Source organism: Indolivaga alginatilytica, assembly GCF_003201355.1.
In the GTDB taxonomy this organism is placed as follows: Bacteria; Bacteroidota; Bacteroidia; order Bacteroidales; family Dysgonomonadaceae; genus Dysgonomonas_A; species Dysgonomonas_A alginatilytica.
Genome location: NZ_QICL01000015.1, coordinates 1 through 57671 on the forward strand (window position 1 = coordinate 1; position 57671 = coordinate 57671).

Here is a 57671-nt window from a genome sequence, read left to right on the forward strand (position 1 = left end):
TAAGTTCAGGGCTGCCCCAATGGAAGAAAATGAATAATGTATCCAATTTACAAGGTATTATTCAGGTAGCTGAATAATATAAATGCCCATATGAACAATAAACATACGGGCATTTCTTCTATAATTAATCAGATATTTGTCTTCCTTTTTTTTCTTATTTTACGAGCATTGAAGCTAGTTTTATTATGGTATGTAGTATCTCATGTTTAGCCCAAATCCGATAAAAAAGTCTATTGTTGGTCATCATTCAAAAAGAAGTCATTTCAAGGTAATTATAAAAAATAAACTGTATATCTTTGCTTCTGTATAAATATAGTATTAACCAAGCCATTATGTAGGAGTACATATAGGATATGGCTAAAACCACAAATTCTTACGTCTGATATACAGTCTATTACTCTGTAAAAGGGTTATCCTATAAAGATCAGCTCCTTTTCTTAAATTATCTTATAGCTTAATCTGCTAATAAAATTTCCATCATTTGAACTGCAGCCTTAGCAACAGATGTTCCAGGTCCGAAAATCGCAGCTACACCAGCTTTATAAAGGAAGTCATAGTCTTGCGCTGGAATAACTCCACCTGCAATAACAATGATATCTTCACGACCTAATTTCTTAAGCTCTTCCATAACCTGAGGTATAAGCGTTTTATGACCTGCAGCTAGAGAAGATACTCCAAGAACATTTACATCGTTTTCTACAGCTTGACGGGCAGCTTCTTCCGGTGTTTGGAACAGAGGTCCCATATCCACGTCAAAACCACAGTCAGCATAACCTGTTGCAACCACTTTTGCACCACGGTCGTGTCCGTCTTGTCCCATCTTTGCAATCATGATACGAGGCTGACGACCTTCTTTCTTTGCAAATTTTTCTACTAGTTCACAAGCTTCTTGGAACGTTGGATCTTTTTTAGTTTCTGATGAATACACGCCTGATATAGTTCTAATTATAGCTTTATAACGTCCTACTACTTCTTCACAAGCATCCGAAATTTCACCCAATGTTGCACGAAGACGAGCAGCTTCAACAGCTAGCTCTAACAAGTTACCTTTTTGAGTTTTGACACATTCGGTAATTGCAGCAAGAGCTTTTGCGACAGCAGCATTATCACGTTTTGATTTCAAATCATTCAAACGCTCAATTTGCTGACGACGTACTTCTGTATTATCAACATCAAGAATATCAATAGGATCTTCTTTCTCCAAACGATATTGGTTAACACCAATAATTGTTTGTTGTTTAGAGTCGATCTTAGCTTGAGTACGTGCAGAAGCTTCTTCGATACGCATCTTCGGAAGACCTGTTTCAATAGCTTTAGCCATACCTCCTAATTTCTCAACTTCCTGAATAAGATCCCATGCTTTATGAACCAATTCGTTAGTTAAGGTCTCAACATAGTAAGAACCTCCCCATGGATCGATTTCTTTACATATTTGAGTTTCTTCTTGTATATATATCTGAGTATTACGAGCAATACGGGCAGAGAAGTCAGTTGGCAACGCAATAGCCTCATCCAATGCATTGGTGTGAAGAGATTGTGTATGACCTAGTGCCGCAGCCATTGCTTCGATACAAGTACGACCAATATTATTAAATGGATCTTGTTCTGTTAGTGACCAACCCGAAGTTTGAGAGTGTGTACGAAGTGCCAAAGATTTTGGGTTTTTAGCACCAAAACTCTTAACAATCTTAGCCCACAATAAACGACCTGCACGCATCTTAGCAATTTCCATGAAGTGATTCATACCGATTGCCCAGAAGAACGACAGACGAGGTGCAAAAGCATCTACATCTATACCAGCATTGATACCAGCACGAAGATATTCCATACCATCAGCCAATGTATAAGCTAATTCGATATCCGCGGTAGCACCTGCTTCTTGCATGTGATATCCCGAAATAGATATAGAGTTAAACTTAGGCATCTTTTGAGATGTATATTCAAAAATATCAGCGATGATCTTCATTGAGAATGCAGGTGGATAAATATATGTATTACGCACCATGAATTCTTTCAAAATATCATTTTGAATAGTACCTGCCATTTCTTCTAACTTAGCACCTTGTTCCAATCCTGCATTGATATAAAATGCCAGAATAGGAAGAACAGCACCATTCATAGTCATAGATACTGACATCTGATTCAATGGAATACCATCAAACAAAACTTTCATATCTTCAACTGAACAGATCGAAACCCCTGCTTTACCAACATCACCTACTACACGGCTATGATCTGCATCATACCCACGGTGAGTAGCCAAGTCAAAAGCAACAGATAGACCTTTTTGTCCTGAAGCTAAGTTACGGCGATAGAATGCATTTGATTCACTCGCTGTGGAGAAACCTGCATATTGACGGATAGTCCATGGACGCATTGCGTACATACCCGAATATGGTCCGCGAACGAATGGAGGTAACCCTGAAGCATAGTTCAAGTGTTCCATTCCTTCCAGGTCTTCTTTCGTATAAACCGGTTTTACAGGAATAAGCTCCGGTGTAATCCAATCAGCTTCAGCATTCCTATTAGTTGCAGCCCATTCCGCAGCATTGGTTGCTGCAAAACCTGCATTCTTAATATCTATATTCTTAAAATTTGGTTTCATTATTTTCCTTCTTTAGCATTAATTGATTCCTAATACAGCGTTAAATTTCTTCAATGTTTCAAGAACATTGCTCTTAACGTTAACGAAGTTTTCAATGCCTATAGCTTTCAGGTCATCTGTACATGCAGGAGCTCCCGCAACCACAAATTGTTCTTTACCTTTTACTAAGTTATAAGCCTCAGGAGCCAGAGTTGCATATTCATCATCACTGGAACAAAGCACAATTATATCGGCTTTTTTCTCACGTGCAGCTTTTACACCCTCTTCTACTGTTTGGAATCCTAGATTATCAATGATTTTATAACCTGCGCAACCAAAGAAGTTACCGGAGAACTGAGAACGAGCCAAACGCATTGCAAGACTACCTATTGTAAGCATAAATACAACCGGAGTTCTTCCTGATTTCTCAGTAGCAAGACGAAGTTTTTCAAAGTCTGTAGCTAAACGAGTGCTTGGAAGAGGTTGGAATTGAGCCTTAGCACTATCTGTTGAGCAACCACAGCCAGAACCATCTTTTGTAATTTTCGTACCTGCTGTTTCTGTAAAATTAGGATATTGATTAGTTCCTAAAAGAATTTCACGGCGTGTAGCTAATGATTTGAAACGGTTATCAGAAGAAGCTTTTATTGCAGCTTGCACAGTTCCAGCTTTAAGAGCTTCATAGAAACCGTTCTCATCTATTTCTAGGAACAATTTCCATGCCTGATCAGCGATAGAAGCTGTAAGGTTTTCGATATAATATGAACCTGCAGAAGGATCACTGATTTTATCGAAGTGGCATTCTTCTTTTAATAATAACTGTTGATTACGAGCAATTCTTTCTGAGAAATTATCAGAATCTTTAAACGATTCATCAAAAGGTAGTACAGTTAGCGAATTTACTCCTGCAAGAGATGCCGACATTGCTTCTGTTTGAGAACGAAGCAAGTTTACGTGAGCATCAAAAACAGTCATATTGTATGTAGAAGTTTCTGCGTGTGTGTAAATTTTAGATGCACAACGACAAATACCATCTTCTGCTTTGTTAGGACATTCGTGATTACATGCAGGTTTGTATGCATCTACAATTTCAGCCCACAACCAACGTGCAGCTCTGAACTTTGCTATCTCCATGAAATAATTAGCACCAATACCAAAGTTAAATTTGATTTTCTTTGCAACTAATGCAGTGTCTAATCCAGCCTCAACTAACTTGCTTAAGATTTCATTTCCGTTTGCTAGAGCATATCCCAATTCTTGGTAAATATATGCTCCTGCATTATTAAGTTTGTTAGCATTTACATTCAAAACTCTGAAACGAGGTAATGCAGCAGCAACAGTTACTATTTCAGCAGCTTGTTTTACCCATTCAGCATTATCAACACCCTTTTTCAAAATAGTTTTGAATGGGTCGTAATTTACTGAACCGAAACATTTCAATAAATCTACATCTTTCGATTTTAGATTGTCAACCAAAATCTTTACTAATTCTAAAGATTTTCTGTGACAAGTTGAGAAGTTCAATTCAACAGCTTCCGGACAAATATCTTTCAATAGAGTTTTGATGTTTTCTTCATTCACATCATCACCCTTGATAATAAATCCAAGAGAAGTAATTCCTTTATTTAAAACCTCCAATGCTTTTGCATTAGCTGCTTTAAAATCAACAACAGTAATGTCTTGACGAACATACCAGTCGTTATCTTTTTTTGTACCTCTTACATAAGGGAACTCTCCGGGTAAAGCATCTGCTGTTTTAAGCCCTTCGATGTTTTCATTTCTGTAAAAAGGATTTACTTTAAAGCCCTCGTCTGTTTTCCAAACAAGTTTTTTTTCGAAATCAGCGCCTTTCAGATCAGCAGTGATTTTTGCCATCCACTCTTCTGTAGATATGGCTGGAAAATCTGTAAAAAGCTTTTCTTTTAAATTTGCCATGGTTATAAATAATGTTTTAGTATATAGTTTTATTCTATTGACAATGAACGGTTTTCGATATACAAAATCTATTAATACATAGATAAATACTTATGCTATCTGAAAGTGACTTACTTATATATCGAAAAAGACTCACAAAAGTAAAATATTTTGTTTGGTTTATAAAGTTTTTAGGGGGATAATTTGACTTAAACAATCGTTTTGAAAGATATCAAATATTATTTCGTTAAGAAACCATCACTTATTTGAAAGATATTTTAGATATCTGCCAAAAGCATCATTTATTATATTCTTTTTCAAATTCCAATATTCTAATTTTCCTTTATTTCTCCTTATTGAGAAATAAAGCATTGCCATTCTTAATTTAAGAATGTATACGCAGTACAAGATTTTAGTTTGTAATTTACCTTTCGTTTTCGAGAAAAAAAGAAATTTACTATACCAATGTTCACGATAAGACCATTTACCCAGTTCTTCATTTTTATTCTCTGCAGAACCTCCTTGTAAATGGATAATTTCGGCTGCCGGCACTGAAACTATTTTATAGTTAGCTTTCCGCAATCTATAACATAGCTCTACCTCCTCGAAATACATAAAAAAGTCTTTATCAAAGCCGCCAAATTCAAAAAAAACAGATTTTCGGATAAACAAATCCGCACCAACAATTACCTTGACTTCGTTGGGCCCGGTTGTATAATTAAAACCCGGATATCTTTTAATGTTAAATATTATTTTGTATTCGTACGTCAAAAAATCAATATCATAAAAGGAAGAGGCAGGAGTCATATCTCCTCTGTACATATTCCCTCCGCAAATACCTACTTGTGGATTTCCCTTGAGGTACTCATATAATAAAAATACTGCATTATTGATTAAAAGTGTATCAGGATTCAGGAAAAACAAGTACTCGCCTTTAGCAATAGAAGCACCTATATTATTGGCTCTGCCGAATCCATGATTTTCTTCTGAGAAGTGGAATCTGACAGCAGGGTATTTTTCGATAAGAGAAGAAACAGAACCTTTCTCTGAGTTATTGTCAACTACAATTATTTCATAATTAACATCCCTAGTATATTTATTTATTGATACAATACAATTTTCAAGAAATTTTTCCGTATTGTAATTTACAATAATTATACTGACTAAATCCTCTATCATTATTTATTTATCTATATTTTATGAATGGGCAAACTTAAGGCAAAGTTATATTAATTATCTTTTCCTTTTGCTCTCTAAAAACTGTAATTCTTATATTCTCTCCCTTATAAGATTTTACAATTTCACGCTCCATATCTGTCCAGTTATCAACATCTGCTCTATTATACTTAAGAATAACATCATTCTCTTTTAGCCCGAATCGCTCTAAAACAGAGTTCTCGTCTAACTTAACAATAAGGACACCTTTAATACCGTCCATTCCTGTAGCAGATCGTTCTCCTTCTGTAGTTAAGTTTTTAAACTTAGCATCCAACCAATCGTATGTTTCATCTGCATTCGCTAAATCATTTGAGATTTTGAAATCGGGAAAGTCCGGTATTTTAGCTATTTTCTTCAATTCATTATTCTGCACTCCGAATTTACTCATATCGAAGTTCTTAAAACCAACTCCCAAAGCCGGAGAATCATCTTTAACTCTATAATCTCCTATCGCAGGATTAATAAACATGGGATTACCTGCCTTTGAATGATTATCTGTTCCGTTTTCCTGAGCCGCTTTCAATGATGCTAAGTCAGGAAAGAAATTATAATCAATCTCATTACCCCAATCTTTTACGCGAATCGGTAAATAAGCCTTTGTAACAATATTATATTTAAAAGTATCCTTAGAGTTTTCAAACCACACATGGGGATGAAATGTGTTATTTACCATTATATTATTTTCAACTTTACGATGAAAGCCTTCTCTTAACTTAATCCCCCCATTGAGGCATAAATTATTATAAATATGATAATTTGACGACCCATCGTCTAAATCTATATCCCAACCATGATCACACCGCCAACGATTATTTCTTATAGTTGTGGTCTCAACAGCATCCCAGAGCACTGCCTGAGGATATTTTGCATTTAAAGAATCCATCATGACTCTATCTGCATACCAGAACCTATCGCGTCCCCATGAATTGAAAGATCCGTGATCGCCTGTTTCCAGCACCGTATTGAAAACATCATTCCATTCTATAATATGCCCTCCCCATGTACCTTCACTGATATTTATTCCGGAACGAGGCATATCATAAATACTATTATGACTTATTGTTATATTTTTGGACATCGAAACCTGCACACCTGCAACTTGCTTCTCAACTGTACCTATATTGTATATTAAGTTATTATCGACAACACACAAACTTGGATAATTATTATTGGCTGGACCTTTGATAGTATCTATTTTATCCCATGACATAAACTCGTTATACTCAAAATGAGGAGAACGAACCGCAGTAGGAGAGCCTACAAAACAAACACCACCTGCTCCAATATTAGTTATATGATTATTCTCAACCCTATCATTTCTATTATAATTTGAAAAAAAGATTGCATTACCACCTATCGAGTTTATAAAACAGTTTTCAACCAGACAATTTTCCGTACCTTCTAATTTTATAGCTCCACTACGATAAATAGTCCAATCACTTCTTAGAAGAGGTTCTTTAGTTTCCATAAAGGTACGCAAAGTTTGCCTCAATTCCAGATTCTTTATTTCGATATACTTTACAGGAGATTCTTCTGTACCTTGCAACATAAAAATACTCTCAAGTTGTGGTACTTCAATTAAAGCCGTCTTCAAATCCAAATCTTTAGGGGGATAAAAATATAATGTCTTATTTTCCTTATTATAATACCATTCATTCACTGAATCCAATTCCTCAAATATATTTTCAACCATCCGATAACTATCATGCATACCCATTTGTCGATTATTCTGAAAACCTCCTTCCAAAATCAAACTATCTGATTTATCTTTTCCCGTTATTAAGTATTGGTATCCTCCCCACTCGTGCTTATGCATGGCATGCACAAACCCTCCCGAGGGATTAGCCCACCTCTTTACCCTTTCTTGTGAAATGGCATCTTTAGAAAAGCCGTTAAAATGACGTACCTCTTTATTATAGTTAGGATATCTGGCCATGCATTGCTTCTCTCCATTAAGATATAATTGATCAAAAACCAACGACTCATCAATCTCGGCCTGCCAAATGCCATCCTTATATTCTTTCCAGTCTAAATCAGTCAAAGGCTTCGCAGTACTAATAACCGCATGTTCGTTGGAATAAGAACTAAAAACTATAGGACAATCTTTTGTTCCCGAAGTAGAAGCCGTTAAAAGTATAGGCTTTCTAATATAATGTATTCCCCCTCTCAAATAGATAGTAATTGCTTTTTTTCCTGCAAAGAAGGAAGCCTCTTTTGTAGCTTTTTCCAATGTTGCAAAAGGCTGCTCTTTTGTTCCGGGATTATTGTCATCACCCGAAATTGATACGTATAAAACCACTTTGGATCCCTGACATGCAGAAAATAAAATAGTAAGAGTTGTAACTAAAACCAAAAGTATTTTTTTCATAGTATATGACACTTAAAGGTATAATATTCAAAAATAAACATTTTACTCTAAAAATGGATTGATATATATAAAATTATCGCAAGTAATAGGAATTAAGAATCTGATCGGTAATTATTCTTTAAATACTGCTATAATTGTGAATTATACGAAGGCAAACCGCTTTGTTATCAAAGTAAAAAAAATTATCTTTGAGTAATTTTTGATTTATCAGATCTGTTTATTAAACTACTTATATGCTTCCTGAAGATAATATTATTGAAGACGAGACTAACGACCTAGATGAAAGTGTAACTTCTAATCAATCGGATGATGAGAATGAAACATCATCCCGTTCTGAGTACAAAATCCCGACAAAAGATGGTGAAAATCAGCTACACCTGTCAGGAATGTATCAAAACTGGTTTTTAGATTATGCCTCTTATGTAATATTGGAACGTGCTGTTCCCCATATAGCGGATGGACTAAAACCGGTACAACGCCGTATATTGCATTCTATGAAAAGGATGGATGACGGGCGTTACAATAAAGTAGCCAATGTAATAGGCCATACGATGCAATTTCACCCTCACGGGGATGCATCAATTGGTGATGCTTTGGTTCAACTCGGACAAAAAGACCTAATGGTTGATTGTCAGGGTAACTGGGGTAATATTTTAACAGGTGACGGAGCTGCTGCTCCTCGTTATATCGAGGCACGTTTATCTAAATTTGCGTTAGAAATAGCATTTAACAACAAAACGACCGAGTGGAAACCCTCATACGATGGGCGAAACAAAGAACCTATTACTCTACCCGTAAAATTCCCGTTATTATTAGCTCAAGGAGTTGAAGGTATTGCTGTTGGTTTAGCATCCAAAATATTACCTCACAATTTCAATGAATTATGTGATGCTTCTATTGCTTATCTGAGAGGTAAAGAATTCATTCTATATCCTGATTTTCAAACAGGAGGCTATATTGATGTAAGTCGCTATAATGATGGCGAAAGAGGAGGAGCAGTAAAGGTTAGAGCAAAAATCTCAAAGCTTGATAATAAAACACTAATTATTACAGATATTCCATATGGCAGAACTACGAGTTCCGTTGTAGAATCGATATTGAAAGCCAATGATAAAGGAAAAATAAAGATCCGTAAAGTTGATGACATTACAGCTCTTAATGTAGAAATACATATTCATTTGGCAGCAGGCGTATCATCAGATAAAACGATTGACGCATTATATGCCTTTACTGATTGCGAGATCAGTATTTCACCTAACTGTTGTGTTATTTCAGATAATAAGCCTCACTTCCTGACAGTAAGCAGCATTCTCCGTGATAATACGGACAACACGCTTAATCTGTTACGTTGGGAGCTTGAAATTCACAAAGGTGAACTCGAAGAAACACTACATTTCTCATCTCTTGAAAAAATATTCATAGAAGAACGTATATATAAAGACAAAGGTTTTGAGGATTCAGCCAATATAGATGCTGCAATAGAGCATATCAGCAAACGGTTGATTCCTTTCACGAAACTTTTTATTAGAGAAATTACACGGGAAGACATTCTCAAATTGATGGAAATCAAAATGGGACGTATCCTAAAATTCAACTCAGACAAAGCTGATGAATTAATCGCCAGATACAAATCGGAAATAGAAGAAATTGAGCGTAACCTGGCTGACATTGTGAATTACACTATTGATTGGTTTATAATGCTCAAAGAAAAATATGGCAAGAGCCACCCTCGTATGACGGAGATTCGTAACTTCGATACTATTGAGGCTTCAAAAGTGGTAGAAGCAAACGAAAAGCTATATATAAACCGTGAAGAAGGCTTTATAGGTACAGCGCTCAAAAAAGATGAGTTTATCTGTAACTGTTCTGACATTGACGATGTTATTCTTTTCTTTAAAGACGGTAAGTATAAAATCGTAAAAGTAAGTGATAAAATGTTTGTCGGTAAAAACCTATTGTATTTGGACGTTTTCAAGAAGAATGATAAGCGTACCATATACAATGCGATATACAAACAAGGAAAAGTAGGACCGCATTATATAAAACGTTTTGCCGTAACAGGAGTTACCAGAGACAAAGAATATGATGTTACCATGGGGGACGAAGGGTCACGTATTGTTTATTTCAGTGCCAATCCGAATGGTGAAGCAGAGACTGTACGTATTCTATTAAAACCTAAAGCCAGACAAAAGGTACAATTATTTGAAAAAGACTTTAGTCAGATAGCTATCAAAGGTCGTCAGTCGATGGGTAACCTTTTAACAAAAGCCGAAGTACATAAGATTACCTTGAAACAAAAAGGTAAATCGACTTTAGGTGGACGAAAAGTATGGTTCGATCCGGATGTTTTACGCCTCAATTATGATGAGAGAGGAAATTATCTGGGAGAATTCCAAAGCGAAGAACAAATTCTTGTAGTGAAAGAGAATGGTGATTTTTATACTACCAATTTCGATCTAAGTAATCACTATGAAAGTGGCATTCTTAAGATCGAGAAATTTGATGAAAGTAAGGTTTGGACGGCTGTTTTATTTGATGCCGACCAAGAATACATATATTTGAAACGATTCTCTTTCGAAGGTTCAACTAAAGTTCAGAATTTCTTAGGAGATAACAACGCTTCCAAACTATATTTGCTTACTGATATTACTTACCCTCGGATAGAGGTTGTATTTGGAGGTAATGACAGCTACAGAGGTACATTAATTATTGATGCCGAAGAGTTCATTTCCGAAAAGAGTTTTAAAGCTAAAGGTAAACGTGTTTCTACTTATGAGATAAGTAAAGTAAGAGAACTTGAACCAACACGATTCCCTGAGAAAAAAGAGGTTGAAGAAGAGGATACTTCTTTTGCCGTAGATATTGATGACGAAGATACATTAGATGAGCTAGCGGGACAGAAGAAGATTGATTTTGAATAAAAATAAAATTCATCAACATGAGTATATATCGAATTCTATTAAGCCTTTGTATGGCGTATTGCTTATTCAGTACTAACTCATTGTATGCCCAAACCAACGAAAAGATAAAGTCGACAAACAATGCTACCCTTATCGGAATAGGAAGTAGCAATTTGTACGACACCTATCTGTCACCCCTCAAATATACAGGTACATCTTTTCGTTTAATGAATGAACGGATGAAAAAGACATCATGGTTCAACAATAAATTCACGAAACAACAGCTCATAGACCTTGAGGTTACTACGACTAAAAACCCGATAGGAAATGCTGATCAATTCTCAGTATTATTGGGCTATAGTCTTGGGGGGCACTATAGTCTCATTAAGACCGATAAATTCAGATTTTCGGCGGGTGGTTTATGGAATGCCAGCGGAGGTGTTCTTTATAACCAACGAAATTCCAATAATCCGGCTTCTGCCAGAGCATATAGTAATATACAACTGTCCGCTATCGCTTTTTATAGTTGGAAAAACATTACTTTCCGAGGACAACTAGACGCTCCGGTGATGGGTATTTTATTCTCGCCTCATTACGGACAATCGTATTACGAAATTTCTTTAGGTAACAGTGTTGATGTAGTTAATTTTGCATCATTACACAATCAACGAGCCTTAAGAACATACTTTACGGCAGATATACCTGTTTCTAAAGTCACATTGCGTGTGGGCTATTTAGGTTCATTCTACCAAACAGAGATTCATAATTTGCAGACCCATAACTATTCTAATAGTATTGTTATAGGTTTAGTTTCCGAATCGGTAAATCTAAGTGGGAATAAGATTAAAGCAAATAAGATTATAGACAGTAGCTTTTATTGAGCATTCTTATTTTGTCAATGATAAAAAAACAGCTTTAACAATTCTCTTAAGTCTGAATACTGAAATTACCAGATAATACTAAAAATTATTAGAGATGAAGAATTTTAGTGATTATGTTGCTGTTTACAAGGAACAATTACAAAAAGAAGATATTCAAAAAGCTTACGAAGGATTGGTAAAATATGTAATGGTTTTGAAGTCTCATTTCTCAAAAGAATTATCTGATAAATTTCTCTTTGGGAATATTTCTCCCGGTTATATGGATTTTACCTATTTTCCTTTCTTTAATAACTTTCTAAGAGAGCAAAAGTTAAGGTTTGGAATTGTACTAAATCATAAAAAAGTTAGATTCGAACTTTGGTTAATGGGACAAAATATAGAAATTCAAAGAAACTATTGGAATTTATTAAAAACAAGCCAATGGAATAAAGGTCAAATAGCCATGCCCAAATATTCAGTTCTCGAAGTAATATTAGTTGAAAACCCCGACTTTAACGAGCTCGATATCTTGACTTCAAAAATTGAACAAGAAGCAATTATTCTTGTTCATGAGATAATAGACTATATAAAACATTCCAGCACATTCAAATGAACTTTCTCAAATTAAAAGATAATATTTCAGATTCCTATAACAAAGTATCTAGCTTCATCGGGAATAATCAACGATATCAGTTCGGGTTATTTATTGTTGTTCTAGTTCTATTATCAATAGCAATGATGGCTTGGTATTTCCCTGACGAAACAGTTACGGCAGGAGGTACCGATCTGATGTTTCATGCGAATAGATTTTATGCGATTATTCAGTCTATTGAATTTGGAACATTCCCATTTTACATCAATGCACACACTTTAAACGAATACGGGTATGCAGCAAATCTGTTTTATCCCGATTTTATGCTTATACCCTTTGCCTTTTTTATTCCTCTCATAGGGTTGGCATCATCTTATAAGCTTATTATATTTACCCATACAATTCTTTGTGGAATCTTGTCCTACTGGTGTATGCGAAAGGTAACAAAGGATAATGCAATGGCTTTTCTCTTTTCTCTTCTATACACCTTTGCATTATATCGAATTATCGACTTTTCATACAGAGGGGCATTAGGCGAATTTATCTCATTTACTTTTCTACCTATTATCTTCTGGGGATTGTATGAAATTCTATACGGAGACTTTAAAAGAAAATGGTACATTATAGCTATCGGCTTCACATGCCTTATATATACCCACCTGTTATCAGCTTTTCTTATATTCTTGGTGGTATGTATCACTTTATTGATCTGCTATAAAAGAATCATAAAAACACCTGCCAGATTAATTTACTTAGGTATAGCGGGATTTGTTTCTCTTCTACTTTCTTTATTCTTTCTGCTCTCTATGTTTGAGCAGTTAGCTGACAATTCGTTTTACTTCCAAACACATCCGCTAGCCACAGAAATAGGTCCACAGTCTTTTGCTGTACGCCGTATTTTATGGGGTATGTTTAGCGGACTAACTGACCAGAAATTAAGAATCGAGAGTATTGGAATATTATTAATTATACCTCTTCTATTTCGCATCGGGATCAAAGGAAAGCATCCTTTCCTTAAGTTTGCCGATATATCCATGATCTGTGGATTCATTCTTATTTTTGCAGTTTCAGATCAATTTCCTTGGTATACATTCCCTTTCAACAAATTGGCTATTCTACAATTTCCATTCAGGCTTTTACAACCTGCAAGTTTCTTGTTAGCTTGCTCAGGAGCAATTTATATGACTATCATTGGTCGGCAAACAAATCGAACTTTATTATTTATATGCTTAATTATTGGTGGCGTAACCTTATCTCTAAAGACTTCAGGAGGAGTTTATCAAGGTTATAACATATACAATATAAGTAATACTGAAGATTATAATCTGGATGATTTAGAAATCGTAGGTGCAGAATATCTACCTAGTTCAATACCCTCAATAGAAACCGAAGATATAAGATATAGAATAGAATTTATCTTAGATAGAGGACAGACAATTAATGTTAAAGATACTATCAATAGTACAATTACGAATATCAATAGAGTAAAATCCAAATTGAGTTTCGACATTAAACTAAATGAACCCGAAAAGGTAACACTTCCCCTACTCTATTATAAAGGTTATAAAGCAACTTTAGATGGAAAAGAGCTAGAGATTAAACAAGGTGAAGAAGGGCTACTTGAAGTAGCAATACCAGCATCAGGAAAAATAGAGGTGTGGTATAACGGAACTTCTCTACAACGCATTGCTCTTATTCTATCAATAGTTTCTCTATTAAGCTTACTTATATATTTATATATAATCGGAACCAGCAAACGAAAAGATAAAAACACAATAAATTAAAGATAAAATGGCAGAATTAAAGATCGTTGCAACTATTACTGTTAAATCAGATAATAAAGAAGAAGTATTAGTCGCTCTACAAAATGTAGTAAATGCTACTCGAAAAGAAGAAGGAAATGTTTCGTATGATTTACACCAAAATATTACAAACCCTTTGGAATATACGATTCTTGAAGTGTGGAAATCGCAGGAAGCTATCGACCTTCACAATGCCAGCACTCATTTTGATGAATTCAAGAAAGCCATAGGTGGAAAAATAGAAGGACTCAAAGTAGACATTATCAAACAAATATACTAAACTATGTTTCGAGAAATAAGACGACAAAACCGTATATTAGAAGGAGATCGGATTACGGAACTACTTAACACTTCCGAATTTGGATTCTTATCATTAGGCACATCCGAAAATGGCTATGCCTATGGTATACCAATCAGTTATGCTTACGAAGAAGAAACTAATTCTTTATTCTTTCATTGTGCTCTTGAAGGACAGAAACTCGATGAAATAAAAAAGAACAATAAGGTTTCATTTTGCGTAGTCGGAAAGACAAACCCCATAGCTGATGAGTTTACTACGCTTTACGAAAGTGTTATAGCCTTTGGTGATGCTCATATAGATTTATCGGATGATGAAAAAAGAAAAGCTCTACGTCTTCTGGTAAAGAAATATTCCGCAGGTTTTGAGGAAATTGCAGAAAAGTACATGGATAAGTCATGGAACAGAACAGCTGTATTCAAGATAGAAATCAAGCATATCACTGCTAAAGCAAAATATTAATCCGAAATTATAATCAATCCTTTTGGTGAAACCACAATTGTATTATCTTTGTAATATCATCATTTTAATAGATATATGATATCTAACATTCTTATTACTCTTCTTTTCGTTTTCTTCAATGGTTTTTTTGTGGCTGCCGAATTTGCGATAGTCAAAGTAAGAAGCTCACAATTAGAACTTAAAGCACAAGAAGGCAATCGCTTTGCGATTCTTTCAAAACATATAGTCAGCCATCTGGATGCATATTTGGCAGCTACACAATTAGGTATAACATTGTCCAGTCTTGCATTAGGTTGGATAGGTGAACCTGTAGTTTCCAAAATGATAATGAGCTTTATGGAATTGGTCGGCATAAATGTAAGCCCCGAACTGGCACACAGCATAGCATTACCGGTAGCTTTCCTTATCATCACAATTCTTCACATTGTATTTGGAGAACTGGCTCCTAAATCGTTGGCTATACTAAGACCTGAGCAAACAACTTTGTTTATCTCATATCCACTACAAGGCTTTTACTGGATCTGTCGCCCATTTATTTGGCTATTAAACGGATTTGCAAACCTGATACTTAAAATGTTCGGACTACATACTGCCTCAGAAGCCGAATCGTATAGTAGCGACGAACTAAAATATTTGGTAGATCAGGTACGTGAAAGCGGTCATATAGAGGATTCTAATTATGATATCATAAGGAATGCCTTTGATTTTTCTGAGCGTACAGCCCGTCAAGTAATGGTTCCCCGTACACAAGTTTTAGCAATTGATGTTAATGACTATGATGCCGAGACTTTAGAAACTGTTATTGAAGATGGTTTTTCACGTATACCTTGTTACGAAGACAGTATCGATAATATTATAGGGATAGTTCACCTCAAAGATATTCTTAAGAAGATGCGTCAAAACGGAGAAGTTGATATTCGTCCCATTGTGAGACCGGTATCTTTTGTTCCTGAGACTAAACGCATCGGACAAATACTAAAGGAATTCCAAATTAAGCACCAGCAAATCGCTATGGTGTTGAACGAATATGGAGGTATCGAAGGTATCATCACGATGGAGGATATTCTTGAAGAACTAGTAGGTGAGATACAAGACGAATATGACAACGAAATTCCATTTGTTGAAAAAATATCTGATAATATTTACTCAGTAATAGCTACCGCTGCTATAAGTGATATAAACAATCAGTTACCCCACTCTATCGATAAAGCTAAACAATACGATACCCTTGCCGGATATTTAATTGACAAGTTTGGCAGAATCCCCAATACTCACGACAAACTCGAAGCAGAAGGATACGAATTTTCTGTTTTAAAGAAAAACAAGACTTCAATAGTCCTTGTTCAATTAGTTGATTTAGAAAGTCAACAAGAAGATTCTACGTCTAACAAATAATGAAAATTCTGAATACTCAGAGAAATTAAGAATGAAATTTGAACTTCAACATACCGATGTTCAATCTAAAGCTCGTGCAGGGTTAATTACCACCGATCACGGACAGATTGAAACTCCTATTTTTATGCCCGTAGGCACACAAGGTGCAGTGAAAGCAGTACATATGCCCGAACTCGAAAATGATATTAAAGCACAAATCATATTGGGCAATACATATCATCTATACCTACGTCCGGGATTAGAAATATTAGAGCAAGCAGGCGGATTACATAAATTTAATAGTTGGAATAAACCGATTCTTACAGATAGTGGAGGTTTTCAGGTATTCTCCTTAGCCCATAATCGCAAATTAACAGAAGAAGGAGCAATCTTTCGTTCTCATATAGATGGCTCTAAGCACATGTTTACACCTGAAAGGGTTATGGACATAGAAAGAACCATAGGAGCTGATATTATGATGGCTTTTGACGAGTGTACACCCGGAGATGCAGAATATAGCTACGCAAAGAAATCTTTAGACCTTACGGAAAGATGGCTCGATCGATGCATAACAAGATTTAATGAAACAGAATGTACTTACGGCTATAAACAAGCTTTATTCCCGATTGTACAAGGTTGCGTTTATCCTGACCTAAGAAGACGTGCTGCCGAGAATGTAGCATCTAAAGGGGCAGAAGGTAATGCCATAGGTGGTCTGGCAGTAGGAGAACCTACTGAGAAGATGTACGAAATGATTGAGATTGTCAACGAAATTTTACCGCAAGACAAACCTCGTTATTTGATGGGAGTTGGTACTCCTGTCAACCTTTTGGAAGCCATAGAACGTGGAGTAGATATGTTTGACTGTATTATGCCAACTAGAAATGGACGTAACGGTCAAATTTTCACCCGTCATGGTATTATGAATATGAAAAACAAGAGATGGGCTAACGACTTTTCGCCAATAGACCCCGAAGGTGCTTCATTCGTAGATACACTGTACAGCAAAGCATATCTAAGACATTTATTTATTGTTAACGAAATTCTTGCTCTACAAATCGCATCTATACATAACTTAGCTTTCTATTTATGGTTGGTTAAAGAGGCTCGCAAACACATTATTGCAGGTGACTTTACCAGTTGGAAAGCTTCCATAATAGAAGACGTTACACGACGATTATAACACTTTGAGTTAATGCTTACGATATTAGACAGATATATTATTAAAAACTTCTTGGGGACTTATGTATTCTCCATTGTACTTATCATATCTATTGCCGTAGTATTTGACTTTAACGAACAACTTGATAAATTTCTAAAAAACGATGCACCTGTAAAAGCGATAATATTCAGTTATTATCTGAATTTTATACCCTACTATATAAATCTATTTAGTGCATTATTCGTTTTTATCTCCGTTATATTCTTCACCTCCAAACTTGCTGATAATTCAGAGATAATAGCAATGCTGGCCTCAGGGATGAGTTTTAAAAGACTAATGAAACCTTACCTTATATCAGCAGGTGTTATTGCCCTTATAAGCTTTGCTCTTAGCAGTTTTATTATCCCTCCGGCGAATGTGGTGCGGATAAACTTCATGAATAAATACATCAAGAATAAAGCGGTTACTTATGCTGAGCGCATCCAAATTCAAATAGAACCGGGAGTCATAGCTTATTTCAACAGATACGACAATAATGATAAAATGGGATTCTATTTTTCATTAGATAAATTCGAAGGTAAAGAGTTGGCTTCACGTCTTACAGCTAATCGTATTCAATACGATTCATTATATCACTGGACTATTTATGATTACTCTATTCGTGAATTTGATGGAATGAGAGAACATATTACAACAGGTAGTAAAATAGACACAACATTAACTATTGTACCTAGCGATTTTCTTATCTCCAGCAATGATTTTGAGCAAATGACTACGCCTGCCCTACACAAACACATTCAACGTCAAAAAGACAGAGGAATCGGCAACATACAAGCATTCGAGATAGAATATCACAAAAGATTCGCTTCTATAGCTTCGGCATTCATATTAACCATTATTGGTGCTTCACTATCATCACGAAAAGTAAAAGGAGGTATGGGCTTAAATATTGGGATAGGACTTCTTCTCAGTGTATCATACATTCTATTCTTAACTCTAAGTTCTACTTTTGCCGTATCAGGAGCTGTTAGCCCTTTAATCGCAGCTTGGATACCTAATGTTATATTTGTAGGCATAGCAGCATACTTGTATAACAGAGCTCCTAATTAAAAAGACATTCCTTTTTAGAATTTGATCTGTCTTTCCTAAATAGATAGAAAAAGAAACCTTCCTATAAATCTTATTTAATAGTTAAAGAATCAACCTTATTAACGGTTGTACTATCTTTTGGAGTTTCGATATTCTTCAACACAATATTGTAAAGTAAGACTTTTTTATCAATTGAATTTCGAGCATCTATATGGATATATCCCGAAATATTTTTCAGAGGAAGAGTATCACCTAATACCTTAAATTGAGCATCTTTATTTAAAGACTGATATTTAGTGATAGTAGTATCCCTATATTCAAATATAACCTCTAATTCGGCTTTCATTTGCTCTTGAAGACCCAGTGTATTAAATTCTAATGAGAAGTTAGGATAATTATAAATCCGAACAGAATCTATCTCGAAAGTTAGTGTTGGCACATAGCCTGATAAATAATAGAAAGATGGTAGGATTGAATTATTTACATTTGAAGCACCTAAATCGCGAGAAAATATTTTACTTAGATGTTCTACTTCTTTTTTCAATGACGAAATAACGGAGTCATTTACTTTCATATAAATCTCCGCATTATCCGCATACCAAACCAATGAAGAGTCTAATTCAGCCTGGGTTATGCCATGCTTATCAAGAATACCTTGTATAAGGGCATCCTTTTGTTCTTTGTCTCTGAAATCATTATATTTAGTTTGATAAATAGCTTCAGCTAATTGAATATCATGGAGCACCTCAACCATTTTATCACGAGACAATGCATCTTTACCATCCCGGCAAGAGATTACGCTTGCAGAACCAATAAGAAAAGACAATAAATAACATGTCAGCTTACATTTTCTCATGCTGCATCTTCTGGTTTTTGCATTGTTTCCAGCAATGTTTTACGGTAAAAGATTAATAACAATACAATACCGACTGTTATTGCTGAGTCTGCTAAATTAAATATCGGACGGAAAAATATGAAATCCTCTCCACCCCATACAGGTACCCATTGAGGGAATACACCTTGTATCAGAGGAAAGTAAAACATATCTACAACTTTACCATGCAACATGCTAGAATATCCTTCTCCAAAAGGAACTAATGATGCTACATGACCGGGATAACTAGCTGTAAATATCTCACCATAAAATACACTGTCTATAATATTACCTAAAGCTCCGGCTAATATTAATGCAATACAAGCAATATAACCATTAGCGTAATTCTTCTTCACCAAAAGATAAAGATAATATCCTATAAAACAAACAGCTACAATACGGAATAAGGACAAAAACAATTTACCGATGACTTCAATGCCAAACGCCATACCATTATTTTCGACAAAATATATTTTAAACCAACTGGCAATTTCGATACTTTCATAGAGAGCCATATTCGTTTTCACCCAAACTTTGAGAACCTGATCTGCTATTATAACGAGTAAAACAACTAAGATGGCTGTGAGCCCTTTTGGAAATTTATGCATAATGTTTATATAAGTACAGAAAAATTATCTATTTTAAATAGCTAATCTTAATAAAAGTATACTAAAGATAATTATAAAAATGAGAAGAAAAAGCAGTAAAACTATAAAATAGCCTTACTACTTTTCCTATATAAATATTTTTATTAATAATTGCATTCAAGTAACAGTAAGGATTTGATTAAACTTTATTTAGTCATATATCAGTTATACTTACTATTTACCAAAGTAACAAATAGGTCTGAGACCTTTATTTAGCTCCTCCATTTTTTGCTTCGATGCTCAATGTTGCATGAGGTACTGCACGTAAACGCTCTTTAGGAATTAACTTCCCTGTTTCGCGGCAAATACCATATGTCTTATTCTCGATGCGGATAAGAGCAGCTTGCAAGTTCTGGATAAATTTCATTTGGCGTTGAGCCAATCTTCCGGCCTCTTCTTTTGATAAAGTAGAAGCACCTTCTTCCAATACTTTAAATGTTGGAGACGTGTCTGTAACATCATTGCCATCAGAATTTGTTATAGATGCTTTTAAAGCTTCATACTCTTCTTTGGCTTTTGCTAATTTCCCCAAAATCAGATCGCGGAATTCTTCTAATTCCTCATCTGTGTATCGTGTTTTTTCTCCCATAATGTTCACCTTTTAGAGTTTAATATTAATTTTTAGTATTATACCTTATCAACAGATATGTTTAATACAAAATCATCCATATCTATTTCTATTCCGTCGACTGTATCTTCCAAGGAAATTTCATCAGCTAGAACCTGTCCTGCAATATAATCATAATATTCTTTAACTGCATTACTGATTTCTTGAGAATCTGATAATTTTACCTTTATACGGTCTACAATATCAAAACCATTCGATTTTCGAATATTTTGTATACGATTTACCAATTCGCGGGCAACTCCTTCCTTACGTAAATCGTCTGTAATAGTAATATCCAATGCTACAGTTAAACGTCCTTCATTAGCTACCAGCCATCCTTCTATATCCTCTGAGATAATTTCTACATCTGCCAATTCAATAGTAGCCGATTGACCTTCTATATCAAATGTATATGAGCCTGTAGATTCTAACTGAGAAATAGCATTCTGATCCATCACCTGAACTACTGCTGCAAGTTGTTTCATTATCTTACCATAACGTGGTCCTAGTTTCTTGAAATCAGGTTTCACCTTCTTAACCAATATCCCTGCTGCATTATCTACATACTTGAGCTCTTTTACATTTACTTCGTTCAGTATAAGATCACGTACAGCCTCAATAGCATCTTGCTGATGCTGATCCAATACAGGAATCATTATCTGCATTAAAGGTTGACGCACCTTTATACTTACTTTTCTACGCAAAGCCAATATCATAGAAGATATACTTTGAGCTATCTGCATACGCTCTTCCAATGCCTTATCAATAACTGAGGTATCATATTTTGGAAAGTCTGCAAGGTGGATCGATATTTCACTATCAAACTCACATGCAACAGTCAAATCATGATATAACTTATCAGCATAAAAAGGAGCTATAGGAGCCATCAGTTTGGCAACAGTTTCTAAACAAGTGTAAAGGGTCTGGTATGCTGACAATTTATCTGTAGTCATGCTGCCACCCCAAAAACGTTTCCTGTTTAAACGAACATACCAATTACTCAAGTTATCGTTTACAAAATCAGATATAGCACGTCCTGCTTTTGTAGGCTCATAGGTTTCATAATATTCATCTACTTCTTTCACCAAAGTATTAAGCAGAGACATCACCCAACGGTCTATCTCGGGACGCTTACCTATTGGTATTTGAGGTTGAGAATTATTAAAGCCATCTACATTAGCATACAATGCAAAGAACGAATAAGTATTGTATAATGTTCCGAAAAACTTACGACGAACCTCATCTATACCTTCAGTATCAAATTTCAAATTATCCCAAGGCGAGGCATTCGTTATCATATACCAACGCAATGGGTCTGAACCATATTTTTCTATTGTTTCAAACGGATCAACTCCATTGCCTAAACGCTTAGACATTTTGTTTCCGTTTTTATCTAAAACCAAACCATTCGATATAACATTCTTAAATGCAACACGACCATTTATCATGGTTGATATAGCATGCATTGTAAAGAACCAGCCTCTGGTTTGATCTACCCCCTCTGCAATAAAGTCAGCAGGATATATTTTCTCAAATTCCTCTGCACTGATATTAGGATAAAATACTTGAGCAAAAGGCATAGCACCCGAATCGAACCAAACGTCGATCAAATCGGTCTCACGTTTCATCGGTTTGCCCGAAGGTGATACCAATATAATATTATCAACATAAGGGCGATGAAGGTCTATCTTTTCATAATTTGCTTTATCTAAATTACCGATTTCAAAACCAGCCCAAGGCTCTTCGGACATAAATCCTGCCTTGATCGATTTAGCTATTTCTTCATATAGTTCTTTGACTGAACCGATACAAAGTTCTTCCTTACCGTCTTCTGATCTCCAGATAGGCAGAGGAGTACCCCAATAACGGCTACGGCTTAAATTCCAATCCTGTAGATTTTCTAACCATTTTCCAAAACGGCCTGTACCTGTTGATTGAGGTTTCCAGTTAATCGTTTGATTTAGTTCTATCAATTGGTCTTTACAAGCTGTTGTACGTATAAACCAACTATCCAAAGGATAATATAATACAGGCTTATCTGTACGCCAGCAATGAGGGTAATTATGCACATGCTTTTCTATGCGGAATGCTTTATTTTCCTGTTTCAGCATTACACAGATATCTATATCTAATGTAGCATCAGCTTCTGTTAAAGAATTATCATAAGCATTCTTCACATAACGTCCTGCATATTCTTTATACAGTTCAACATTCACTGATTGTTTTATATAATCGGCATCAAGATCATCTAATTTGAAATACTTACCTGTAAGGTCAACCATTGGACGCAGATTACCATCTTTATCGGTCAACATTAATGCAGGCACATTGTTAGCTTTAGCAACTTTAGCATCATCTGCACCAAAAGTTGGAGCTATATGTACAATACCTGTACCATCTTCTGTTGTTACAAAGTCTCCGGTTATTACTTTGAATGCACCTTCTCCCGGATTTACCCAAGGAATAAGCTGCTCATATTTCATTCCTGATAATTCAGAACCTTTCCACTCTCCTACTATTTTATAAGGTATTAGCTTATCACCTTGCTTATAATCTTCGAGTTGTAAATCTGCTGCTTTGGGGTTAAAAAGGCTAGTTATAAGAGATTTTGCTGCGATAGCAGTCATCTTATCACCTGTATATGGGTTGTATGTCTGTACAGCAACATATTCTATTTCTCCACCTACAGCTAAAGCCGTATTTGAAGGAAGAGTCCAAGGAGTAGTTGTCCAAGCCAAAAAATATGGAGTACCAAAACCATTCATTTCAGGTTTAGTATCAATAGCTTTAAATTGAGCTACACACGTCGTATCTTTTACATCGCGATATGTACCAGGTTGATTCAGTTCATGAGAACTAAGTCCTGTACCCGCTGCCGGAGAATAAGGTTGAATAGTATACCCCTTATACAGATACCCTTTACCATAAAGATCTTTAAGCAAATACCACAGAGTTTCGATATAGCGATTATCATATGTGATATAAGGATCATTCATATCTACCCAATATCCCATTTTGGTAGTCAAATCCTCCCACTCTTTCGTATACTTCATAACCTCCTTGCGGCAGGCATCATTATACTCTTGCACGGATATTTTCTTACCTATATCCTCTTTTGTTATCCCTAATGATTTTTCTACACCTAGTTCTACAGGTAAACCATGAGTATCCCATCCGGCTTTACGATTCACCAAGAAGCCTTTCATCGTTTTGAAACGACAAAATATATCTTTAATAGTACGAGCCATTACGTGATGAATACCGGGCATACCATTCGCTGAAGGAGGCCCTTCATAAAACACAAACGTTGGAGCACCTTCACGTATCTCCAAGCTTTTTTGAAATATGTTATGCTGATTCCATTTATCTAATATCTCTTTATTTATATCAGACAAATTGAAATTATTATATTCAGTAAACTTATGGCTCATAGCAAATACTTTATTCTTTAAAAAATTGTCGCAAATATAATAAAAAACGAGTAAAGATACACGAAATATAGCGGAATAGAGTAAATGTTTGGTGATTAGGAGCGTTTAGCATTGTTTTCCTATATACTTCCGATAGACAAAGTAGAAGAAGTAAAGAGTAGTTAAGCGAAAAAATCGATTTTTAATAAAAAACTGCAGGTTGCTGTAGGTTGGATAGACTTCACCCATTTTCAACTAATCGACTCGTTTACAAATCACTTACTTATTTCCAATCAACTGTGAAAATAAAAAGATCATTCCTCGATTTTTTAAACAAGAAAATTCTATCGATTTTTCAAATTGTACAAAGTTTTCAAAACGAAAAAAAGGCTTGCCGCAAATGGTAAGTTTCACAAATGTTTGGACGGGTGATAAACTTCCACATTCATACAAAAATTTCTGAAACCTTACACCTCTATTTTCGGCAAACCTCTATTTATAAAGAGATTATTTATTTCTCACACAACTTACTCTATTGATATTTGTTCAAAAACATAAGCGTCTGAATATTGACTTGTCCGACTTATGCTAATCACTTTCCCCTGAAAATTAAATAAGAATTTTGGGTATCCTTTTATTAAAATTTCATCAGTACGAGTTAGTTGCGGATATTTTACGACTTGTAAGGAGTTGCGATTAGAAGTTCCTGCATAAATTATATTTCCGTTATTGCTGAAAGCAAAATCAGAAAAATTAGGCGCACCTCTATTTATTACACCTTTGTAAATCATTGTGTTCGCAGCACTATATACGGCACCTTCCTGTCCGGTAACGACGAATTCGCCGTTGCTTAATATGCGGAAAATATTCGGATCAAGTGGGTAGTCACCATGATAACTGTCATCCTTGTGCGAAAGTATCTCTCCCGAACCATTCAATTCAAAATATTCCATATCCACAGGTGAAATACCCCTCGAAATGGAGATTATTTTATCCGTGTTCGGTATAAACCTTAATCTGTCACCTTCATAGTCTCCATTTCCACTAATATTTACTCCTGTACTCCTCGAATAAGTCCTGACAGGCTGCTCCCACCACGGTGAAGGTATTAAAGAAGCGACAATATAACCGTGCCCGTTTGTTACAACGCACCGAGTATCCAAACCTGTCTTGATTGAAGTTACTAAATTCAATGTGTTGGCGTTATAAACATATATAAAACCGCCATTGTTTGGAACATAAACTTCCAAGCCAAATCCATTATTGCCAATAGCAATGTCGCCAACAGAACCTTGCAAACCTATGCTATTTATTTCTTTTTGAGTTACATAATTGATAGCACGCAATTTCATTGCTGCATTATCAACTATGTAAAGAATTGGTTCTGTAGGGTGATGTACCGCATCAGTGATAGAATAATGGTAAATTTTGCCTGCAGGCTCCTCAACTTTTATTTTGTTACTGATACGATATTGGCCTTCTGCATTTGATACACGAATGTAATAATATGTTTCGTTTACGAGCGGCGGAAGTTTGTCGAGATATTCAACAGAGTCAGCCACTGTAAAAGAAGCAATCAACTGTCCTTCAATATCGGGGCTATTTGTTCTAAATATTTCATACCGTTTAAAGTCGGCAGTTTTGTATTGTTGCCATTTCAGCAGTACACAATCCTGACTTGTTTTGTTGGCAGATTCCAATGTGATATTACTTGGCGCAGTAGTAGTCACTGTAATGGTTTTAGTTGCAGAATAATTATCTTTATCGGTTGCTGTAATGGTTATCGTATGTAATCCTCGCGATAAAGTTGACGTTTCAAACTTTACATTATTAACGGAATTAGGTTTTGTTTCTAATAATTTACCATCTAAATCGCTTGATATAACTACATTTATCTCCTCTGGTCGAGAATCTTTGTCGATTACATTGAATGAAAAAACAACATTTTCGTTTGGAGCAAAATTGGCCGGAATACTTGGTAATATCAATTCAATTTCAGGTATAAATTCTGTTTTTACGCCGTACCGTATCTCAATTGCAACAGGCTTCAAAGAATCAGGCGAAACCCTTACAACTTGTTTTCCGGAACCATAGCCAGTCAAATTTGCATAAATTTCGTAACTACCTGATGGCAGATCGGATAATAATACCGTCCCAAATTCGTCGGTAACTGCATGTTTGGTAGCTGGCACGGTAAACACATCTGCTCCTTTTACAGGCGTTGAATTATACCCCGAATTAGCATAAACGGTAACATAAATATCGCCGTTTTTTTCTTTGGTTTCAAGATCATCTTTATCACAGGAAGAAAGTCCGAAGAAAATCGTTAGTAATAAGCTAACTTGTAAAAAAAAGTGTTTTTCATATTCCTAATTATTATTGTTTTTCAATTTATTTACGTAGATCGCAGTGTGTTAAACTTGGCCATAGCTTATGAATACATGCAATTGAAAAACTATTCTTCCTCATCTATTGCCTGTATTCATATGGAATCTATTAAACTAGTAGTTAAATAATTATCCCCAAAATGCCACAAATATAATAAAAAACGAATACAAATACTCAAAACTGACAGCATCTCGCTTTATAATATCATACTTTCAAAAACAAAAAAGAGCCCCAACACCTTATCTCTCTTTTTTTATTACATTTGTCTCTTATTTATTTGAGAAAACAGGATACCCTAAACATGAAACAATATTCGATACTTTTTCTTCTTTACATTGCCTCATCTTTAATTTGTATTGCACAAGAAACTGATGAAAATTTATCAGAAAGAACATCTATAGACGTAAATATAGGAACTTTAGGAACTTTTTCGGGAGGTGATAATGCTCCCTTTTGGCTTACGAATAATATGTATGGCTTAGGAGCCACCGATAATAATAGTGGCTACCTCAGAGTACAAACTTTTGCAAAGAAAAGATTAGCAGACCAACTTAAACTTCAACTGGGAGTAGACATTGTTGCTACACACAATTTAAACTCCGATTTTCACTTTCAACAATTATATGCAGATTTTGCTTACAAAAATGTAAAGCTTTCGATAGGTTCGAAAGAACGTGCACCTCTATTCAAAAATGAACTGCTTAGCACCGGAGGTTTAACCCTGTCGAATAATGCAAGACCCATCCCTCAAGTCGAAGCCAGCCTTCCTTATTTTGTAGCTGTTCCTTATACTAAAGGACTCCTCGAAGTTATGGGAGGAATCTCATATGGTCGGTTTATGGATGATAAGTTTAAACGAAACAATGCAGCAGACGGTTCTTTTGCCGAAGAAATTCTATATCATAGAAAATACGGATTCCTGAAATTCGAAAACAATTCGGTCTGGAACTTTATCATGGGTCTGGAAATGGACACTCAATGGGGAGGTCAGTTTTATAAAGACGGAGAATATAAATGGAGCAGCCCTGCCGGATTCAAAGATTTTCTCAGGGTGTTGCTTCCAATGTCAGGAGGGAGCGACTCCAATATGACAGACCAAGTGAATATTCTAGGAAATGTATACGGTAGTCTACATTTTATTACCAATTATAGAAAAGAAGACTATACAGTAAAAGCTTATATTGAACGCTTTTTTGAAGATCAGTCGGGACTTTTCTTTAAAAGTGTACCTGATGGATTATATGGTATAGAAGTAAATCTAACTAAAAAAGGATGGATAACAGGAGTATTGTTTGAGTATCTACATACAAAAGATCAGTCGGGTCCATTCCTATGGGATAAAAGCGAAGAAATACCAGTTCAAGTAAGCGGAGGCGATAATTATTATAACCACGTTGACTATATATCATTAAGTAATTATGGATTTGTTATGGGAAACCCGTTACTTACATCTCCTATATACAATAATGGGAAGTCATTAACCGTTTATAATACTCGTTTGTCTTCTTTTCACGGGGGAATAACAGGTTATATATGTGACAATTTGAAATATAGAGCACTGATTACTTATTCCCAAAGTTGGGGAACTCCTTTGATTCCATCCAGAAGTATCCGTGATCAGTTCTCAACAATGCTTGAGACGACTTATAGTAATGAGAAACTTCAAGGATGGTTATTTTCTGGGGCATTCTCTTATGACAAGTCGGATATGATTGGAGACAACACGGGAGTGCAATTCAGAATATCAAAAGCATTCCACGTTCAATAAGCTTTCTTAAGTAAGATAAACAAAGTTTATTGTGACTAAATTAGAGCTCTCATAATATTTGAAGCATTTAATTTATAAATTTGTACTTTCTATATAAAAATTAGAGTTTAATTAAACATACATCATAAATGACTTACTTAGTAACAGGAGGAGCAGGCTTTATTGGAGCTAATTTTGTGAAATACATGTTAGCCAAATATTCGGATATACAAATTATTATACTAGATTCGTTGACCTATGCAGGAAATCTAGGTACTTTATCTGAAGAACTAAAAGAAGCCAGAGTTAAATTTGTAAAAGGAGACATCTGTGACAGTATTGTTACTGACAAAATATTTAGTGAAAACACCATTGATTATGTTGTAAATTTTGCAGCGGAAAGTCATGTAGATCGTAGTATAGAAAACCCACAGATATTTTTACAAACAAACATATTAGGAACACAAAATCTGTTAGATACAGCAAAAAAATACTGGACAACAGGTAAAGATGACAACAATTATCCAATATGGAAAGAAGGCGTTAAGTATTTGCAAGTATCAACGGACGAAGTATATGGATCTTTAGGTGATGAAGGCTATTTTACAGAAACAACACCTCTTGACCCAAGTTCACCATATAGCGCAGCTAAAACAGGGGGAGACCTTATCGTTAAAGCATATGGCGAAACTTACAAGATGCCAATAAATATTACACGTTGTTCTAACAATTACGGACCATATCACTTTCCCGAAAAACTTATACCACTTATTATCCGCAATATTCTCGAAGGCAAAAAACTTCCTGTATATGGCGATGGTAGTAATGTGCGTGACTGGTTATATGTGGAAGACCATTGTAAAGCTATTGACATTGTAGTAAATAAGGGACGTATTTACGAAGTATATAATATTGGTGGACATAATGAGAAAAAGAACATTGATATAGTAAAACTTGTTATATCAACAATACATGATATTATGGAAAAAGAACCACAATATCGTTCTGTTCTTAAGAAAAAAGAACTTCTTTCGGATGGAACAATAGATATATCATGGATGAATAATGATCTTATAACATTTGTGAAAGATCGTCAGGGACACGACCAGCGTTATGCTATTGATCCTGCTAAAATTTCAACGGAATTGGGCTGGATACCCGAAACAATGTTTGATAAAGGAATTGTGAAAACAATACGTTGGTATCTGGATAACCAAGAATGGGTTGAAGAAGTTACTTCAGGTAATTATATGAAGTATTACGATCAAATGTATTCAAACAGATAAGAGGGGTCTGCTGGCAATTTATTGCTTTTTGTATGTCAAAAAACTCATGAGAGTAAATTAAATATAGTAACATAATTATTTACAGTATATAACTGTTATGGACAATCTAAAGTCTGCTATTGCCGATAAGATACTAGATCTATCTACCTCAGGTGGAGATGAAATGAGAGCAAAACTTGAAAAAATCAATCGTTTTCGTGATTTTGCCGATGCTTGTCGATCTCTGATACAAAAGTATCCCGCTATTGAATCTGAATTATTAAGAATGGTTGAGAATAATGATTTCGATACAAAGATTGCATCTTCTCGGGTTGATACAATTATAAGATTGTCTGAAAACAATACTCCAACTAATCAGATTCACAATAATATTGAAAAAGATATTATAGAGTTGGAGGATATAAAAGAGCACCTCCCTACCCCTACAACTGATATTCAAGATCAGATTATAGAACAAAATCAACCAATACAAGAAATTGTATCTTCTGTTCAAGAAAACACCGAACCTCAAAAACTTCTGCCCGAAGATATTGACTATGAAGAAATAGCCATTACTCCTGAAATCGACAAAGAATATGCAGATTTTGAAGAGGTAGCCCCTATTGATAATAAACCTGTAGATACTTTTCAAAGCGAGGAGAGTCCTGTAAAAGAAATAGAAACTCAATCTAACAAAGAGACTATAAAAAAAGGTCTGTTAATATGTGGCATAATTGCTGTAATTATAGCTCTTATATTTATAATCAAATTTGTTATTAATAACTGGGAAATTATACTTTGGATAATCGGAGGAATTATTGTAGTAGGTATAGCAGGAATTGTAATAAAAAGAAATAGAAAATAGTCTATCCAAATAAGCTCTATCTTTAAATTAAAACAAAATAGCAATATTTTACAGTATCCCAACATAAGACATGTATCAATACAATACGCAGTTAAAACCATACAATTCATTTCGCACAGAAGCTTTAGCAAAGATATTTTGTGAGCCTACAGATATAAAACAACTCCGACAGTGTTTGAGTGATTATCCGTTAGAAACAAAGCTAATCTTAGGTGGAGGTTGTAATTTATTCTTCACTAAAAATTTTGAAGGATTGGTTATCAAACCCACTATGCTTGGCATTAGAGAGATATCGGATGAATCAGACGACTCAGAGCATGTATTTCTAGAAGTGATGGGATCAGAAGACTGGGATAGCCTTGTCGAATATTGCGTAGATAAAGGCTATGCAGGCTTAGAGAATCTATCTTATATACCCGGTACAGTAGGAGCTTCACCCGTTCAAAACATAGGTGCATACGGAGCTGAAGTTAAAGATTGCATACATGAGGTGGTTGCCCTTAATATGGAAACATTAGAAGTAGTTTCCTTTTCAAATGCAGAATGTGAATTTGCTTATAGGGATAGTATCTTTAAGAAACAAGATAATTATATAATCATATCTGTCGTATTTCTTTTAAACAGGTCATACACATATACACCTAAATATGCAGACCTGAATAAAGAGTTAGAAGAAATTGCAGAACCTACAATCAGAGAGGTAAGAGATGCAGTGATTCGCATTAGACAACGAAAACTTCCAAATGAAAAAGAGTTGCCTAACTGTGGTAGTTTTTTTAAAAATCCCTATATTACAGAACAAGTAGCGGAAAGCATATCGAAAGAATACCCTGACCTGCCTCTTTATCCATTGCCCAATGGTTTAATTAAAACCTCTGCGGCATTTCTGATAGACAGAGCCGGATATAAAGGTAAGCAGATAGGTCAAATAGGTACATATCCTAAGCAAGCCCTGATTATTGTGAATTATGGCTCAACAGATGGTAACGATATTGTTTTTTTTATGAAAGAAATACAACAAGCCGTTGCTGACAAATTTAATATCGATTTAGAACCCGAAGTAAGAATATTATAAGGTCACAGACCTTATTTATTACTTTGGAAAGTATAACAGCCATTAATTGTTACATTTTCAGAACATCTAATTAAAGACTTTTACTTAAAAAATAAGATACCATGGCATCATTTATTATAGAAGGCGGTTGTCGCCTAAATGGAGAAATTACACCACAAGGAGCTAAGAATGAAGCTTTACAAATTATTTGTGCAGTATTATTAACTCCCGAAGAAGTAATTATAGAAAATATACCTGATATATTAGACGTAAATAATCTTATTTCTCTATTAGGAGATATGGGAGTTACAACAAAACGAATAAATGAAAATACATGGTCGTTTAAAGCTGACAACGTAGACTTGGCATATCTTGAAAGTCCTGAATTCTTAAAGAAAAGTGCATCGCTAAGAGGTTCGGTTATGATTATTGGACCATTAGTAACTCGCTTCGGAAAGGCTTTACTACCCAAACCGGGAGGCGATAAAATAGGACGCCGCCGTTTAGATACTCACTTTGAAGGAATACAAAAACTAGGAGCTGAATTCAATTACGACAGCGATCAGCAAATATATTTCATAACAGCAGATAAATTAAAAGGAGCGTATATGCTTCTGGATGAGGCCTCGGTTACAGGTACTGCCAATATTATAATGGCAGCAGTTTTAGCAGAAGGCGAAACTACAATATATAATGCAGCTTGCGAACCATACTTGCAACAACTTTGTAAAATGCTTAATCGCATGGGAGCCAAAATAACAGGAATAGCATCCAATTTGATCAGAATAGAAGGCGTTGAATCTTTGGGAGGAACAACTCATAGGATTCTACCTGATATGATAGAGATTGGCAGCTTTATCGGTATGGCAGCTATGACAAGTTCTGAAATTACGATCAAGAATGTGGCTTATGACGAATTAGGTATTATACCTGACACGTTTCGCCGCTTAGGAATAACATTAGAGCGCAGAGGTGATGATATTCATATTCCAAGACACAAAGATTATACGATTGATACATTTATCGACGGATCTATCCTAACAATTGCCGATGCACCATGGCCGGGACTTACTCCCGACCTTATCAGTGTTCTGCTTGTTGTAGCAACACAAGCTCAAGGTAGTGTTTTAATACATCAAAAAATGTTTGAAAGCCGCTTATTTTTCGTTGATAAACTTATAGATATGGGAGCGCAAATAATACTATGTGATCCTCACCGAGCAACAGTTATTGGTACAGGCAGAAGATCAATGCGTGCCACAACTATGACATCACCTGATATTCGTGCAGGTATTGCCCTCTTGATCGCAGCAATGTGTGCAGAAGGTAAAAGCACAATCCATAATATTGACCAAATAGACAGAGGATATCAAAACATTGATGTTCGCCTGAATCAACTTGGAGCCAATATAATGAGAATGGATTAAGGTCAAGGTCGCAGACCTTTATCTTCAGTAACAGTAAATATTCATTTTTACAATTACAACTATCTCTGGCTATTACACTTACCAAAGTAACAAATAGCTTTGAGACCTTACTTTACTAAATAAAAATAAAACATGAATAATTTCAGTTTTGTCAATCCTGTAAAAATTATCTTCGGAAAAGATACAATAAAAGACCTTACTAAGGAAATCCCTGCGGACAGTAAAGTTCTTATCATTTATGGCGGAGGCAGCATCAAATCAAACGGAGTATACGACCAGGTAACAAAGGCTCTTACATCTTTCGAATGGTTCGAATATTCGGGTATTGAAGCAAACCCTCATTATGAGACTTGTATGGAAGTTGTTTCGTATATAAAAGAAAACAATATTGACTATCTACTTGCTGTAGGTGGTGGCTCTGTTGTTGATGCGACTAAATTCATTGCAGCAGCAGCTTGCTTCGAGGGTAACGATCCATGGGATATTTTAAGTAAGCATGCTAAAATAAAAGCTGCTATTCCTTTCGGAGTTGTATTGACTCTTTCGGCAACAGGATCGGAAATGAATGCAGGTGCTGTAATCACTAAAAGTGCGACTCAGGACAAATTAGCATTCGGATCGCCTCATGTATATCCTAAATTTTCGATACTTGATCCGGAAGTTACTTACTCATTACCTCCCCGACAAGTAAGCAATGGTATTGCTGATGCTTTTGTTCACGTTATAGAGCAGTATCTGACTTATCCTTTACGGGCAATGATACAAGATAAATTCGCCGAAGCTATACTTACAACCCTTACTATAGAAGGACCTAAAGCACTCGCGACACCAAATGATTATGATGTAAGAGCTAACTTAATGTGGGCTTCAACATGGGCTTTAAATGGTTGGATAGGCTGTGGTGTACCCGAAGATTGGGCTACTCACCAGATTGGGCACGAACTTACGGCCTTATACGGTCTTGACCATGCTCAAACACTAGCAATAGTACTACCCGGAGTTATGACTATTCTAAAAGAGCAAAAGGCAGAGAAAATACTTCAATTGGGCCAAGAAGTATTCGGAATATATAATAATCTCTCAAGAGAAGAGCGTATTGAAAATACAATCAAAGCCGTAGAAAACTTTTTCGAAGAGATACATATTAAAACTCATTTATCCGATTATGGCTTAAATAAAGATTCTATTGACAAAGTATGCTCTAAATTACAAGGTCGCGGATGGACTTTAGGCGAAAAATCGAATATTACACCCGATATTGTAAGAGAGATATTAACTTGTCGATTATAATCTGACACGTTTTCTTTAAGATTATACACTAAACTGAAAATATGAAGAAGGTATTTGTAAGTGGATGTTATGATATGCTCCATAGTGGGCACGTAGCATTCTTTGAAGAAGCTGCTGCACTTGGAGATTTATATGTAGGCATTGGTTCAGACAAAACCATAAATGAACTTAAAGCTCGAAAAACCATAAATAATGATCAGGAACGATTATACATGGTGAAAGCTCTAAAGACAGTAAAAGATGCTTGGATTAATCAAGGAAGTGGAATCATTGATTTTCTTGAAGAAATAAAACAACTTAAACCTGATATATTTTTTGTCAATACAGACGGACATAGTTCTATAAAAGAAGAATTATGCAAGAAATTAGGTATTGAATATGTTGTAAGTAAGAGGGTTCCTCATGGAAATCTACCAAGCAGGTCAACAACAGCCTTGAGAGAAGAATGCAGAATACCCTATCGAATAGATTTAGCAGGAGGCTGGCTTGATCAACCGAATGTTAGTGAATTATATTCGGGACCTGTATTAACAATTTGCATAGAGCCCGACTACGAGTTTAATGATAGAAGCGGAATGTCAACTAGTTCTCGAAAGAAAGCTATTGAATTATGGCAAGTAGATATACCTTCTGGAGATAAAGAGAAATTAGCTAAAACCTTATTTTGCTTTGAAAACCCTCCCGGAACAAAGTATGTAAGTGGCTCACAAGATGCATTAGGAGTAACAATACCCGGATTAAACAGGTTTTATTATACCGGCAACTTTTGGCCCTCTGAAATAGAAACCGTTCTTGATTCTACTATTTTAGACTGGCTTGAACAACACTTGTGGCTTGTACCTTTGTATCCTCGTCATGAGGATTATGATGTATTGAGCAATACCAATATAAATCTGGAGAACGTAAAAAAGCTTAGTGAAGCAGCTACTAATTGTTGGCAAGCTATTAAGAATAAAGACAATAAAGCCTTTGGTCAAGCAATGACTGAAAGTTTCAAAGCCCAAATAAGTATGTATCCGAATATGATCTCTAATGATATATTAGAAATTATAGATACATATAAAGATAAGGTTGATGGATGGAAAATAAGTGGAGCCGGTGGTGGTGGCTATCTTATTTTTGTAAGCGAAAAAAACGTAAACAATACTATTCAGATAAGAATCAGAAGAAGCTAATATAGAATAATCAATGTACTGGCAAAAGAAGAGGATTATTAAATAATCCTCTTCTTTTTATTTTACTTACATAACAATAAATATTGCTTTATAATCTCCTCATTAGCTCCAAGCTCCAGTGCCTTTTCAAAATTACGTTTTGCACTGAATTTATCATACTGATGGATATCAAGTTGTCCTTTCAATATATACAACAAAGGATCATTGTACCCTAGCTCTTTAGCCTTATCCAAATCGCTTTTAGCCCTACCCTGCTTGTTTAACTGCAGATAGCATTCCGCCCTGTTTACATAAAATTCAGGCTGACTCTTATATTTATATATCAGGTCTGTATATTTTTCTTCTGCACCAACCCAATCTTTTCTACTTTTTAGAGAGAACGCCAGACTACTTAGAGCTAGTATATTATCGGGCTTTATCTTTAATATCTGCTCAAAATCACTTTCGGCAGCCAATAGATTTTTCTCAGTCATGTATATTAAGCCTCTTCGGTAAAGAGCTTCTACATTATCTTCATCTAGCGATAAGATAATATTATAATCTTTCATTGCCGCATTTAAGCTATCTAATTCACAATACAAAGCAGCTCTGTTTTGAAGGACAAAAATATTATTCGGATACTTACTTAAAGCTGAACTATAGGAGACTAAAGCCTCTTCAGGCTTTCCCAACTGTCGTTGAATAGTACCAAGATTTGATAACAACAAAATATTACCTTCATTACCAGGCTCTTTACGCATAGCTTCCTTCAACATTTGCTCTGCAGCAGCATAGTCTTTCGTATCCAGATAATCAAGAGATTTAGCAACCAGTTCTTCATAGGTTTGAGCCGAAGACATAAAGCTGATCAAAAAAAAGACCGCAAGAAAGAAATATTTATTCATTTTAAAATATTATTTGTACATTTACTATGAACTTAGATGCAAATGTATGCTTAATATATTAAATCTGTTTTTCGAAGGCACTATAAAGATTTAGAAATTGTGTTTATAGATGTTATTCCGGTTTAAATATATTTGGGTTTCACAACAACATGCGAGTTTAAAATATATGTTTTAGAACACCTATTTTTTTTAGGTATAGCAAGATAGTCATAATAATTTTACGTACGAAAACAGGTCTTTATTCTGTAATATAATTTTAAAACTAATCAGCATGAATAATCGTATAGAAACAACTAAGTCGGGTTTGTTATGTGCAAATTTCGAAAAAGTTGTTGATGGAAAACACACCTCACTTTTTATTCTTCAAAATACACAAGGATCAGAACTTACAATATCTAATTATGGAGCCAGAATAGCATCATTGATGGTACCTGATAATGCAGGAACATTAGTTGACATAGTTACAGGTCATAATTCGATCGATGAATTTATTAATTCGGAAGAGCCCTATTTTGGAGCAATTTGCGGAAGAACGGGAAACCGCATATCAAAAGGAAAATTCACTTTAGAAGGAAAAGAATATACTTTAGCCATCAACAACGGACCTAATAGCTTACATGGTGGACTAAAAGGTTTTAATTCTGTCGTTTGGGATGCAGAACAAATTGACAAGCAAACGTTGGCTCTCACCTATTTGTCTAAAGACGGAGAAGAAGGCTTCCCCGGAAATTTGTCGGTAACAGTTACTTATACTTTAACTGATGATAATTCGGTAGAGATCAAATACGAAGCGACTACTGATAAAACTACAATATTGAATTTAACAAATCATGCATATTTTAACCTTTCAGGGGCAGGAGATCCAACTATTGGAGATCACATTTTAAAAATTAATGCGGATTACTATCTGCCTACAGATGATACGGCTATACCATACGGAAAACCGGAAAAAGTACAAGGTACTCCTATGGATTTTAGTACACCACACGAAATAGGCTTGAACATCAATGAAAAAACAGATCAGTTAATCTGGGCGAGAGGATATGACCACACCTATATTCTTAACAAAAAAGACGAAGCTGAATATGTTCAGGCATTAGAATGCTACTCTCCAAAGACAGGAATTGAAATGGTTGTGTACACAGACCAACCCGGAGTACAATTATATACAGGAAACTGGATGACAGGAAACTTTGTTGGAAAAAACGGACAACGTTATCCCGCCCAAAGTGCCGTATGTTTTGAAACCCAACACTATCCCGATAGTATACATAATGCAGACTACCCATCAATAATACTAAAACCTGAAGATAAATTTGAAAGCAAGACTGTATTTAAATTTTCAGTCAGACATTAAGGTCTCAGACCTTTTTTATTACTCTATAAGTATAACAGCTATTGTTTGTTATAACTTGAAAACGTATCATTAAATATAATCATTTACTTATAACCAAAATAAACTATATAAATAACAAAAACTATGAGTTCGACAACTTCTTCCGAGAAAAAAAATTATGCGTTGCCTATTGCGATGATGATTGCTCTCTTTGCAATGATCTCCTTTGTAACAGGGCTTCCAAACCCGATGGGTGTTATCGTAAAAGACCAATTCGGGGCATCCAATTTCATGTCACAGTTAGGTAATGCTGCCAATTTTATAGCATACCTGTTTATGGGTATTCCTGCCGGTCTGTTATTACAGAAAATAGGATACAAAAAGACTGCTTTACTGGCTATTATAGTTGGTTTCACAGGTGTAGGAATACAATTCCTTTCGGGTGTAGCAGGTAGCTTTTTAGTATACCTTATTGGTGCTTTTACCTCAGGTTTTTCTATGTGTATGCTAAATACAGTAGTAAATCCAATGTTAAATACTCTTGGAGGGGGAGGTAAAAAAGGAAACCAATTAATTCAAATTGGAGGAACTTTCAATTCTCTTAGTGCTACAATAGTTCCTGTATTAATAGGATACCTTATTGGAAACGCTGTTAGCCCATCAATTAAAGACGCAAACCCTGCTCTATTTATAGCTATGGGTATTTTTGCAGTAGCATTCGTGGTATTATTCTTGATGGATATCCCGGAACCTCACTTAGTTACTAAAGCAAAAGAGCAAGTAAAAGAAAAATACAGTGCTTTATCATTCCGTCACTTTATATTTGGTACTGTCGCTATCTTCGTATATGTAGGTATCGAAGTAGGTATACCTAATTTTACAAACTTATTTATGACTTCGGGCGTAGACGACGGAGGCTTAGGTATCAATAAAACCGTTGCCGGAACCGTAGTAGGTACTTATTGGTTCTTAATGCTTATCGGTCGTTTCTGCGGTGCTTCTTTAGCTTCTAAGTTTTCAAGTAAAGCAATGCTTACCTTTGCTTCGTCACTAGGTTTAGCATTTATTTTACTGGCAGTTTTCAGTTCTGTCGACACAAAAGTAAGTATGCCTGTATTCCAATCCGATATTTCTTTTGGACTGGCAGAAGTGCCTATTAGCGTTATGTTCTTTATACTTTGCGGACTTTGTACTTCTATCATGTGGGGAGGTATTTTTAACCTTGCAGTTGAAGGACTAGGCAAATACACAGCAACAGCTTCAGGTATTTTCATGGTAATGGTTTGCGGTGGAGGAATATTACCTCTAATCCAAGGATCAGTAGCAGATTCATTCGGATTTATCAATAGCTATTGGGTAATAATTATGGGATTAATATACCTGTTATATTACGCTTTGATAGGTTCTAAAAATGTAAATACAGATATTCCAGTGGAATAAGAATATACATTAATAAATAAAAAGGAGAAGGCTATAATTAATTATAGCCTTCTCCTTTTTAAGCATCCAGGAACAACGCCGAATCTTTACTATAAATTTTCAATAAAAATATATGTCTTATGGAAAAGGTAAAACTTTGAGGTTTAAATCATTATAATATTAAAATAAGAACAACAAATACAATAAGTATAAACACCTAATAATCATTGGGTTTAGATATTTGTCTTATCTCTTATTATTTCTTACTTTTGTAAAACTGATATACTAAAAAAATAACGATATATTAAATTACCATGAATGATTTAAAAATACTAAACAAAGCCGCAGATAATATCCGTATTCTAGCTGCATCGATGGTTGAAAAAGCAAAATCGGGGCATCCCGGAGGAGCAATGGGTGGAGCCGATTTTATCAATGTCTTGTTTTCTGAATTTCTGGTTTACGATCCGGAAAATCCACGCTGGGAAAATAGAGATCGTTTTTTTCTTGATCCCGGACACATGTCACCCATGTTGTATTCAACACTGACATTGGCTGGTAAATATACATTGGACGATTTAAAACAATTTCGTCAATGGGGAAGTATTACACCCGGACACCCGGAGTTGGATTTAGATCATGGTGTGGAGAACACTTCAGGTCCATTAGGACAAGGTCATACATTTGCAGTGGGCGCTGCAATTGCAGCTAAATTTCTGAAAGCTCGTTTTGGAGATCAAATGGATCATACTATATATTCATTTATTTCCGACGGTGGTGTACAAGAAGAGATATCGCAAGGAGCAGGACGTATTGCAGGACACTTAGGACTGGATAATCTAATTATGTTCTATGATTCGAACGGTATACAATTATCAACAAAAACATCTGAAGTTACAGACGAAGATGTTGTAGCCAAATATAATGCTTGGGGATGGAATGTTATTTCTATCAACGGAAATGATGCTTCTGAAATAAGAGCAGCTTTAACTCAGGCTAAACAAGAGAAATCGAAACCAACTCTTATAGTAGGTCATACTATTATGGGTAAAGGAGCCGTTAAAGAAGATAACTCGAGTTTCGAAGGTCAAACAGCTACTCACGGTATGCCTCTGGGCGAAAGTGGTGCTTGTTTTGAAAAGTCGATAGCAAATTTGGGTGGTGATTGTCAAAATCCATTTCAAATATTCCCGGAAGCAAAAGAGCTATATGCAAAACGTGCTCAGGAATTGAAAGAAATTGTAGCTAAACGCAACGAAGAAAAAGCGAAGTGGGCGAAAGAAAATCCCCTGTTAGTCGATAAGATGAAACGTTGGTTTGCAGGAGAAGTTCCTCAGATCGATTGGGCAGGAATAGAACAAAAAAATAATATTGCTTCCCGTGCTGCTTCTGCTGCTGTATTATCGGTATTAGCTCAGAATGTAGAGAATATAATCGTATCATCTGCCGATTTATCAAATTCTGATAAAACAGACGGTTTCTTAAAATATACAACAAGCTTTAAGAAAAACGATTTTTCAGGAGCATTTCTACAAGCAGGAGTCAGTGAATTAACAATGGCTTGTTTATCAATAGGAATAAGTTTACACGGGGGTCTTATTGCAGCTTGCGCAACCTTCTTTGTATTCTCTGATTACATGAAGCCTGCTATTCGTATGGCAGCCATAATGCAACAACCTGTCAAATTTATTTGGACACACGATGCATTCCGTGTAGGTGAAGATGGTCCAACTCACGAACCTGTAGAACAAGAAGCGCAAATTCGATTAATGGAGAAATTGAAAAACCACCACAATCAAAATTCAATGCTGGTACTTCGTCCTGCAGATGCTGTAGAAACTACTGTTGCATGGAAATTGGCTATGGAAAATACTTCTACTCCTACAGGATTAATATTCTCTCGTCAAAATATAAAAGACCTTCCTGCGAAAGTATCTCGTTATAGTGAAGCTCTTCAAGCTGCCAAAGGAGCTTATGTAGTTGCGGATAATGATAACTATGATGTAATCCTTTTAGCTTCGGGTTCTGAGGTAGCAACTTTGGTTGAAGGTGCTAAACTATTAGATGCTGATGGCATAAAATCGAGAATTGTATCTGTTCCTTCTGAAGGATTGTTTAGGAATCAATCGAAAGAATATCAGGAATCAGTTATTCCTTCAGGGAAAAAAATATTCGGCTTGACTGCCGGCCTACCTGTAAATCTTCTTGGTTTAGTAGGAGACAACGGTAAAGTATGGGGACTTGAAACTTTTGGATTTTCAGCACCCTATACAGTGTTAGATGAAAAACTTGGTTTTACTGCTGATAATGTATACAAACAAGTAAAAGAGTATCTGAAAAAATAAGGTCTCGGATCTTATTTTTTGGAGAAGCATTAAATAGTTAAAGTCAATTAAAAATCTATAGATATGGCTATTACACAATCGTTATTCTCTCAATCGGAGAAACCTGTTGGTCTTTGTAGCGACCACGCAGGATTTGAACTAAAATCTTACTTAATTTCTCTTTTCGAAGAGAAAGGGATAGCATATAAAGATTTTGGAACTTATACATCTGAAAGCTGTGACTATCCGGATTTTGCCCATCCAATGGCTATTGCTATTGAAAAAGGAGAATGTTATCCGGGAATTGGAATATGCGGGACAGGTAACGGTATCAATATTACATTGAATAAACATCAGGGTATAAGATCTGTCTTATGCTGGAATCCCGAAATTGCAAAATTAACCCGGGCGCATAATGATGCTAATGTTTTAGTTATACCGGGACGTTATGTTTCTCATGAAGAAGCATATAATATTGTTGTAGCATTCTTCAATACTCCTTTTGAAGGAGGGCGTCATATAAGACGCATTGAAAAGATACCCGTATAAATAGAAATAAATATAGAAACTAAACGGACTTCAAGATTGAAGTCCGTTTTTATTTAGCTTACTTTCAGATATAGGTAATTGAAAGTATATAATCACTTTTTTCTATTTGTAGCAACAAATAAGCTCTGCGAGTTTAGTTAGCTATTTAATAAAAATCAGTAATATTACCTGTATAATTATATTCAGGGGTAAGAACCAAAACATCCATTTCATGGAATTACCTTTGAAGAAGGTATTGATTATATAACTATCCAATTGTAGGTATAACATCTCACTTAATGTTCTACTATCTTTTCTTCCACTTTTCAGATCATCCTGCATATTAAATAAGAAATCATTAAAAGGTACTCGATTAAGAATAAATATAACTGATTTTCTTACATAGCTAGGTAATTGTTTTCCATAAACTTCAATCATAAGACTACCTACATTCAACGTTTTTTCAATATCATGCCTTCCCGTTAATCTGTTTCCTCCGGAGATTACTTTATCAATAATCTTCACACATATTTTTTTGAATAAAGGTGTCAAATACTGATATGCTATGCTTAGTGTATCAATCAATAGATACTTATAAGTAATATACAATGCAAAAAAGGTAAAGCAAAGACCTGTAAGCAATATGATAATTATACACAGGCTTGATTCGCCAAAAGGTCTACTCCCATATTTCAGTATGGATACTATAAAAAGTATAATATTGGGAAAGCCAAAGGAAAGCAATACAATAAGAAACCACTTTAGAGCTTTTAAACTCTGTTTTCCTGCATCTTTAAATAATTGATTGAATGAAAACGAAGTATCCGGTTCCTGCTCCATATATATACTATCACTTTGTTCATTTAACTTGTAACCTTCATTATTTTTAGTGTTTTTAGTGCTCATTTTTTCAATTTTAAAATTACTAAGATCTCAGACTTTTTAATGTTTTGACGATTATAACAACTATAGAATGTTATAATTCGAAAATAGATCATTACATACTTTCAGGTAGTTAATAATTCAAATATATATTTTTTATTTAACATATTCCAAATATCTCTATTTCACATCTGTTTTTTTGTTAGCTGCAAAATATTATCTTTGCTTTAATATCTAAAAGAAATAAGCATGAAAGGAATCATTCTTGCCGGAGGAAGTGCTACCAGACTCTATCCTTTATCCAAGGCAATCTCGAAGCAGATAATGCCTGTATATGACAAACCAATGATCTATTATCCACTTTCGACTCTAATGTTGGCAGGAATCAGAGAGATATTAATAATATCAACACCTCGTGATTTACCTATGTTTCAGGATTTACTCGGAACAGGAGATGAATTAGGAATGCATTTCGAATATATTATTCAGGAAAAACCCGACGGGTTGGCTCAAGCGTTTGTACTTGGTGCAGATTTTCTGAATGGAGAACCCGGATGTCTTATACTTGGAGATAATATGTTTTACGGTCAAGGATTCTCATCTATGCTAAAACGTGCCGCATCTATAAATAAAGGAGCATGTATTTTCGGATATTATGTAAAAGATCCCAGAGCGTATGGGGTTGTAGAATTTGACGAAAATGGAAAAGTTCTGTCTTTAGAAGAAAAACCGGAAACGCCTAAATCGAATTATGCTGTTCCAGGCCTTTATTTTTATGACAATACAGTTTCGGAAAAAGCAAGAAACCTGAAACCATCACCTAGAGGTGAATATGAAATTACAGATCTGAATAAAGTATACCAATCTGAAGGGACACTTCAAGTTGAACTTTTTGGGCGAGGTTTTGCATGGCTGGACACAGGTAATTGTGACAGTTTATTGGAAGCAGGAAACTTTGTTGAGACAATTCAGAGCAGACAAGGATTTTATATTGCTTGCATAGAGGAAATAGCATGGCGTAATGGATGGATCAGTAATGGTCAGCTGGAAACACTAGGCCTAAAATTAGATAAAACAGCATACGGTAAATATATTTTGAGTTTATTATAAGAATATGAAATTTATAGAACAAAACATACAAGGAGTTTGGGTAATAGAACCTAGCGTATTTAGTGATGACCGTGGTTATTTCATGGAATCATTCAGGCAATCGGAATTCGAGAAATTCGTAGGGAAAACAAACTTCATTCAGGATAATGAATCGAAATCATCAAGAGGTGTTTTAAGAGGATTACATTATCAAACCGGAGAACATGCCCAAGCTAAGTTAGTTCGGGTAGTACAGGGAAGTGTATTGGATGTAGCTGTTGATATACGCAAGTCCTCTCCCACTTTTGGTAAATATGTCGCCGTTGAATTAACTGCTGAAAACAAAAAACAACTTTTTGTCCCTAGAGGTTTTGCTCATGGCTTCGTCGTATTAAGTGATATTGCAATTTTCACATATAAGATCGACAATATTTATGCTCCAAATCACGAAGCTTCAATTATATGGAGTGATCCCACAATAGCTATAGATTGGGGAATATCTGAAGATGAAATACTTCTCTCGGGTAAAGATAAAACAGGCAAACTTCTCACAGAAGCAATTTTGTTTGAATAAAAGATGGGAAAAAAATCCAAAAAAAAGAATAAAAAAAATAAATTAAAGTCGATCACAATAGTGTCGACTTTAATTATATTACTACTCGCTCTCGCATACCATTTCTATAAAAAAAGCGTAACAGCAGATACATTCAAGGAAAGCAGTAAATATCAAGTCAAAGGAATAGATGTCTCACACCACAATCCGATATTGGACTGGGCAGAAGTCAAAAGACAAAACATAACCTTTACTTATCTAAAAGCTACAGAAGGCATCACGCACGATGATCGCAATTACATTTATAATTACAAACTGACAAAAGAGAATAATATTAAAACTGGTTCATATCACTTTTATAACTTTGGAGTTTCGGGACGCGAACAAGCCAAACATTTTATTCGAGTTGCAAAATGTAAATCGGGAGACTTGATTCCTGCTATCGATGTAGAACATTCTCCCGCAAACCCATATAGTAAGGATCCTTCTTTTGTAAAAAATGTCATAAAAGAACTATCGGTAATGGAGAATGAGCTTTATGAATACTATGGTTTTCATCCCGTTATTTATACAAATATCGATTGTTATAAATTGTATATCAGTGATTCTTTTCCCAATAACCCAATATGGATAAGCAGCTTAAACAAAGAGCCGAATGATGATATAAGGAATTGGGTTATCTGGCAATTCACTCATAAAGGTGAATTAGACGGAATTGTAGGAGATTTGGATCTTAATTATTTCAGATATTCATTTGATGATCTTCGCCAGCTACAATTTCCATAATTTCTCACCTATATGCAGAAATACAAAATAGAATTTATAAATTTGAAAAAACAATACATAATTGAGTAATGAAGTATATATCAACCATTATTTGCTTATTCTTAGTAACTTTTTTGCCGTCATGTTTTCATGAAGACGAATATAATAACTCAAAACGAGATAATTTTGAGCTTTTATGGAAAACTATGGATCAGAAGTATTGTTTCTTTGAATATAAGAAAATTGATTGGGACGAAATTCACACACGCTATGCTGACCGTATTAGTGAAAGTATGAGTAACGATGCCTTTTTTGATGTCATGGGTGAAATGTTGGCTGAATTACAAGACGGCCATGTAAACCTTATAGCTACACATAATGTTGCAAGATATTGGAAATGGTTCGAAGATTATCCTGATAATTTTGATGAAAAAATACAGAAGAACTATCTGGGAACTGATTATTCAATTGCGGCAGGTATGAAATACAAAATTCTCGAAGACAACATCGGTTACATATATTACGAGAGTTTTTCCAGCGGTATTGGAGAAGGTAATCTCGATCAGATTATAAGCCGCATGTCGATTTGTAATGGTATTATCATAGATGTACGAAATAATGGAGGCGGACTCTTAAGCAATGCTGATAAAATAGCTTCACGTTTCTTTAATGATAAAACTTTGGTAGGATATATTATGCACAAAACGGGGAAAGGACATAATGATTTTTCCAGTCCTTATCCGCGTTATATAGAACCATCCGATCGACTCAGATATCAAAAAAAGGTGGTTGTTCTAACCAATAGAAAATGTTATAGTTCATGTAACGATTTTGTGAATGCTATGACCTATGCACCTAATGTGACCATCATCGGAGACAAAACAGGAGGAGGAAGCGGTTTACCTTTTTCTTCTGAACTCCCAAATGGTTGGTATGTACGCTTTTCGTCGTCTCCTATAGTAAATGCAAACAAAGAACATATTGAATTTGGAATAGAACCGGATATTGAGGTTGATATGAGTCATTCGGATATGTCAAGAGGAATTGACTCAATGATAGAAAAAGCCCGTAGTTTTTTAAATAACAAACAAAACTAACATTTTAATAGTATCAACATGGAAATCATATTTTTAATAATCGGATTAATCGTTCTTGCAGCGATTATTATAATAAGCATAAAAAACAGGCTTATAGGGCTTAAGAACAAAGTCGAATATGCCAATGGAGCAGTAGATGCGATGTTTAAACAACGCTATAATTTAATCCCCAATCTGGTCGCCACTGTAAAACAATATATGCAACACGAAAGCACTTTGTTAGAACGATTGGTACAGTTAAGATCACAAGCTCAAAGTCCCGGTATAACCGATTCACAAAAAAACGAATTAAACGGGCAATTAGATCAGGCAATCAAATCTTTTAATATTTCAGTTGAAAATTATCCCGATCTAAAAGCCAGTGAGCAGTTTTCGAGGCTCCAAGCTTCATTAAATGAATGTGAAGGGCAATTAGCTGCCGCTCGCAGAACATATAATGCGACAGTTATGAATTATAATAATGCAATAGAGATGTTCCCAACAAGCATATTCGCTTCACAAATGAATTATCAGCGTAAGGAAATGATAACAGCAACGCAAACCGAACAACAGAATCCTAATGTGACAAATTTATTTTAAGGTTGCAGACCTATTTATCACTTTGTTAGCATAACCATCTCCGATTGTTATGCTAGCAAAACATCGAATTAAATATTTAACGTTACTTTTAATTATACTCGCACACTAATCTGATAACACATGTCTGTTTCTCTTCTTAATAATATTGAACAACGAGTATCGGATCTTCAATTCCAGTTACAATATCGATTACAACCGATTGAAGATTTAAGATTGGAATATAAAAAGCAACTGAAAACATTCTGGCTTATAGTTGTTGCATCTCTGGCAATATTTATCTCCATAGTTTTATTCTTGTATCTGCCTTTAGCTCCACTATTTATCATTCTTATTATTGGATATATCCTGACATATATCTATTGGATAAAACCTCTGAAAAAGAATCTCTGCGAACAATTTCACAATGGAATAGTACCACATATTGTATCCGAATTTTTATCTGAAACTTATTTTAATGCCAACAGCTACATAAGTGAGAAAGATTATTTCCTTTCCAATTTGTTTAGAAGATCTACCGACAAATACGATGGAAGCAACTTAACACAGGGAAATCTAGGACAAACATCCGTATTATTCTCTAATTTGCACACCCAATACAAAACACAATCAACCGACAGCAAAGGAAGAACCCGAACCCAATGGCATACTATATTCAGAGGTGTATTCCTTATAGCTGACAGCAATAAGAATTTCAATGGCGAAATATACATCTTTCCGGATACAGCAGAACGTATATTCGGAGGAATAGGACGATGGATGCAGGAAAAATTCGGTGCGACAGGAAGAGGAGAGATGATATATCTGGAAGATCCCGATTTCGAGAAAAGATATGTAGTATATGCTACGGATCCCGTAGAGGCACGCTATATATTGACACCTTCGATGCAACAGTATTTTATGAACCTATCTGATACTTTTGGAAAAGGCTCTTTACACGCATCTTTCATCAATGGTAAATTATATTTAGCCCTTAGCGGTGATTTTGAACTCTTTACTCTTAATACGAATAAGCCACTTAATGACGAGCAGACTATTAAGTATTATGTAGGAAATTTGATTCATATTCTGTCGGCTGTCGAAATTCTAGACCTCAATACACGTATCTGGAACAAGTAAGGTCTCAGACCTATTTATTGTTTTGGCAGGTATAACATTACAACTATAGTTTGTTATAACCTCAAAACATATTATTAAATACCTTCATTTATCCAAATAGCTGAAATATATGGAGTGGCAGGCGATAAATACAAAACTTATCCTTATATTTGCACCCGCTAATAAATAATTATGTACTAATTAAAAATTACTTTAAGAAATGGCTACAAAGATCCGTTTACAAAGAAGAGGACGTAAAGACTATCCTTTTTATCAAATCATTATTGCAGATAGCAGAGCACCACGTGATGGTAAATTTATTGAGAAAGTTGGCTCGTACAACCCGAACACTAATCCTGCTACAGTTACGTTAAACTTTGACAGAGCTTTGTATTGGCTACAAGTTGGTGCACAACCAACTGATACAGTACGCAATCTCCTTTCTGAAGAAGGTGTTCTTATGAAGAAACACTTACTTGGTGGGGTAACTAAAGGTGCATTCTCTGTTGCTGATGCCGAAACTAAGTTTGAAGCATGGAAAGCAAACAAAGATAAAGCTACTGAATCTGTAAAAAACAAACACGCAGAAAAAGCAAGTGCTGAAGTTAAAGCACGTTTCGAAGCAGAACAAGCTGTAAATAAAGCTAAAGCTGAGGCTGTAGCTCAAAAAAGAGCTGAAGCTGCTGCTGCAAAAGCAGAGAAAGATGCTCCTGCTGCTGTTGAAGTAGAAGCTCCTGAAGCTCCTGCTGCAGAAAGTGCTGAGTAAATTCGACATTTTTGATACAGCATACTAAAAAAGGTAATCCGATTGGATTACCTTTTTTATTTTATAATAAATCTACAATTACTTATACCCTCGCAGATATTGAACGGGATAATTAGCCACAGTATCACCTAATTCTTTTGCTGCATTAAGTACAAACTGGGGATTACGCAATAACTCACGACCTAAGAATATCAAATCGCATTTGCTTGCATTTAGTAAATTTTCAGCCTGCTTAGCATCGGTAATAAGCCCCACAGCTCCCGTAATAATACCGGTTTCTCTTTTTATACGTTTTGAAAAAGGAACTTGATAAGAAGGTCCTACCGGAATTTTAGCATGAGCTATATTGCCTCCTGTGGATACATCTATTACATCTACACCTTTATCTTTTAATAGTTTCGACAATTCTACGGAATCTTCAATATTCCATCCTCCTTCAACCCAATCGGTAGCCGAAATGCGTACCCAGAGAGAATGTTTTTCACCCAATAGAGAAATTAATACATCAACAATCTCAAGAAGAAACCTTGTTCTATTTTCGAAACTCCCTCCATACTCATCTGTCCTGTGATTACTCAGCGGAGATAGAAACTGATGAATCAGATATCCATGAGCAGCATGAATTTCCAGAACTTTATAGCCAACCTTTAAGGACCTTAAAGCCGCATTCCTAAAATCTTCAATCACGCCTTTAATAGCTTCTTTTGATAAAGCGATCGGAGGATTTTCATTTGCTTCAAACGGGATGGCTGATGCAGAAACTGTAGTCCAGCTATTAGCCCCCTCAATTAATTGTTTTCCTCCGTTTTGAGGTAAAGCGCAACTAGCCTTTCTTCCGGCATGAGCAAGTTGAATACCTGCAACGGCTCCGTGTTTCTCAACGAATTTTACAATTTGAGTCAATTTTTCAATGTGCTCATCTTTCCAAATACCTAAATCGCCATGACTAATACGCCCCTCGGGAGATACAGCAGTAGCTTCTTGTATTATAGTTCCACACCCACCTACAGCACGACTTCCATAATGGATAAAGTGCCAATCGTTGGCAAAACCATCTTCTGCCGAATACTGACACATTGGAGACATCACCACCCTATTTTTCAGAGTAATACCTTTCAAATGGAATGAAGTTAATAGTTTAGACATGTTTTATTTATTTTTTTCTTTCAGATAATAACCACAACATTACATACAATCTATAAAATTAAGAAATAATCCAGACAATATTGAAGTATTTTATAATATTTCATTTTCATATCTTTTTTATAAAATCTATCTTTGCACGGCTTAAAATATAGATGCATCTTTTACAGATCATTCTAATATGAATTTCTAAACCTCTTATACTTTCTTTTTATGATTTATACTGAAAATACAATACACGAAACAGCTAACAGAGGTAGTATAGAGGTAATATGCGGATCGATGTTCTCAGGTAAAACGGAAGAACTTTTGCGCAGACTCAAAAGAGCAAAAATAGCTAAACAACAGATAGAAATATTTAAGCCGGCGATTGATACACGTTATTCTGAAATTGAGATCACATCACACGATAGAAACTCGATTCCCTCGACTGTAGTCGAACATTCGAGTAATATCCTTTTACTGGCATCCAACATAGAAGTTGTAGCTATCGATGAAGCCCAATTTTTCGATATGGGTTTAGTTGATGTATGCCAGCAATTAGCAGATCAAGGTATCAGGGTCATTATAGCAGGGTTAGATATGGATTTTAAAAGGAATCCTTTTGGTCCAATGCCAAATTTATGTGCAATTGCCGATGATGTAGAAAAAGTACATGCCATATGTGTAGAATGTGGTAAATTAGCAAACTATTCGTTCCGGCTTGTATCAACAAACGACAAGCAGGTGATGCTTGGAGAGTTAGAGGAATATAAGCCACTCTGCCGACAATGCTATATACGGTTGAATGAGAAAAAATAGAGAGTGTTTCTGAAAACTTTTTTTGAGAAAAAAGAGTTTTCCAGTATTTACTGATTAAAACTTCCTCAGTATGAGAAAAGATCTCAAACACATTGTTCATCACACCCAATTACTAATCAAATCGGGAGATAAAAAAAAGTTAAGAACTTACCTTGATAGTCTTAATATCTCCATAATAGAAGATTTGATTGATGAACTTCCTGATTATGCTCCACTCATTATAGATACAATGAGTGTAAACAGAGCTATCAATGTTTTTAGAATTTTAGACGTTCCAACACAAGAACGAGTCATAAAAAAACTACCAAAACTTAAGGTTTCGGAGATTATGAGAGGTTTGCCTCCGGATGACCAGACGGCATTTCTAGGTGAACTAAAAGACGAAGAACTATCTCAACAATTGCTTTCTTTACTTTCTCCTGAAGATAAAAAAGAAGTATCTACGCTATTAGCTTATCCGGAAGATAGTGTAGGTCGGTTGATGACTCCCGACTATCTTGCCATAAATAAGAGTTTCACGGTACAGGAAACATTAGACACAATCAGGCTGCGAGGTAAAAACTCAGAGACTATTGACGTAATATACATATTGGACGATAATGGAGTCTTGCTTGATGACCTCAGGATTCGTGATTTATTGCTTGTCGACCCTCATACACCGATAGCCGACTTGATGGATGACAGGCTTATATCCCTGAACGCTGAAGATCCTCAAGAGGAAGCTATCAAGGTATTCAAGATGAATAATCGGGTCGCTTTACCCGTTATAGCTTCTGACAAAACTTTGCTGGGTATTATTACCATTGACGATGTTTTGTGGCTTGCTGACGAAGAGTATTCGGAAGATATGCAACGATTTGGAGCGAGTGGTACACTAGATGAACCCTATTTGGATGTTCCTCTCTACAAATTAATATGGAAGCGTGCAGGCTGGTTAATTGTCTTATTTATTGGCGAATTATTGACAGCTTCAGTAATGCAATATTATGAAGACCAATTAGCTAAAGTAATCGTACTTGCGATGTTTCTCCCTCTGATGATTTCAAGTGGGGGGAATAGCGGATCACAGGCTTCAACCCTTATTATCCAAGCAATGGCAGTTGGAGATGTACGCTTATCGCATTGGTGGCGTGTATTCAGACGCGAAATTATTTCAGGGCTAAGTTTGGGTATCATATTGGGTATTATTGGTTTTATACGTATTTTCGTATGGCATTTCATATTCCCCCATTTATATGGTGATCATTGGATTATGGTAGCCAGCACGGTATCTTTATCTTTAGTTGGAATTGTACTCTGGGGTTCATTAATAGGCTCGATGCTTCCATTCATTTTGCGTAGATTAGGCGCCGATCCCGCCACATCATCAGCCCCTTTTGTTGCGACCATTGTCGATGTAACAGGACTTATTATATATCTGACTATTGCCAGCATTATGTTTGGTTCGGTTCTCAGCTAAGGTCTAAGACCTTTTTATTGCTTAAGATCATCTGATTACTATTCTCAAAAGTGAATAAGATATGAGTAAAAAACAAGATAAGTTCAATGATGAAGATTTTGAACATAAATCATTCGAAATCGAAGGACGCACAGTAGAGTATAAGACTAAGATAGTAGATAAAGTTGAGCAAGACTTACTCAATCTGGGCGATAAAGATAAAGAGTTTATTGCATACAGTTTGGTTGATGCAGAAATTCTTCTTACTCAACTTAGTCCTCATAAAAATCTGTCGAACTACTCTGCACAAGACCTGGATGAGCTTATTTATTTATGGCTACATAGACGCAGCAGTTTTAAACATGTAAGTGAAGAGGAGTTTGTAAATGCCATAGGTTCAGCATTCGGTCATTGCATGAATGAAGCATATGGTACTAAATGGACTATTATCAGTGATGAGTATGGAAACGATTTTGCATGTGTTTCTGAAAATCCTGTATTTCAGACATTCCCTTTCAGCTCCATATGGAAAGCAATAGAACAGAACAGGGAGGGATCGCTACAAGCTATAATGGATTTAATCAAAAAGCATTTAGATGATGGTTCTTTTGGAAGCTAAGGTCGCAGACCTTTTTATTCCTTTAAGCAAATCATATAAAAAAGCAAGAGTTTATTAAACTCTTGCTTTTTTATATGTATAGATTATTAAGTAAATGAAAGTATTTAATGATATCTTATACTTATTGGCTTATCTAGGTAATAAGGAAGTCTGCGACCTTATTTTAACTTAGCCAAAGTTTCTTTTACTCGTTTCAAAGCCTCTACAAGTAATTCATCTGCGGTTGCATATGAAAAACGAATACAGTTAGGAGCACCAAAAGCTTGTCCTGCAACACAAGCAACATGTCCTTCTTCTAATAAGAACATTGCCAAGTCGCCTGAGTTCTCAATCTTTCTGCCATTAAATGATTTTCCGAAATAGAAAGAGCAATCAGGAAATACATAAAAAGCTCCATCAGGTTTCTCTATGTTAAAGCCTTCGATTTCCGATGTTAGCTTATAAACTAAATCACGGCGACGCTCAAATGCTACACGCATAGTCTCTACACATGACTGATCGCCTGTGTAAGCCGCTTCTGCCGCTTTTTGAGTGATAGAAGATGGACCCGAGGTAACTTGTCCCTGTAACTTATTACAAGCATCTGCTATCCATTTAGGAGCAGCAATCCATCCCAAACGCCATCCTGTCATTGCATAGCCTTTAGAAACGCCGTTAATAATTACAACTCTATCTCTTACATTCTCAAATTGAGCAATACTTTCATGCTTACCTACATAATTAATATGCTCATATATTTCGTCTGCAAGAATGATAATATTCGGATGCTTTGCCAATACATTAGCCAGCCCCTCTAATTCTGACTTAGAATATATACTCCCTGTTGGATTAGAAGGTGAGCATAAAATTATAGCACGTGTTTTAGGTGTTATAGCATTTTCAAGTTGGGCAGCTGTTATCTTGAAATTTTGTTCTATGCCGGCAGAAACAATTACACTTGTTCCTTCGGCTAATTTTACCATTTCTATATAGCTAACCCAATATGGAGCAGGAATTATAACTTCATCTCCAGCATTTACAACGCTCAGCAAAGCATTATAAACCGATTGTTTTGCACCATTCGAACAAACGATCTGCTCTGGTTGAAAGGTCAGGTTATTCTCTTTTTGCAATTTAGCACAAATAGCTTTACGTAAAGAAGGAAATCCGGTAACAGGGCTATAGAATGAAAAATTATCCTCTATCGCTTTTTTCGCCGCTTCCTTGATGTGATCCGGAGTGTAAAAATCGGGCTCACCAACACTTAGATTAATAACATCAAAACCTTGAGCTTTCAGTTCTGAACTCTTCTGTGACATTGCCAATGTTTCGGATGCCGAAAGATTAGCGATACGATCTGCTACCTGTCCCATTTTAATTATTCTTCTTTATTTGTATTTTTCTAGTTTATATATTAAGTAATCCTTAGTAATGTAGATTGCTATATTTTAAGTCTCTCTTAATTATTCTTTTGAAGTAATAAAAAGAAAGTTATGATCTCAATCTAAATTATGCAAAATATGCCCCATTTTATCTTTCTTGGTCTTCATATAAGCTTCATTATACTTATTAGGAGTAATTTCGATAGGCACATTTCCAACAACCTCTAATCCAAAAGATTCAAGACCGACTCGTTTTATCGGATTGTTAGTTAATAAACGCATTTTTTTCACATTCAAGTCACGAAGTATTGCAGCTCCTACACCATAATCGCGTTCGTCAGCTTGATAACCCAAATGTAGATTTGCATCTACCGTATCCAGACCTTCTTCTTGAAGTTTATAAGCCTGCATTTTAGCCATCAGACCAATACCTCGTCCCTCTTGATTTAGATAAACAATTACGCCTTTACCTTCTTTTTGAATCATTTCCATTGATTTGTGAAGTTGTTCACCACATTCACAACGTTTCGATCCAAAAATATCTCCGGTCATACATGAAGAATGCACTCTTACCAAAATAGGCTCATCAGCTTCCCATGTACCTTTTATTAAAGCAATATGCTCCAAACCATTCGATTTTTGTTTAAAAGGAATCAGATGAAAATCGCCATGTTCTGTGGGCATATTCACTTCAGCACCTCTTTCAATCAAAGACTCACGGCATAATCTGTATTTAACCAGATCAGCCACTGATATTATCTTAAGACCAAAGTCTTTTGAAAATTTCATTAATTCGGGAAGACGAGCCATTTCTCCATCTTCTTTCTTTATTTCGATCAAAACACCTGCCGGATATAGTCCCGCCAGTTTTGCTAAATCCACAGCAGCTTCGGTATGACCAATACGACTCAAAACTCCTTTGTCTCTTGCTCGTAGAGGAAACACGTGTCCGGGACGTCCCAGATCTTCTGCTTTTGTTTCTGCTTTAGCCAAAGCTAAAATAGTTTGAGATCTGTCGAATGACGAAATACCCGTAGTACAACCATGTCCCAATAAATCAACTGATACAGTAAATGGAGTAGCATGTACTGATGTGTTACTAGTAACCATCATAGGTAGATCCAATTCATCACATCTTTCTCCGGTCAATGGAACACAAAGAAGTCCCTTAGCATGAGTCTCCATAAAATTTACCTTCTCAGGGGTAATTGCTTCTGCAGCAATAATCAGGTCACCTTCATTTTCACGGTCTTCGTCATCAACCACGACCACAAAGTTCCCTTTTTTTATTTCTTCTATCGCTTCTTCGATAGTATCTAACTTTATCTCCAACATAATATCTTAAATATTTATTGTTATTTTCTGCGTTTGTTCTGATTGGAATAACTTTTTCATCTTATTCCTTTGTAAAAGGTAAAGAACACAATAAAACGGTATCCCAATTGTGAAATTTAAAATGATATTTGACATTTCGATCTTCTCTTTTAATCGAGAATAAAACTCCTGCCGTGTAAAAAATATCTCAATAAGTAGAAATAAATATAATATGCCACTTATCCATTGTAGAACCGAAAAGGTGGAATCTATAAAACCCTTTGTAAATATGCGTATAGCAGAAATTACTATAAAAACAGCAAATACCTTCAAAGCATCTTTAGCCCACTTATTGTAATTAGAATAAAGCTGTTCAACAGTCATCAAACTACGATCCCCAAACACCTTTACATAATAGTTTCGATAAGCATCAGCATTAAATAGGGCAGAGTCGTTTATCGCTTTATAGGTTATAAATACACCTAACGGGAATAATATAAAGGAACTCAGCCAAACTCCCTGCCATACAGCCCAAACACCATCCCTTGCCATTTTATACCCCAGATTATCTATTATGTAATAAATAATAAATAGGATAACGGATACCACAACAGGCATTCCTAACCCTCCTTTTCGTATGATTGCACCTAAGGGGGCACCAATAAAAAAGAAGACTAAGCAAGCAAACGATAAGGTAAATTTACGCTGCAGTTCTACATTATGCTGTCGTATCTTTTTTTGAGTATCGATCTTAGAAATCGAACGAAACATAAAATCGTTCTTATTGGCTTCGGCTCTAGACATAGCATCGGTATATATGCTTGTCTTTTCTGTAGGAGAAAGAGAATTCATCACAGAATCGAGGCTATATACAAATGCCGTATTATTTTCTTCTTTTATATTTGTGGTATCTGCATGATAGTTATTGCGATACGACAAATAGGTATAATTAAGCATGACCTTCCGGTCGTTTATATTCAAACTGTCTACTATGATTGTAAGTGAATCTATAGACGCTCTCAATTGTGATGCATTTTTGGCTATCTGGGTTCCATCCATAGCCGATTCGTCCATCCTGTTAAAATTGGCATCGAAAGGAATAATAACCTGCCTTTCTTTAAAGTTCTCACGACTGTACGGTACAAATTTATCATTTCGAACAACCGACCTATCGTCTAAACCCGATTGTTTAAAATTTGAAAATTGTTGTCCATAAAACAGATTTAACTGTAAGTAGTCTTTATTGGAAGACATTTTCATTTTGGCTGAATCACAAACAATCACAGCCATATTATCAAAGCCTTTAGATACATCATAAATCATTACATCCCGCAATGTACCTGTTTCTTTATCTTTTGTTTTTACAAAAATATTATAGTTCTCTATGCCAGAGTAGAAAGAACCTTCGGGGATATCCAGTTCGGGCGATTTTTGCCTTACCGAAATCATTAAAGACCTAAGCTTAACATTAATCTTAGGAATAATATTATTTTGGAAGAAGAAAGCCCCTACACAAATAAATACCATAAGTATAATCAGTGGGCGCATGGCTTTGAGTAAAGATATACCGGCAGCCTTTATAGCCAGTAACTCATAGCGCTCTCCTAGATTACCAAAGGTCATTAAAGAAGCCAGTAATATAGCCAAAGGCAATGCCATAGGCACCAATGATAGCGCAGCATATGTAAATAGCTCGGCAAGCACATGGGTTTCGAGTCCTTTACCAACCATATCCTCAACGTACTTCCAAAGAAACTGCATCAATATAATAAACAAAGAAATGGCAAATGTCATGAAAAACACCGGCACAAATGTCTGTAATATATATATGTATAAACGTTTTATACCCAACATTAAACTCTATCTTATTTACAAGAACAAAGTTAGTAAAAAAAAGCTGCTAAAAAACAGAAAAGAGATAGTATAAACTATCTCTTTTCTTATGGCTTTATATAAATATTCTAAATATTAATATCTTTCACGATTGAAACCGCCGCCACCTGAGTTACCACCTCTTCTGTTGCCACCGCCACCGAATCCGCCGCCAGAATTGCTTCTACGAGGACCACCTGCGCCACCACCTTCAGTTCTTGGACGTGCTACTGATACAGAAATAGTTCTGCCATCATACTCAGCACCGTTCAACTCATCGATAGCTTTTTGACCTGAAGCTTCGTCATTCATTTCAACGAAACCGTAACCTTTAGAACGACCAGTTTCTCTGTCCATAATAACTTTAGCAGAAGCAATCTCTCCGTATTCTCCAAATAAATCGTTTAGGTCAGCATCTGTAATACTATAGCTTA

Annotated in this window: 46 protein-coding genes (1 of these 46 running past the window's edge); 30 read left to right on the forward strand and 16 right to left on the reverse strand. The window is 35.4% G+C overall.

The annotated features are described in order from the left end of the window. Positions 1 to 454: 454 nt before the first annotated feature. The 4 genes from scpA to CLV62_RS12030 all read right to left on the reverse strand — a co-directional run bounded on the left by scpA (position 455) and on the right by CLV62_RS12030 (position 8084). A complete protein-coding gene (gene scpA, locus CLV62_RS12015) occupies positions 455 to 2605 on the reverse strand; it encodes a methylmalonyl-CoA mutase (protein WP_110311033.1) in 2151 nt (716 codons plus the stop codon). An 18-nt stretch (positions 2606 to 2623) separates the two neighbouring features. Further along, positions 2624 to 4519: a methylmalonyl-CoA mutase small subunit gene (gene mutA, locus CLV62_RS12020; protein ID WP_110311034.1), complete on the reverse strand. Its 1896-nt coding sequence runs from the start codon at positions 4517 to 4519 to the stop codon at positions 2624 to 2626. Positions 4520 to 4756: 237 nt separating this feature from the next. Next, on the reverse strand, positions 4757 to 5677 hold the full coding sequence (locus CLV62_RS12025) for a glycosyltransferase family 2 protein (protein ID WP_110311035.1): 921 nt from the start codon (positions 5675 to 5677) through the stop codon (positions 4757 to 4759). Between the two features lie 34 nt (positions 5678 to 5711). Beyond that, on the reverse strand, positions 5712 to 8084 hold the full coding sequence (locus CLV62_RS12030; RefSeq protein ID WP_110311036.1) for a PDZ domain-containing protein: 2373 nt from the start codon (positions 8082 to 8084) through the stop codon (positions 5712 to 5714). Positions 8085 to 8317: 233 nt separating this feature from the next. Between CLV62_RS12030 and CLV62_RS12035 the strand changes: the two genes are divergently transcribed. From CLV62_RS12035 to CLV62_RS12075, 9 genes are all read left to right on the forward strand, one after another. Further along, positions 8318 to 11005: a DNA gyrase/topoisomerase IV subunit A gene (locus CLV62_RS12035; RefSeq protein WP_110311037.1), complete on the forward strand. Its 2688-nt coding sequence runs from the start codon at positions 8318 to 8320 to the stop codon at positions 11003 to 11005. 17 nt (positions 11006 to 11022) lie between these two features. Beyond that, on the forward strand, positions 11023 to 11865 hold the full coding sequence (locus CLV62_RS12040; protein ID WP_110311038.1) for a DUF3316 domain-containing protein: 843 nt from the start codon (positions 11023 to 11025) through the stop codon (positions 11863 to 11865). Between the two features lie 94 nt (positions 11866 to 11959). Further along, a complete protein-coding gene (locus tag CLV62_RS12045) occupies positions 11960 to 12457 on the forward strand; it encodes a DUF7000 family protein (RefSeq protein ID WP_110311039.1) in 498 nt (165 codons plus the stop codon). After that, positions 12454 to 14220, forward strand: coding sequence for a glycosyltransferase family protein (locus CLV62_RS12050; protein ID WP_110311040.1), 1767 nt, complete (start codon positions 12454 to 12456; stop codon positions 14218 to 14220). The genes CLV62_RS12045 and CLV62_RS12050 overlap by 4 nt, the downstream gene beginning before the upstream one ends. A gap of 7 nt (positions 14221 to 14227) precedes the next feature. Beyond that, positions 14228 to 14518, forward strand: coding sequence for a putative quinol monooxygenase (locus CLV62_RS12055; RefSeq protein WP_110311041.1), 291 nt, complete (start codon positions 14228 to 14230; stop codon positions 14516 to 14518). Between the two features lie 3 nt (positions 14519 to 14521). Then, a complete protein-coding gene (locus tag CLV62_RS12060; RefSeq protein WP_110311042.1) occupies positions 14522 to 14998 on the forward strand; it encodes a pyridoxamine 5'-phosphate oxidase family protein in 477 nt (158 codons plus the stop codon). Between the two features lie 75 nt (positions 14999 to 15073). Continuing rightward, complete coding sequence (locus CLV62_RS12065; protein ID WP_110311043.1) at positions 15074 to 16393, forward strand: hemolysin family protein; 1320 nt, start codon at positions 15074 to 15076, stop codon at positions 16391 to 16393. Positions 16394 to 16424: 31 nt separating this feature from the next. Next, positions 16425 to 17555 (forward strand): tRNA guanosine(34) transglycosylase Tgt, encoded by a 1131-nt coding sequence (tgt, locus tag CLV62_RS12070; RefSeq protein WP_110311044.1) that lies wholly within the window; start codon positions 16425 to 16427, stop codon positions 17553 to 17555. A gap of 12 nt (positions 17556 to 17567) precedes the next feature. Further along, complete coding sequence (locus CLV62_RS12075; RefSeq protein WP_110311045.1) at positions 17568 to 18644, forward strand: LptF/LptG family permease; 1077 nt, start codon at positions 17568 to 17570, stop codon at positions 18642 to 18644. A 70-nt stretch (positions 18645 to 18714) separates the two neighbouring features. On the opposite strand, the gene CLV62_RS12080 is transcribed toward CLV62_RS12075, so the two are convergent. The 5 genes from CLV62_RS12080 to CLV62_RS12100 form a co-directional block, all read right to left on the reverse strand. Beyond that, a complete protein-coding gene (locus CLV62_RS12080; protein WP_110311046.1) occupies positions 18715 to 19479 on the reverse strand; it encodes a DUF4296 domain-containing protein in 765 nt (254 codons plus the stop codon). Continuing rightward, positions 19476 to 20105: a lipoprotein signal peptidase gene (locus CLV62_RS12085; RefSeq protein ID WP_110311047.1), complete on the reverse strand. Its 630-nt coding sequence runs from the start codon at positions 20103 to 20105 to the stop codon at positions 19476 to 19478. Before CLV62_RS12085 ends, CLV62_RS12080 begins: the two co-directional genes overlap by 4 nt. 247 nt (positions 20106 to 20352) lie before the next feature. Beyond that, complete coding sequence (locus CLV62_RS12090; protein WP_110311048.1) at positions 20353 to 20733, reverse strand: TraR/DksA family transcriptional regulator; 381 nt, start codon at positions 20731 to 20733, stop codon at positions 20353 to 20355. A gap of 38 nt (positions 20734 to 20771) precedes the next feature. After that, positions 20772 to 24182, reverse strand: coding sequence for an isoleucine--tRNA ligase (ileS, locus tag CLV62_RS12095; RefSeq protein WP_110311049.1), 3411 nt, complete (start codon positions 24180 to 24182; stop codon positions 20772 to 20774). A gap of 506 nt (positions 24183 to 24688) precedes the next feature. Then, positions 24689 to 26353: a hypothetical protein gene (locus CLV62_RS12100; RefSeq protein ID WP_110311050.1), complete on the reverse strand. Its 1665-nt coding sequence runs from the start codon at positions 26351 to 26353 to the stop codon at positions 24689 to 24691. 497 nt (positions 26354 to 26850) lie between these two features. Between CLV62_RS12100 and CLV62_RS12105 the strand changes: the two genes are divergently transcribed. The 7 genes from CLV62_RS12105 (at position 26851) to CLV62_RS12135 (ending at position 35372) form a co-directional block, all read left to right on the forward strand. Continuing rightward, the gene (locus CLV62_RS12105) at positions 26851 to 28317 is read left to right on the forward strand and encodes a capsule assembly Wzi family protein (RefSeq protein ID WP_110311051.1); all 1467 of its coding nucleotides are present in this window, start codon (positions 26851 to 26853) and stop codon (positions 28315 to 28317) included. Positions 28318 to 28445: 128 nt separating this feature from the next. Then, positions 28446 to 29582, forward strand: coding sequence for a dTDP-glucose 4,6-dehydratase (rfbB, locus tag CLV62_RS12110; protein WP_110311052.1), 1137 nt, complete (start codon positions 28446 to 28448; stop codon positions 29580 to 29582). Positions 29583 to 29679: 97 nt separating this feature from the next. Next, positions 29680 to 30426: a hypothetical protein gene (locus tag CLV62_RS12115; protein ID WP_110311053.1), complete on the forward strand. Its 747-nt coding sequence runs from the start codon at positions 29680 to 29682 to the stop codon at positions 30424 to 30426. A gap of 70 nt (positions 30427 to 30496) precedes the next feature. After that, positions 30497 to 31501 carry a UDP-N-acetylmuramate dehydrogenase gene (gene murB, locus CLV62_RS12120; protein ID WP_110311054.1) on the forward strand — a complete coding sequence of 335 codons (1005 nt, stop codon included), beginning with the start codon at positions 30497 to 30499 and terminating at the stop codon, positions 31499 to 31501. 101 nt (positions 31502 to 31602) lie between these two features. Then, entirely contained in the window at positions 31603 to 32907 is a 1305-nt protein-coding gene (gene murA, locus CLV62_RS12125) for a UDP-N-acetylglucosamine 1-carboxyvinyltransferase (RefSeq protein WP_110311055.1), read from the forward strand. A gap of 132 nt (positions 32908 to 33039) precedes the next feature. Then, the gene (locus CLV62_RS12130) at positions 33040 to 34197 is read left to right on the forward strand and encodes an iron-containing alcohol dehydrogenase (protein ID WP_110311056.1); all 1158 of its coding nucleotides are present in this window, start codon (positions 33040 to 33042) and stop codon (positions 34195 to 34197) included. Between the two features lie 41 nt (positions 34198 to 34238). After that, on the forward strand, positions 34239 to 35372 hold the full coding sequence (locus tag CLV62_RS12135) for an adenylyltransferase/cytidyltransferase family protein (protein ID WP_110311057.1): 1134 nt from the start codon (positions 34239 to 34241) through the stop codon (positions 35370 to 35372). A gap of 62 nt (positions 35373 to 35434) precedes the next feature. On the opposite strand, the gene CLV62_RS12140 is transcribed toward CLV62_RS12135, so the two are convergent. Next, entirely contained in the window at positions 35435 to 36256 is an 822-nt protein-coding gene (locus tag CLV62_RS12140; protein WP_110311058.1) for a tetratricopeptide repeat protein, read from the reverse strand. Positions 36257 to 36527: 271 nt separating this feature from the next. Between CLV62_RS12140 and CLV62_RS12145 the strand changes: the two genes are divergently transcribed. The 4 genes from CLV62_RS12145 (at position 36528) to rpiB (ending at position 41884) form a co-directional block, all read left to right on the forward strand. Beyond that, positions 36528 to 37613: an aldose epimerase family protein gene (locus tag CLV62_RS12145; RefSeq protein ID WP_110311059.1), complete on the forward strand. Its 1086-nt coding sequence runs from the start codon at positions 36528 to 36530 to the stop codon at positions 37611 to 37613. 123 nt (positions 37614 to 37736) lie between these two features. After that, a complete protein-coding gene (locus CLV62_RS12150) occupies positions 37737 to 39032 on the forward strand; it encodes an MFS transporter (RefSeq protein ID WP_110311060.1) in 1296 nt (431 codons plus the stop codon). 293 nt (positions 39033 to 39325) lie between these two features. Further along, positions 39326 to 41356 carry a transketolase family protein gene (locus CLV62_RS12155; protein WP_110311061.1) on the forward strand — a complete coding sequence of 677 codons (2031 nt, stop codon included), beginning with the start codon at positions 39326 to 39328 and terminating at the stop codon, positions 41354 to 41356. A gap of 63 nt (positions 41357 to 41419) precedes the next feature. Further along, a complete protein-coding gene (gene rpiB / locus CLV62_RS12160) occupies positions 41420 to 41884 on the forward strand; it encodes a ribose 5-phosphate isomerase B (RefSeq protein WP_110311062.1) in 465 nt (154 codons plus the stop codon). Positions 41885 to 42025: 141 nt separating this feature from the next. Here rpiB and CLV62_RS12165 read toward each other — a convergent pair whose 3' ends face one another. Beyond that, on the reverse strand, positions 42026 to 42769 hold the full coding sequence (locus CLV62_RS12165; RefSeq protein ID WP_110311063.1) for a hypothetical protein: 744 nt from the start codon (positions 42767 to 42769) through the stop codon (positions 42026 to 42028). A gap of 225 nt (positions 42770 to 42994) precedes the next feature. Between CLV62_RS12165 and rfbA the strand changes: the two genes are divergently transcribed. The 7 genes from rfbA to CLV62_RS12200 all read left to right on the forward strand — a co-directional run bounded on the left by rfbA (position 42995) and on the right by CLV62_RS12200 (position 48689). After that, the gene (gene rfbA, locus CLV62_RS12170) at positions 42995 to 43855 is read left to right on the forward strand and encodes a glucose-1-phosphate thymidylyltransferase RfbA (RefSeq protein WP_110311064.1); all 861 of its coding nucleotides are present in this window, start codon (positions 42995 to 42997) and stop codon (positions 43853 to 43855) included. A gap of 4 nt (positions 43856 to 43859) precedes the next feature. Continuing rightward, positions 43860 to 44408 carry a dTDP-4-dehydrorhamnose 3,5-epimerase gene (gene rfbC, locus CLV62_RS12175; RefSeq protein WP_110311065.1) on the forward strand — a complete coding sequence of 183 codons (549 nt, stop codon included), beginning with the start codon at positions 43860 to 43862 and terminating at the stop codon, positions 44406 to 44408. Between the two features lie 3 nt (positions 44409 to 44411). Next, a complete protein-coding gene (locus CLV62_RS12180) occupies positions 44412 to 45173 on the forward strand; it encodes a glycoside hydrolase family 25 protein (protein WP_110311066.1) in 762 nt (253 codons plus the stop codon). 68 nt (positions 45174 to 45241) lie between these two features. Then, the gene (locus CLV62_RS12185; RefSeq protein WP_110311067.1) at positions 45242 to 46249 is read left to right on the forward strand and encodes a S41 family peptidase; all 1008 of its coding nucleotides are present in this window, start codon (positions 45242 to 45244) and stop codon (positions 46247 to 46249) included. A gap of 18 nt (positions 46250 to 46267) precedes the next feature. Beyond that, on the forward strand, positions 46268 to 46828 hold the full coding sequence (locus tag CLV62_RS12190) for a LemA family protein (RefSeq protein ID WP_110311068.1): 561 nt from the start codon (positions 46268 to 46270) through the stop codon (positions 46826 to 46828). A 120-nt stretch (positions 46829 to 46948) separates the two neighbouring features. Beyond that, positions 46949 to 47944: a DUF3137 domain-containing protein gene (locus CLV62_RS12195; RefSeq protein WP_110311069.1), complete on the forward strand. Its 996-nt coding sequence runs from the start codon at positions 46949 to 46951 to the stop codon at positions 47942 to 47944. Between the two features lie 199 nt (positions 47945 to 48143). Further along, positions 48144 to 48689, forward strand: a complete 546-nt coding sequence (locus tag CLV62_RS12200) for a 30S ribosomal protein S16 (protein WP_110311070.1) — start codon at positions 48144 to 48146, stop codon at positions 48687 to 48689. 78 nt (positions 48690 to 48767) lie between these two features. On the opposite strand, the gene CLV62_RS12205 is transcribed toward CLV62_RS12200, so the two are convergent. Next, on the reverse strand, positions 48768 to 49835 hold the full coding sequence (locus CLV62_RS12205; protein ID WP_110311071.1) for an NADH:flavin oxidoreductase/NADH oxidase: 1068 nt from the start codon (positions 49833 to 49835) through the stop codon (positions 48768 to 48770). Between the two features lie 210 nt (positions 49836 to 50045). Here CLV62_RS12205 and CLV62_RS12210 point away from each other — a divergent pair, with 210 nt between their 5' ends. From CLV62_RS12210 to CLV62_RS12220, 3 genes are all read left to right on the forward strand, one after another. Further along, the gene (locus CLV62_RS12210) at positions 50046 to 50633 is read left to right on the forward strand and encodes a thymidine kinase (protein ID WP_110311072.1); all 588 of its coding nucleotides are present in this window, start codon (positions 50046 to 50048) and stop codon (positions 50631 to 50633) included. Between the two features lie 70 nt (positions 50634 to 50703). Beyond that, entirely contained in the window at positions 50704 to 52092 is a 1389-nt protein-coding gene (gene mgtE, locus CLV62_RS12215; protein ID WP_110311073.1) for a magnesium transporter, read from the forward strand. A 61-nt stretch (positions 52093 to 52153) separates the two neighbouring features. Further along, positions 52154 to 52690 (forward strand): DUF3806 domain-containing protein, encoded by a 537-nt coding sequence (locus CLV62_RS12220; RefSeq protein WP_110311074.1) that lies wholly within the window; start codon positions 52154 to 52156, stop codon positions 52688 to 52690. A 158-nt stretch (positions 52691 to 52848) separates the two neighbouring features. On the opposite strand, the gene CLV62_RS12225 is transcribed toward CLV62_RS12220, so the two are convergent. The 4 genes from CLV62_RS12225 to CLV62_RS12240 all read right to left on the reverse strand — a co-directional run. Next, complete coding sequence (locus CLV62_RS12225) at positions 52849 to 54042, reverse strand: pyridoxal phosphate-dependent aminotransferase (protein WP_110311075.1); 1194 nt, start codon at positions 54040 to 54042, stop codon at positions 52849 to 52851. Between the two features lie 126 nt (positions 54043 to 54168). Beyond that, positions 54169 to 55386: a bifunctional 3,4-dihydroxy-2-butanone-4-phosphate synthase/GTP cyclohydrolase II gene (locus tag CLV62_RS12230; RefSeq protein ID WP_110311076.1), complete on the reverse strand. Its 1218-nt coding sequence runs from the start codon at positions 55384 to 55386 to the stop codon at positions 54169 to 54171. Positions 55387 to 55392: 6 nt separating this feature from the next. Further along, positions 55393 to 57219: an LptF/LptG family permease gene (locus CLV62_RS12235; protein WP_110311077.1), complete on the reverse strand. Its 1827-nt coding sequence runs from the start codon at positions 57217 to 57219 to the stop codon at positions 55393 to 55395. Positions 57220 to 57333: 114 nt separating this feature from the next. Beyond that, positions 57334 to 57671, reverse strand: partial view of an RNA recognition motif domain-containing protein gene (locus CLV62_RS12240; RefSeq protein WP_110311078.1) — the 3' portion only. The gene runs 22 nt beyond the window's last position; only the last 338 of its 360 coding nucleotides appear in the window; its start codon lies beyond the right edge, outside the window — the gene reads right to left on this strand; its stop codon occupies positions 57334 to 57336.

Coding starts and splice junctions, on each gene's coding strand:
- scpA (WP_110311033.1), bottom strand. CDS start 2,605: ATGAAACCAAATTTTAAGAATATAGATATTAAGAATGCAGGTTTTGCA.
- mutA (WP_110311034.1), bottom strand. CDS start 4,519: ATGGCAAATTTAAAAGAAAAGCTTTTTACAGATTTTCCAGCCATATCT.
- CLV62_RS12025 (WP_110311035.1), bottom strand. CDS start 5,677: ATGATAGAGGATTTAGTCAGTATAATTATTGTAAATTACAATACGGAA.
- CLV62_RS12030 (WP_110311036.1), bottom strand. CDS start 8,084: ATGAAAAAAATACTTTTGGTTTTAGTTACAACTCTTACTATTTTATTT.
- CLV62_RS12035 (WP_110311037.1), top strand. CDS start 8,318: ATGCTTCCTGAAGATAATATTATTGAAGACGAGACTAACGACCTAGAT.
- CLV62_RS12040 (WP_110311038.1), top strand. CDS start 11,023: ATGAGTATATATCGAATTCTATTAAGCCTTTGTATGGCGTATTGCTTA.
- CLV62_RS12045 (WP_110311039.1), top strand. CDS start 11,960: ATGAAGAATTTTAGTGATTATGTTGCTGTTTACAAGGAACAATTACAA.
- CLV62_RS12050 (WP_110311040.1), top strand. CDS start 12,454: ATGAACTTTCTCAAATTAAAAGATAATATTTCAGATTCCTATAACAAA.
- CLV62_RS12055 (WP_110311041.1), top strand. CDS start 14,228: ATGGCAGAATTAAAGATCGTTGCAACTATTACTGTTAAATCAGATAAT.
- CLV62_RS12060 (WP_110311042.1), top strand. CDS start 14,522: ATGTTTCGAGAAATAAGACGACAAAACCGTATATTAGAAGGAGATCGG.
- CLV62_RS12065 (WP_110311043.1), top strand. CDS start 15,074: ATGATATCTAACATTCTTATTACTCTTCTTTTCGTTTTCTTCAATGGT.
- tgt (WP_110311044.1), top strand. CDS start 16,425: ATGAAATTTGAACTTCAACATACCGATGTTCAATCTAAAGCTCGTGCA.
- CLV62_RS12075 (WP_110311045.1), top strand. CDS start 17,568: ATGCTTACGATATTAGACAGATATATTATTAAAAACTTCTTGGGGACT.
- CLV62_RS12080 (WP_110311046.1), bottom strand. CDS start 19,479: ATGAGAAAATGTAAGCTGACATGTTATTTATTGTCTTTTCTTATTGGT.
- CLV62_RS12085 (WP_110311047.1), bottom strand. CDS start 20,105: ATGCATAAATTTCCAAAAGGGCTCACAGCCATCTTAGTTGTTTTACTC.
- CLV62_RS12090 (WP_110311048.1), bottom strand. CDS start 20,733: ATGGGAGAAAAAACACGATACACAGATGAGGAATTAGAAGAATTCCGC.
- ileS (WP_110311049.1), bottom strand. CDS start 24,182: ATGAGCCATAAGTTTACTGAATATAATAATTTCAATTTGTCTGATATA.
- CLV62_RS12105 (WP_110311051.1), top strand. CDS start 26,851: ATGAAACAATATTCGATACTTTTTCTTCTTTACATTGCCTCATCTTTA.
- rfbB (WP_110311052.1), top strand. CDS start 28,446: ATGACTTACTTAGTAACAGGAGGAGCAGGCTTTATTGGAGCTAATTTT.
- CLV62_RS12115 (WP_110311053.1), top strand. CDS start 29,680: ATGGACAATCTAAAGTCTGCTATTGCCGATAAGATACTAGATCTATCT.
- murB (WP_110311054.1), top strand. CDS start 30,497: ATGTATCAATACAATACGCAGTTAAAACCATACAATTCATTTCGCACA.
- murA (WP_110311055.1), top strand. CDS start 31,603: ATGGCATCATTTATTATAGAAGGCGGTTGTCGCCTAAATGGAGAAATT.
- CLV62_RS12130 (WP_110311056.1), top strand. CDS start 33,040: ATGAATAATTTCAGTTTTGTCAATCCTGTAAAAATTATCTTCGGAAAA.
- CLV62_RS12135 (WP_110311057.1), top strand. CDS start 34,239: ATGAAGAAGGTATTTGTAAGTGGATGTTATGATATGCTCCATAGTGGG.
- CLV62_RS12140 (WP_110311058.1), bottom strand. CDS start 36,256: ATGAATAAATATTTCTTTCTTGCGGTCTTTTTTTTGATCAGCTTTATG.
- CLV62_RS12145 (WP_110311059.1), top strand. CDS start 36,528: ATGAATAATCGTATAGAAACAACTAAGTCGGGTTTGTTATGTGCAAAT.
- CLV62_RS12150 (WP_110311060.1), top strand. CDS start 37,737: ATGAGTTCGACAACTTCTTCCGAGAAAAAAAATTATGCGTTGCCTATT.
- CLV62_RS12155 (WP_110311061.1), top strand. CDS start 39,326: ATGAATGATTTAAAAATACTAAACAAAGCCGCAGATAATATCCGTATT.
- rpiB (WP_110311062.1), top strand. CDS start 41,420: ATGGCTATTACACAATCGTTATTCTCTCAATCGGAGAAACCTGTTGGT.
- CLV62_RS12165 (WP_110311063.1), bottom strand. CDS start 42,769: ATGAGCACTAAAAACACTAAAAATAATGAAGGTTACAAGTTAAATGAA.
- rfbA (WP_110311064.1), top strand. CDS start 42,995: ATGAAAGGAATCATTCTTGCCGGAGGAAGTGCTACCAGACTCTATCCT.
- rfbC (WP_110311065.1), top strand. CDS start 43,860: ATGAAATTTATAGAACAAAACATACAAGGAGTTTGGGTAATAGAACCT.
- CLV62_RS12180 (WP_110311066.1), top strand. CDS start 44,412: ATGGGAAAAAAATCCAAAAAAAAGAATAAAAAAAATAAATTAAAGTCG.
- CLV62_RS12185 (WP_110311067.1), top strand. CDS start 45,242: ATGAAGTATATATCAACCATTATTTGCTTATTCTTAGTAACTTTTTTG.
- CLV62_RS12190 (WP_110311068.1), top strand. CDS start 46,268: ATGGAAATCATATTTTTAATAATCGGATTAATCGTTCTTGCAGCGATT.
- CLV62_RS12195 (WP_110311069.1), top strand. CDS start 46,949: ATGTCTGTTTCTCTTCTTAATAATATTGAACAACGAGTATCGGATCTT.
- CLV62_RS12200 (WP_110311070.1), top strand. CDS start 48,144: ATGGCTACAAAGATCCGTTTACAAAGAAGAGGACGTAAAGACTATCCT.
- CLV62_RS12205 (WP_110311071.1), bottom strand. CDS start 49,835: ATGTCTAAACTATTAACTTCATTCCATTTGAAAGGTATTACTCTGAAA.
- CLV62_RS12210 (WP_110311072.1), top strand. CDS start 50,046: ATGATTTATACTGAAAATACAATACACGAAACAGCTAACAGAGGTAGT.
- mgtE (WP_110311073.1), top strand. CDS start 50,704: ATGAGAAAAGATCTCAAACACATTGTTCATCACACCCAATTACTAATC.
- CLV62_RS12220 (WP_110311074.1), top strand. CDS start 52,154: ATGAGTAAAAAACAAGATAAGTTCAATGATGAAGATTTTGAACATAAA.
- CLV62_RS12225 (WP_110311075.1), bottom strand. CDS start 54,042: ATGGGACAGGTAGCAGATCGTATCGCTAATCTTTCGGCATCCGAAACA.
- CLV62_RS12230 (WP_110311076.1), bottom strand. CDS start 55,386: ATGTTGGAGATAAAGTTAGATACTATCGAAGAAGCGATAGAAGAAATA.
- CLV62_RS12235 (WP_110311077.1), bottom strand. CDS start 57,219: ATGTTGGGTATAAAACGTTTATACATATATATATTACAGACATTTGTG.